Here is a 56,335-nt window from a genome sequence, read left to right as displayed (position 1 = left end):
GATGGCCGGGCTCATCGCCGCCTCGGGGGAGAAGGGCGGCTTCGTCGGTGTTGCCCCGCGCTCCCGCATCCTGTCGGTGCCGATCACCGTGGACGAGGCGCTCGGCGGCGACGCCGTCCCGCCTGAGCAGGACGCGGAGTCGATGAGGGACAGCCCGCTGGCCAGGGCGATCCGCTACGCCACCGACCGCGGCGCCAAGGTCGTCAGCATGTCGATCGGCACGTACGGCGTCCGCAAATCCGAACGCGAGGCCGTCACCTACGCCCTCGGCAGGGGTGTGGTGCTCGTCGCCGCCGTCGGCAACGACGGCCAGGGGCGCTACGCCACCTCCAACGGCACCTCCTACTGGAGCTTCCCCGCCGGCTACCCGGGCGTGATCGGGGTGTCGGCGATCGACAGACAGGGCAAGCGGGCCGCCTTCAGCAGCGACAACCTCTCTGTCATGATCGCCGCACCCGGCGTCGACGTGCCCGTCGTGAACGCGGACGGCGAGCTCGGCACCAGCAAGGGCACCAGCGCCGCGGCCGCGCTGGTCTCAGGGGTCGCCGCCCTGATCAAGTCGCGCTATCCGAACCTGCCTCCCGAGCAGGTGGCCCAGGCCATCTCGGGCAGCGCCCGCGCCCGTCCCTCCACCGGCTACGACGAGAAGGTCGGGTTCGGCGTGGTGGACGCGGCCGCCGCTCTCGCCAGGGCCGGCGAGCTGGTCGGTCAGCAGCGCGGCGTCGCCGTCCCCGACGGCCAGCACTTCGGCGCGGGGGAGAAGGCGCCGCTGCCCTCGCCCCCTGGGCCGAGCCCGTGGCGGATGTGGCTGTTCGGCGGTGGCGTGCTGCTGGCGTTGGTGGCGTTCGGCGGCGCCGTCACGCTGCTGAGCCAGCGAACCCGCCGAAACTGATCACGATCGTGGCTTTTGTCGGCTATGGTCCCGCCTCATGAGTTACGAGCTGCACGTGGAGCGTGAGTCTCCGCTCGCCTTCGCCGAGCTCGCGAAAGCGATGGCGCCCGCCGGGTTCTCGCTGTGCGACCAGGGAGAGATCCTCGTCGGCGACGAGCCCCGTCCCGTCGCGCACTGGCGCGAGCGCGTGGTCGGCCGCCCCTCGTCCGACTGGGACGTGGCCCAGCTCGTCCGGCTCGCCGCGGTGCTCGGCGGCCGTCTGCTCGGCGAGGACGGCGAGCACTACTACCTGCGCGACGGCGTCATCGAGGTCGACGGGGACCCGATCGGCAAGATCGACCAGATTCTCGTGGAGGGCCCCGCCGCATGGTGAGCCCCTACGGTGAGCGGGTGCTCGACGTCGTCGAGCGGATCCCGTCCGGCCAGGTCATGGCCTACGGAGACATCGCCGAGTACCTCGGGGAGGGCGGGCCCCGGCAGGTGGGCACGGTCATGTCCACCTGGGGCGGAGGCGTGCCGTGGTGGCGCGTCGTGCACGCCGACGGAACGGCGGCGGCGGGGCTTCTCGACAGGGCGCTGGCGCACTGGCGCGAGGAGGACACACCGCTGCGTGGCGAGAAAGTCGACATGCGACGCGCCCGATGGTTGCCTTCAGGGGACTTTCAGGAACCAACTGACCTGGCATGACACGCTTTTTGCGGATTTGTGGCATGTGACGCGCATTACCATAGCGAAGGACCGTGCCCACCTGTTCCCGGGTCCGAAAGGCGGTGCCCCTTCATGGCCACCCCGACCGGCGACGTCGTCGCCGAGCGCCTGAGGGTTGTCCAGGACCTCTGTGACCGGGGGGAGCCGCTGGATGTGATCATGCGGACCGTCCGGTCAGCGGGGCTGCCCCCCGACGAGCGGCGCGCGTTCGACGCCGAAGTGCTGAGCGGCTCGCTCGGCCAGCGTTTCGACCAGGCCGCCAAGCGCGGCGCCGCCCGCAGGCGCGAACTGGTCACCCTGTTCAGGCCCTATCTGGCAGAGGTCGACCAGGGCGTCAAGCGCGACCTGCCCGTCGCGCGCAGGCTCGCCTACCACCTGGTCGAGCACCGCTCCGACGACGAGCTGATCGACGGCGACGCGCTCACCAAGGTCATCGCGGCCGCGGCCGAGCCGTCCAAGCGCATCCGCAAGGGCCTGCGCTGGTATGCCGACCTGCCCTTCGCCGACGAACTCCCGCACGACCTCTACCGGCTGCGCCGCTCCGACCTGGTGCCCGTCACGCAGATCGACGACATCGTCTGGGAGAACGGCAGGCTCCGTGTCGACGGCTACGCCTACCTGGCGGGCCTGTCGGTGCGCAGCCGACGCTTCAACAGGGCGACCGTCGTGCTGCGCGGCCCCCGCTGGCTGCCGCCGGTGCGGATGCGCACCCGCCGCACGCTCGCGCCCGAGGCCACCCACGCCGCGCGTGAGCCGGGCTGCAACTACGACTGGTCGGGCTTCACCGCCACCCTGAGCCCCTGGCCGCTGCGCTGGCGCTCCTCGCTGCGCGCCGCGGTCTCGGCGGTGCGGCGCAAGATGCGCCACAGGCCCGCCGTCCAGGACACCACCACCTGGCGCGCGGAGATCGTCTTCTGGTCCCGCGGCGCCAGGGCCACCGGACTGCTGCGCGGGGCCTCCCTCGGCAGGACCGAGCGGCCCGCGGGGCTGCGGGTCAAGCCGCGCTGGTGGGTGCGTCCCGTCTGGACCTCCGACCGGGCGCTCCAGGTCGTGCTCCAGCCGAACAGGGCCGAGCTGACAGGGGTGAAGCTCGACGGCGAGCGGCTCGAGCTGACCGTCTTCCTGGCCGGCCGCACCTGCACCAAGGGCCATGCCAGGCTCGGCGGCCACCGCATGCACGCCGACTTCCAGCCCGTCGAGGGCGGCACCAACGTGCTGGTGACGCTGGCCGTGCCCGCCCTGCTCCAGGAGAAGGACGGGCGGCGGCTGTGGGTCGAGCCCAAGGGCGACCCCGCGGCCTCCGTCATGCTCGGCGACGCGCTGGAGGAGACCAGGGCGCAGGTCGGCGACCGCGAGATCACCGTGCTCGGCGACAGGCGTGACCGCGTCGTCGTCTCCGCGCACAGGATCAGGCCGGTGATCACCTCCGTCTCGTGGGACGGACCCGTGCTCGAACTGCGTGGCGAGTACCCCGACGCCGAAGGCGCGCGGCGGATGTCGCTCAGGCACCGCTCGGGGCTGATGTACCACGCGGACATGGCACGCTCCGGCGACGCCTTCACCGTACGGCTGAAGCCGTCCGAGATGGAGCGGTTCGGGGAGCTCGTCCCCATGCCGTCGGGCACCTGGAACCTGTCGGTGCGCCACCCCACGGGCGAGATCGTGCCCGTGCGGGTCTCGCACGCGGCGCTGCCCTCGCTCGACGAGAGCCGCCACTCCTTCGCGGGACGTGGCTACCGGTTCGTGTCCACCCGCTTCGACGTGCCCGTGCTCATGGCGGAGGAGTCGCGTCCCGCCGACGAGAAGGGCGTCGCGGGCACCCACGTGCTGCGTCGCGTCTTCTACCCGGCCCAGCGCGGCGAGCCGCTGAACGACGCGACCGTCTACGTGGTCAACGACGGCCGCCACTACGCCGACAGCGTCCGCGCGATCTACGAGGAGCGGCTGCGGCGCGGAGACGACCGCGAGCACATCTGGATCGTCAAGGACGGCGCGTTCGTGCCGCCGGGACCCGCCACCGTGGTCCGCGCGGGCAGCCGCGAGCACCACGCGGCACTGGCACGTTCCCGGCACATCGTGACCAACTCCTTCCTGCCCGCCTGGTTCAGGGCGCGCGAGGACCAGGTCGTCGTCCAGGTCTGGCACGGCACGCCCGCCAAGCGCATCGGCAACGACCTGCCGCACATGTCCCGCGACCCCCGCCCGCCTGTCTGGTACCGCCAGGCGGCGGAGGTGCGGGGCTGGGACGTGCTGCTGTCCCAGTCCCCGTGGGCGACGCCTGTGCTGCGCGAGGCGTTCGGGTACAAGGGCGAGGTGCTGGAGAGCGGGCTGCCGCGCAACGACGTGCTCAGCTCACCCGACAGGGAGGAGCTGGCGGCTGCCGTACGGCGGCGGCTGGGGCTGATCGAGGGCAAGAAGGTCGTGCTCTACGCGCCGACATGGCGCGACTACGACAGGAAGAACAGCACCATCAAGCTGGACCTGTCGCTGGCCAGGGCCGAGCTCGGCGCCGACCACGAACTGCTGGTGCGGGCGCACCCGATGCAGGCGATGCCGCTCGTGCCGGGGGAGGTGGCGCACGACGTCACCACCTACCCCGACATGTCCGACCTCCTGCTGGTGGCGGACGTGCTGGTCACGGACTACTCGTCGTCGATGTTCGACTTCGTGGCGACGGGACGGCCGATCGTCTTCTTCACCTACGACCTGGAGAAGTACTCGTCGAGGCGGGGGCTGTACCTGGACCTGGCCTCGCAGGCTCCCGGGCCGCTGCTGTCGAAGTCGGGCGAGGTCGTGGAGGCCCTGCGGTCGATCGACACGGTGGCGGCCGCGCACGCGGACCGCTACGAGGCGTTCAGAGCCACGTACGCGCCTCGCGACGACGGCAAGGCGACGGCCAGGGTCGTCGACCACGTCTTCTCGTAGGGCTCGCCCAAGGGGCTGAAGGGCATGGCAGGTCGTGGGTCAGTGAACCGTCGACAGGTCTCCGACGGCATCGGCGTAGTAGACCGATCCACCCAGGTGGAACGCGATCTGCCGGAAGGTCCAGCCCTCGCCGGGTGAGCGGTCCAGTTCGTCGGAGGTGAGCGCGTTCAGCCGGGCGGACCAGATCCGGGCGAGACGGAGGAGCCGGCTCGAAGCCTCCTCCAGGTCCTGCTCGGTGAAGTGCGTCAGATCCGCGGGGGTGGTGATCGCCGACGCGTGCCAGCGATCAGGGACGGTCTCGTGTCCCGCCAACCGTGCCTCCAACTCGGCGAGGTGGTCGACGAGGTGGTCGGCCACCCTGCGGATCGCCTTGTGCGGGGTGTAGATCCGCTGATCGGTGTGGAACGGCCGGCCGTCCCACGCCGTCCATGTGGCAGCCAGGCCCAGGACGTGGTCGACCATCGCCGTCACGACCAGCGCGGGGGAGCGGTCGTCGGTGATCGGAATCTCATGCGTCATTGTCCGTCTCCATCTCGGTGCGCTCTGCAGGAAGGTCGCGTCCGGGCCTCACGGCCCATCTGGCCGACCCGCGGCTCAACCTAGACGCGGGACGTGTCGGCGGTCGCCGAAGCATGGCGTCCCTGTCGAGGCGGCCGGAGCCCGGCCGCCTCGACAGGCGTCGCACCGATCAGGCGGGCGTGTGGCGGCGCCGTTCCACGCGAGCACGCCCGAAAGGGCGGTGGACGGGCGATCGCGCGGCCCCGATCAGCCTCACACCATCAGAATGCGCCGGCCCGTGACCCGGTAGCCGATCCGTTCGAACGTCGCCGCCATCGGATGGTTGCCGACGTCGGTGTTGTCGATGATCAGGGGTTCGCCCTCCGCCGCGAAGATGTGCATCGCCTCCGCCAGCAGGTCGTACGCGTAGCCGTGGCCGCGGTGCCGGTGGTCGACGCCGATGTAGCCGGTCGTCGCGGAACGGTCGTTGCGGGTGGGCATCACCATGCCGACCAGCTCGCCCGCCGCGTTGTAGGCCAGCCGCCACCTGTCGCGTCCGCCGGGCATGTCGCCGACCATGGCCATGAGGTGAGCCGCGACCTCCTTGGGCGACATGCTGCGCAGGTCCGCCTGGTCTCCCGCGTCCAGGCTGCCGGTGACGATGTGGACCATCAGATCCAGCAGGACCTGTTCGTCCGTGACAGGGGTGAAGGCGAGCCTGGTCGAGCGGGGAGGCAGGCCGTACTCGGGGATCCAGCGCAGGTTGAGCCGCTCGACGTGGAAGGTCAGTCCCGCCTTCTCCGCGGCCTGGATACGGGCGCTGGCCTCGGCGAAGGCGTCGGGACGCTCGCGCCAGTCCGGGGGCAGCAGGAGGTTGTACTCCGGCCGCGGGCCGATCGGTGAGTGGTAGTCGGGAGTGACGAGCGCGGCGTAGGCGGCCTTGAGCAGGGCGGCGCCGTTCTCGACGGTGTCGAAGTCGAGGTAGTCGAGGCCCCACGGGTGCTCCGCGAGGTGTGGGGCGCTGAAGGCGGCCCTGGCGACGACCCGCTCGTCTCGCTGGGCGATCCAGACCCACTCCGGCCGGTACTCGCCTTCGGCGGCCAGTTCCAGGAAGGGGCGCATACGCTGTCCGACACCGGACGTGGGCAGGGTGGTGATGCTGTCGAAAAGGGCGAACTCGCTCTCGTCGGCGAGTGCGCGGATGACCAATGCGGTCAAGGGATTCTCCTGTGGAAGGAGCGCTCCCGTCAGGCGGACACCTGGGTCCTGTGGGAGCGCGAAAGCGTAACGGGGTACATGCGGCTCCTCACCTCCTTCGTGCGTGATCAACGGACGTACGGTATCGGGCGGTGCGAGGCGGGGCAAGGGACGCCCCCCAGGGAATGCCGGGCGAGACGGGATGGTTGTGGGCATCTAGTTAAATATTCAACTAAAGGGGACTCGTCATGGATCTGGGACACATCCTCATGCTGGTCATGGGCGTGCTGGTGGTCGGTGGGATGGGGGTCGCGCTGGTGGCGCTGGTGCACTCCGGCGTCAGGACCGGTGAGTGGCCCGTGCAGAACAGGCGGCGCGTCGTCTGGCGGGGGTTCGTGGTCAGGTAAGCCTTGAGGCCCGCGACGTCGTAATGGAAATGACCTGGAAGAGGTCGCTCTGTACCTTTGCCGGAATGACACCGATTTTCCGGCTGTGCGATGAGCACATCACCAGGTCCGCCCAGCTCGACCCCGTGGACGCCGTCTACATGGGCATCTCGGGAGACTTCGGCGTTTCCACCGACTACAGCCCCGACGGCCACGCCGCCAGGCACGAGCTGCTGAAGTCCACGCTCGCCGCACTCGACACCCTTGAGCCCGAGAACGACGCCGACCGCAGGGCCGCGAGCCACCTGCGCGAGCGCCTCGAGGCCGACGCCGCCTGGTACGAGACTGGCGAGCAGTACGCCGACCTGAGCAGCCCGTTCGGACTGCTGTCCACCGTCAGGGACAGCATCGACCTGCTGCCCACCGACGGAGAGGAGCACTGGCGCAAGGTGGCCGCGCACCTCGCCGCGGTGCCCGGGATGCTGGCGAGCTGGCGGAGCTCGCTGGAGGAGGGCGTCAGGCGCGGCCTTCTGGCCGCCCGGCGGCAGGCGGTGGAGGGCGCGGGCGCGGCCGACAAGTACGCCGGCACCCACGACGCCCTCGTCGCCTCCTACGGTGACGGGCCCCTCGCAGGCGAGCTCGCCAAGGCCGCCGCTCTTGCCCACCAGGGCTACGCGGACGCGGCCCGCTACCTGCGTGAGGAGTACGCGCCCAGGGCCGCCGAGCGCGACGGCGTGGGCGCCGAGCGCTACGCGGTGGCCGCCAGGCGGAACCTCGGCGCGGACCTCGACCTGGTCGACGCCTACGAGTGGGGCTGGGCCGAGCTGGCGCGGATCGAGGAGGAGATGCGGCAGGAGGCTCACGCGATCCTGCCAGGCGCGAGCGTCGACGAGGTGATCGCCCACCTCAACGCGACCCAGTACGTGGTCGGCGCCGACGCCTTCCTCGCCTGGCTCAAGGACAAGCACGACGGGGCCATCGCCGCGCTGCACGGCACCCACTTCGACATCGCCGAGCCGCTGCGCACGATCGACGTGACGCTGGCGCCGGGCTCGACGTCCGGTTCGGCCTACTACACCGCGCCGAGCGAGGACCTGTCGCGTCCTGGACGCACCTGGTGGCCCGTCGGCGGCAGGGAGAAGTTCGCCACGTGGAGCGAGCTGTCCACCGTCTTCCACGAGGGCGTGCCCGGCCACCACCTGCAGCTCGGCGCGGTCACCGTGGCGGGCGACAGTCTGTCGAGGTATGCGAAGTTCTCCTGGGTGAGCGGGCACGGCGAGGGCTGGGCGCTGTACGCCGAGCGGCTGGCCGACGAGCTGGGCTGGCACACCGAGCCTGGCACCCGGCTCGGCATGCTGGCCGACTCCGCGCTGCGCGCCGCCCGCGTGGTGATCGACATCGGTGTCCACCTGGACCTGCCGCTGCCCGACGGCTCCCGCTGGAGCTTCGAGAAGGCGTGCGAGGTGCTGAGGGAGCGCGGGCGCGCGGTGGAGCACACCGTGCACCCCGAGATCGTCAGGTACTTCGGCTGGCCGGCGCAGGCGATCTCCTACAAGCTCGGCGAGCGCGCCTGGCTGGAGGCGCGCGCGGAGGCCGCGAGCAAGCCGGGCTTCGACCTCAAGCAGTGGCACACCGCCGCGCTCGACCTCGGCCCGATCGGCCTGTCCGGCCTCCGCTCGGCGCTCTCCTCCCTCTAGATCCGCTACGGCAAGGCGGACTCAGCCCCGCCGTGGTCACCGGCTGAGCCCCGTCCGAGCACGCCACTCCAGCAGGACTCCGGTTCCCGCCGTCACGTCGTCACGCCGTCACGTGGAGTGGGCGACGTGACGGCGGCGGCCGAAGTCCTGCCGGAGCACGCGTGATGGACGGACGGCCACCGGCGACCACGGTGGCCGTGACCAGCGCTTGCCGTAACGGATGTGCATGAATTGTCCCGCGTGTCGCGGGACGGATCGGGCGATTTCCGCCGGTACCGTGGGCGGATCGCGTGAGGAGACCGGTCAACTCGGCACGATCTACCCCTGTGGTCTGGTGGAATCTAGAGCTGTGAGTGGTCAGACCTGGCGGTTGGTGCGACGTGGGGGCGGGGGAGCCGCTGCGGCCCCTGTGCTCGACCGTGACCAGCGTGCCGTGCTCGAACACCAGGGCGGTCCGCTCCTCGTCCTCGCCGGACCCGGCACCGGCAAGACCACCACGATCGTCGAGGCCGTGGTCGATCGCATCGAGCGGCGCGGCGTCGACCCCGAGCGGGTCCTCATCCTCACCTTCAGCCGCAAGGCCGCCGAAGACCTCCGCCAGCGGGTGACGGCCAGGATGCGCCGCACCACCCGCACGCCGCTCGCGCTCACCTTCCACAGCTACGCCTACGCGCTGCTGCGCCGCGAGGCCGTCATGGAGGGCAGGCAGCCGCCGCGCCTGCTCACCGGACCCGAGCAGCTCCTCGAGATCCGCCGCCTCCTGCACGGCGAGCTGGAGGAGGGCGCCCCGTTCTGGCCCGAGTCGCTGCGCGAGGCGCTCAAGACGCGCGGCTTCGCCGAGGAGCTGCGCGACTTCCTGGCCCGCGCGGGCGAGCGAGGGCTGGAGGCCGAGCGGCTGGTCGAACTCGGCAGGCAGTACGGCAGGGCCGACTGGATCGCCGCCGGACGCTTCTCCCAGCGCTACCAGGAACGCTTCGACCTCGACCCCGAGCTGTCGCTCGACTACGCCGAGCTGATCAGGGCGGCCGCCGCGCTGCTGGCCGACCCCTCGGTACGGCGCCGCGAACGCTCGGCGTACGACGTGGTGTTCGTCGACGAGTACCAGGACACCGACCCGGCTCAGGAGCACCTGCTCAGGCACCTGGCCGGCGACGGCCGCGACCTCATCGCGGTCGGCGACCCCGACCAGTCGATCTACGGCTTCCGCGGGGCCGACGTCCACGGCATCCTCCGCTTCCCCGAGCGCTTCCGCGACCGCGCGGGCCGTCCTGCGCCCGTCGTGGCGCTGCGCGTCTCCCGCCGCAGCGGCGAGGACCTCCTCGCGGCCTCCCGCCGCGTGGCCGCCCGCCTCCTCGCCGCCCCCGCCCCCCAGCCACCCACGGCCCCTCCAGACCCCTGGACCACCCCCACCGGCCCCACCCCACCCCCGAACACCCCGACCGCCTCCCCCGGACCCTCCGCTTCGGAAACTCCGGTCGCCTCCCTGTCCACGGGCGTCCTCGCCGACGCGCGGGGCGCCTCCGCGGGCTCCACCGTCGACGGTTCCGAGGGGCAGGGGGAACGGCCCGCGCAGCGGACCTGGGAGCGTCCCGACAGGTTGAAGGCGCGCGGGCACAGGGACCTCGTTCCCGCTCCCGGCACCGACCAGGGAGAGGTGCGGGTCCTGCTGGCCGACAGCGTCAGCCAGGAGGCGGCCGTGGTGGCCGACACCCTGCGCAGGGCGCACCTCATCGAGGGCCTGCCATGGCACCGGATGGCGGTCCTGGTGCGGTCGGCCGAGCGGCAGGTGCCGCTGCTGCGGCGGGCTCTGGTGAGCGCGGGCGTCCCGACGATGGTGGCCGGTGACGAGGTGCCGCTGGCGCAGGAGCCCGGCGTCCGTCCTCTGCTCACCACCCTGCGCGTCGCCCTGACCCCCGCGGCGCTCGACGAGGCGGTGGCGGAGGAGCTGCTGACCGGCCCGTTCGGCGGCACCGACATGCTCGGGGTCCGCCGACTCAGGCGCGCCCTCAAGATCGCGGAAAACGAGGCCACCCAGAACCCCGGCCCCCGCCCCTCGGATGTCGAGGACGAGGAGGCTCCCTCGGGCCCTGAGGGCGCCAACGCTCTTTCGGATCTCGCGGGCGAGGAGACTTCCAGAACCGACGAGGCTGCCAGGACCGAGGCGTCGGCCTTCGGCGACGCACGGGACGAGACGACACCCTCCGCAGGCGGCGTGGCGACGGCCTCCGCGGGTGAGGCGATCTCTCCAGGCGGCGAGACGAACGGTGAGGCGGTCCGGCACGAGGAGGAGGGCGGTCGCGGGTATCGGGCGGAGTTGCCGCGTTCCTCGGGAGAGTTGCTGATCGCCGCGCTCAGAGACGCCAGGGAACTGGTCAGGATCGAGCCGCACATCGCCGTCCCGGCCGAACGCGTGGCCAAGCTCATCGCCACCGCCCGCGAAGCCGTCCAGGCCGGTGGCACCGCCGAGGACGTCATCTGGGCGGTGTGGCAGGCCAGCGGCCTGGCCGAGCGCTGGACCGACCTCAGCCTCGCGGGCGGCGCCAGGGGGGCGCAGGCCGACAGGGATCTCGACGCGGTCGTGGCGCTGTTCGACTACGCGGCCAGGTTCGTGGACAGGATGCCGAAGGCGGGTCCCGAGGTGTTCCTGGAGGATCTGTCCTCGCAGGAGATCCCCGGCGACACGCTGGCCGAGCGGGCCCCCGACGGCGACGCCGTGCGGGTGCTCACCGCCCACCGCGCCAAGGGCCTGGAGTGGGATCTGGTGATCGTCGCAGGGGTGCAGGAAGGCGTGTGGCCTGACATCAGGCTGAAGGGCTCCCTGCTGGGCATCGACGAGCTGGTCGAGCTGGCCGAGGGCGCGCCGCTCGACTTCACCGACGCGACCGCCGCCGCACTGGCCGCCAAGCAGCTGGCCGAGGAGCGCCGCCTGTTCTACGTGGCCGCCACCAGAGCCAGGAAGCGACTCGTCGTCACCGCCGTGGGAGGGGAGGACGCCGACGAGCGTCCTTCGCGGTTCCTGTCGGAGCTGATGCCGGGCGCGGTGGAGGAGGCGACGGTCGACGACCACGCCAGGTGGCTGAACCTGTCGGCGCTGGTCGCCGATCTGCGCAGCGTGGTCACCGACGCCTCGCAGCCCGAGACCATGCGGAAGAAGGCGGCCGAGCACCTGGCCCGCCTGGCCCGGCAGGGCGTGAGGGGCGCGCACCCGAGCGAGTGGTACGCCCTCACGGAGCTCTCCGACGACCGTCCGCTGAGCTGGCCCGACGGCATCGTCCGCATCTCGCCCTCGTCGGTGGAGAGCTTCACCAAGTGCGGCCTGCGCTGGCTGCTGGAGACCGCGGTCGGCGCGGCGGGCACGAGCTCGGCGCAGGGGCTCGGCACGGTCGTCCACGCGCTCGCCGTCCTGGCCACCGAGGACCTGGCCAGCGAGGAACTGCTCGGCAAGCGCCTCGACGACATCTGGACCGAGCTCGACTTCGGCGGCGTGTGGTTCAACCGCAAGCAGCGCAGGGTCGCCGAGCAGATGATCGCCAGGTTCATGAGGTGGCAGGAGGACAACGGCCGCACCCTGGTCGCCACCGAGGAGTCGTTCGTCGCGACCGTCTCGGAGGGGGTGCAGATCAAGGGCCGCGTCGACAGGGTGGAGCGCGACGAGGACGGCAGGGCGTTCATCATCGACCTCAAGACCGGCACCTCCAAGCCCAGGCCCGACGAGCTCGACCGCCATCCGCAGCTGGGCGTCTACCAGCTCGCCGTGCTGCTCGACGCCTTCAAGCGGCACGGCCTCAGCGAGCCGGGAGGCGCCGCGCTGGTCCAGGTCGGCAAGGCGGCGGGCAAGGACGCCAAGGAGCAGGCCCAGCCGCCGCTCGACCAGGCCGACAACTGGGCCAGGGACATGGTCGACACCGTCGCCGTCGGCATGTCAGGGCCGTTCTTCCAGGCGAAGGTCAACGACGGCTGCCGCACCTGCGCGGCCAGGGCGAGCTGCCCCGTCAACGACAACGGGGGTCAGGTGTGCTGACCCCCGTCGAGCTGGCCGGCAAGCTCGGCATCAGGCCGCCCACCCCCGAGCAGGCCGTGGTCATCGAGGCCCCGCTGGAGCCCATGGTCGTCATGGCCGGCGCGGGCTCGGGCAAGAGCGAGACGATGGCGGGCAGGGTCGTGTGGCTGGTGGCCAACGGCCTGGCCAAGCCCGAACGCATCCTCGGCCTCACCTTCACCCGCAAGGCCGCCGCCGAGCTGTCCCACCGGGTGAGAGAGCGGCTGAACGGCCTGGCAGAGGCGGGGCTGGTCCCCTCCCAGCTCCTCGACAACGAGCCGACGGTCTCCACCTACCACGCCTACGCCGCCCGCCTGGTCACCGACCACGCCGTCCGCGAGGCGCTCGAGCCGACCATGCGCCTGGTCACCCCTGCCGTGGCCTGGCAGCTGGCGAGCAGGGTGGTGGCGATGTACGACGGGCCGATGGACAGGATCGAGCTGGGCCCTCCCTCGGTCACGGCCGCCGTCCTCGAGCTGGCGGGCGAGCTGTCGGAGCACCTGCGCTCGGCGCAGGACGTCAGGAGGCTGGGAGAGTGGCTGCGCGGCAAGGCGGCCGAGGCGGCCACGGTGCGGCAGCGCAAGCCGCTGGCCGTCCAGGACGCCCGCGAGCAGCTGCTCCCGCTGGTGGAGGCCTACGAGCGGCTCAAGCGCGCCCGAGAGGTCATCGACTACGGCGACCAGATGTCGCTGGCCGCCCGCATCGCGGCCAACCATCCTGACGTGGGCCGCATCGAGCGCTCCCGTTTCTCGGTGGTGCTGCTCGACGAGTACCAGGACACCAGCCACGCCCAGTTGGTGCTGCTGCGCAGCCTGTACGGCAACGGCCACCCCGTCACCGCCGTGGGCGACCCCTGCCAGTCGATCTACGGCTGGCGCGGCGCCTCCTCGGGCAACCTGCGGCGCTTCGTCACCGACTTCCGCACCGCGAAGGGCGACCGGGCCCCCGTCAGGCAGCTCAGCGTCAGCTTCCGCAACGGCGACCGCGTCCTCGACGTGGCCGCGCGCATCCAGCTCCCGCTGCGCATGGAGGCCCGCGAGGTGCCCGTCCTCGTGCCTGGGCCCAACCGCGTCGACAGGGGCCGCATCACCTGCGCCTTCCACGAGACCGCCGAGGACGAGGCCAGGTGGGTCGCCGACCAGGTCAAGCGGGCCCTCGGCCAGGAGCTTGCTCCTGACGGCATGCCATGGGGCGACGGCGAGCGCAAGAAGACGCTCGCCGTCCAGCCGCAGGACGTCGCGGTGCTCGCGCGTAAGCGGTCGCAGTTCCCCGCGCTGCGCAGAGCGCTCGAAGAGCGCGACATCCCGGTCGAGGTGGTGGGTCTGGGCGGCCTGCTGACCGTGCCGGAGGTCAGCGACCTCGTGGCCACGCTCAGGGTGCTCTACGACGCCGGCGCGGGCGACGCTCTCGCCAGGCTGCTGGCCGGGCCGCGCTGGCGGATCGGCCCCGCCGACCTGCGGCAGCTGGGGGAGTTCGCCAGGGAGCTCAACCGCGAGCTGCGCGAGGGCGCGGAGCGTTCCTCCGACCCGCTGGACCAGGCCGTCTCCGACCTGGCGGAGGAGCGTGGCAGCCTCGTGGACGCCCTGGACGAGCTGCCGGACAGGGAGGAGTGGCTCGACGCCTTCTCCCCGCTGGCCAGGACCAGGATGGTCGCGCTCGCCCAGGAGCTGCGCCACCTGCGCGCCCACACGCACCAGCCGCTGCCCGACCTGATCAGCGAGGCCGAGCGCCGCATGGGCCTCGACATCGAGGTGGCGGCCAGAGCGGGTACGGCGGGCGCGGTGGCGGCCCGCGCCGACCTCGACGCCTTCCTCGACGCCGCCTCCCGCTTCGCCGGCGACTCGGAGGACCCGACGCTCGGCGCCTTCCTGGCCTACCTGGAGGCGGCCGAGAGCGAGGAGTTCGGCCTCGAGGCGGGCAGGGTCGGCGAGAGCAACAGCGTGAAACTGATGACCGTGCACGCCTCCAAGGGCCTGGAGTGGCCGATCGTCGTCGTGCCTGGGCTGTCGCAGCTGCTGAGCAGGAACGGCATCACCAAGGGCAGCATCTTCCCCGCCACGCCCGTCACCAACAGCCGATGGACCGACAACCCGCGCAAGCTGCCCTACGCGCTGCGCGGCGACGCCGCCGACCTGCCCCGTCTGACCGGGCTGACCAAGGACGAGCTGGCCGACTTCGACGAGCGCTGCCGCGAGCGCGACCTGACGGAGGAGCGCCGCCTGGCCTACGTCGCCGTGACCCGCGCCCACTACCACCTCATCGCCTCCGGTTACCGCTGGGGCACCGCCTCCAAGCCGCTCGACCCCTCCGACTTCCTGCTGGAGATCCGCGACACGTGCGGCACGGCCGCGGTGTGGGCCGCCGAACCTGACGAGGGCGCCACCAACCCGCTGCTCGCCGAGCCGGCCGAGGCGCGGTGGCCCCTCACCCCCGGAGGCGTCCGCCAGCAGGGAATCGAGGACGGCGCCCGCCTGGTGGAGGCGGCCCTGACGGGGGCGGAGAGCGCGGGAGAGGACGAGCCGCTCAGCGAGAGCGACGAGGAGCGGCTGCGCGCATGGGAGCGCGACACGGACCTGCTGCTGCGCGAGCGCGCCACCGGCCGCGGCAGGTCGAGGACCACGGTCGAGCTGCCCACCAAGCTGACCGTCTCGTCCCTGGTCACGCTTGCGACCGACCCGGGCGCGCTGGCCCGCAGGATCCGCAGGCCCGTCCCCACCCAGCCCGCGCCGCTCGCCAGACGCGGCACCTCCTTCCACAAGTGGCTGGAGTCGCGGTGGGGTCAGCAGCGGCTCATCGACGACTTCGAGCTGCCGGGCGCCTTCGACGAGCCCGAGGAGATCGACGTCCGCCTCGCCGAGCTCCAGGAGCGCTTCGACGAGAGCGAGTGGTCGGGGCGCGAGCCGCTCGACCTCGAGGTCCCGTTCGAGACGATGATCGCCGACCGGCTCGTGCGGGGCAGGATGGACGCCGTCTTCGAGCGCGAGGACGGCTCCTACGAGGTGGTCGACTGGAAGACGGGGCGCCCGCCCACCGGCAAGGCGGCCAGAGGCGCGGCCGTCCAGCTGGCCGCCTACCGGCTGGCCTGGTCGCACCTGGCGGGGGTGGCGCTGGAGCGGGTCGGCGCGGCCTTCCACTACGTGCGGTACAACCAGACCGTCAGGCCCGTCGACCTGCTCGACGAGGAGGGGCTGGTCGCGTTGATCGAGTCGATCCCTAGGTCAGGTAGTGGAAAGCGGGCTTCGGGTGCATGAGGAAGTCGTGGTGGGAGATGTTCCACGCGTAGGCGCCCGCCATGGCGAACACGACGGTGTCGCCCACCCTGATCGAGGTCCTGACCTCGCCGGCCAGCACGTCCTTGGGCGTGCAGAGCTGGCCCACGATCGTCACGGGGGTGTCCTCGACGCCGGGGCCCGACCCCGTCGGCAGCACGGTGAACGGTTGCGAGTGGCCCTTGGTGGCGGGCGTGCGCAGGTGGTGGGTGCCGCCGTGGACGATCGCGAAGGCCGCGCCGTGCACCCGCCGTACGTCGATCACCCTGGTCACGTAGAAGCCGCAGTAGACGGTCAGCGCGCGGCCAGGCTCGATGCGGACCACCTGGCCGGGACGGCGTAGCGCGTTCAGCCCCCTGCCGTAGGCGCTCCAGTCGAAGCGGCGCTCGGGAGCGGTGTAGGAGACGGCCATGCCGCCGCCGACGTTGACCTCCTCGTCGTGCTGGGCGAGCAGCACCGAGGCGAGGTCGAGCAGCGCGGGCGCCTCCAGGCCGCTGGCCAGGTGGGCGTGCACGCCGCGCAGCCGCACCCCCTCGGTGAACAGCGGCAGGCACTCGGCCAGGCCATGGTCGTCCATGCCGAAGGGGCCGCTCATGGTCAGGGCGGCGCCCGCGGTCTCCAGCGGGAGGTTCAGCCGCAGGAGCACGTCGGCCCGCGACCGCAGAGCGAGCAGGCGCCGCAGCTCGTAGGGCGACTCGACGTGCAGACGGTGCGCGGGCAGGCACAGCTCGGCGTCCGTCTTGCCCGGCCCTCCCACGGCCAGCCGCGCTCCCGGCAGGACCGCGCCGACGTGCGCGTGCTCGCCCGCCGACGACACCTCGAAACCGTCCACGTGGGCCGCGAGCACCCGCAGGAGCTCGGGGTCGGGGTTGGCCTTCACCGCGTAGTAGAGCTCGACGCCAGGCAGCGCCGCGCGTACGGCGGCGGCGTGCGCGTCCAGCGCCGCCAGGTCGTAGACGAAGGCGGGAGCCTCCAGACGGGGGGCGATCTCGGCGATCATGCGAACGGGTTGGCGATCGGCACGTAGCCCGCGCTCCTGTCGGCGCCGCGGGCCCATCGGACGCTCAGATTGGCCTTGGCCGGCAGCGGAGCGCCCGCCAGCAGGTCCGACAGCGGAAGCGGCCAGCCGGTCGCCGCGCCGTACTCCTCGAGGATCTCCCTGGCCACCGTCCAGAGCTCGCGCAGCGCGGCCTCCGACAGCGCGAGCGTGGCGGCGATCTCGGTGAGGTGGTTGACCATCAGGCAGTAGACCACCCTGGCCCAGCCGCGGGAGGCGTCGTAGGTGAGCGCCTCGGCGACCCTGGGGTGCAGCTCCGACAGGTCGTGGCCGACCAGCTTGGTGCCCTCGAGGTCGCGGAAGATCGCCTCGACGGGCCGCCCGGCCGAGTCGAGGCAGATGAGGACGTTCTGCAGGTGGGGTTCGAGGACGACGCCGTGGGTGAGGTAGGCGTCGAGCACCGGCAGCGCGACGGCCCGCACGTACGCGGCCCACCAGGAGACGGGGTCGGCGGGGGTGGCCGCGCAGGCCAGCGCCCCCGCCAGCACGGGCGTGAGACCCGGCGAGCACACCGACCACGGGCTGGCCCGCACGATCACGCCCAGCCCCTCGAGGAGCCTGGTGTCGAGCGCCGCCGAGCGGTAGCCGGGCTCGGGCAGCCAGCGGGTGCCGGGGAACCTCGCCGAGACCGCCTCGAAGACCGGCGCCAGCCGCTCGGTCAGCGCGACCGCCCCGGCCAGCTCGTACCACGCGTTCTTGCGGACGCAGTTGGTGATGCGCACGTCCAGGCTGAACTTCAGGCAGCTGCCGCTCGAGGGGTCGTAGACCGTCCTGACCGACGAGGTCGGCCAGACGACGGGCCCCTCGCCCAGGTCGATCAGCCGGTCGTCGAGGTGGGGGCGCAGCAGGTCGAGCTGCCACGGGTGGGCGGGCAGCAGCGCATACCCCTGCGGCGCGACACCCGCCAGGTCGAGCGCCGAGGCGTCCCCCTCCTGAGCCAGCACGTCCTGCCGCACGCCGAGCAGCCGCACCGGGAAGGAGGCGTGCGCCTCGGGCGCGTAACGCAGCCACTGCTCGCCGTCGCGCGCCTTGGGCGAGGGGTGGAAGGGATGACCGAGGACGAGCGCCTGCTCCGAGGCCAGCCACGGGTCGTTGGGCGGCGTGGCCGAGGCCCGCGCCCGCAGGATGGCCGCCAGCGCCTGCCTGCTGGCCGCCACCTGGCCGGCGAATTCCGGGTTGTGCCCGTCGAGCTCGGCCTCTGCCAGCCGTACCAGCTCGTCGGCGGTCAGCGGCACCCACGCGCCGAACTCCAGGCGCTCGACCTGCCCCTCGAACCTCAGCGCCGCGCCGCCGCCCGTGCGCGCCCTGATGAGCGTGTCCGCCACCGTCAGCAGCAGGTACGGCGAGGCGGGCCACACGTGCCCGCGAGGCCCCGCCACCTCCCGCACACAGCAGCGCAGCAGGGCGGAAAGGGTGGCCTCCTCGGCGATCGCGGCGGGCGGATCGAGGACAAGGCTTCGCATCAAGCGCTCCTCAGCAGGGACTAATGGGAAAGGTGCCAAGCGGACTGCCACTACGGTCCTGACCCGGCACGACAGTGGGCTGGCAGGCCAACGAGCAGGTTTCCCGTTAGGCAAGGGACCCTCAGGTAGTTGGGGCCGCTGGTGCCGTAGAACTTGTTGATGTCACGCGCGCCCGACCGCTCCTTGGCCACGAGCGTCCCCGCGGTGATCATCGACTTGCCGGTCAGCCTGGCGGCCTCCAGCGTGCGGGCGCGCAGCAGCCTGGCCATCGGGTCGTCGCCGTGCTCGTCCAGCGCCGCCTCCAGGCAGGAGCGCACCAGCGCGGCGGCGCGCTCGGCGGGCAGCGCGCCGAAGGCGATCGAGGCGGCGGCCAGGTGGAGGGTGATCGTGACGAACACGTCCGCCAGGGCGTGCGGGTCGTCGGTCAGCATCCGCTCGTCGGCGAAGGCGGGCGGCTCGATGCCCGCAGCGGCCAGCCTGGCGGGCGAGGCCAGCAGGCCATCGTTGTCCTTGACCAGCAGCTTCAGCTGGTCGCGTCCGGTCAGGACGAGCGCGAGGTTCTGCTGGTGGGCCTCCAGCGCCACGCCGTACCTGACGAACAGCCGCACGTTCCAGCGCAGCAGGGTCCGCAGGTAGCGGGTGACCAGGCCCTCCACGTCGCCCAGCTCGGCCCGCACCTCGGGGACGCTCAGCGCCGCGACGGGGATGATCCGCCCCTCGGGCAGGCGGCGCAGCATCCAGCCGAGGTACTCGTCCCCGGCGTGCGCGTAGGTCTGCTCGTCGGCGAGCAGGATGTCGGGGTCGGCCAGCCTGCGCAGCAGCAGCTCGGCGGCGGCGCCGTCGGCGAGCGTCGCGGGTTTGATCGAGCGGCGGTTGCGGCGCCCGAGGGTGCTGGTGGGCAGCGGCAGCTTCAGCTGGGTGCGCGCGTCGAGCTGTACCGTCCGCATCGAGAGCGTCGGCCTGACCGTCAGCCGTGGCCCCTGCGCGACCTGGACCCCTTCGAGCTTGGGCAGCGTCAGCGGATGCACGGGGAAGAGACCCTCGGGACCCCAATGCGTGGCCGCCCCCCGGACCCGCTCGGCGGGGACACGGACCCACCGCAGGTCGAAGGAGGGCGCGAACTCGGGCGCGTAGGCGAGCAGCTCCTCGTCGGACAGCCCGGCGCGGGCCCTGGCCGTCGGATAGATCGGATGGTCGACGAGGGCGGCCAGCGACTCGTAGTCGGCCAGCTCGCGGCCCCCGATCAGGGGCCTGTGCTCGTCGAGCAGTTCGAGGGCGTGCAGCGCCTCGACGCACTCGTCGAAGAAGGCGGCCACGCCGTCGGAGTCCTCGGGGTCGGCGATCTCCTGCAGGGTGTTGAGCACCTGCTCCAGGCCGAGCAGTTCGCCCTCGGCCACAACGAAGTCCTGGAAGAGCTGGCCGGGTGCCAGCCGTACCCGCCTGCCGTCGGCCAGCAGCAGGGCCACGCCCTCCTTGCTCCTGGTCACCCGCTTGGACAGGTCTCCGTAGTCCTCCCTCAGCAGCGCGTCGAGAACCCTCTTGGCGAGGTACGGCTCGCGCGGCCTCATGCGATCACCCACGGATGCCGCTCCTGGAAGGCGGTGACGGCCCGCCGGACGCCCTCGGCCGAGGGCCCGACGGCTCTGATCACGCCGAGATAGTCGCGGTTGGTGTGCGTCAGCTCCACCCTGTCACCCACCTTCCTGAGCGGCCTGTGCCACAACCCGTCGCCCTCGACCTGGGGCGGCGCCTCGGTGATCACGCCCGAGCGGTCGGCGACGACGCTCACCGCGCACCCGTGCCCCGACGTGGCGGGCGGCTCGGGCACGGGCTCGCCCATGTGGACCCTGAGGATCCACTCGAACAGCGGCACTCCCAGGATGTCGGCGAGCAGGAAGTCGCAGTGATCGCCGATCGCCCGGTAGTTCACCTCGATGATCCTCGGCCCCTTGTCCGTGACCACGTACTCGGTGTGGCAGGCGCCGAACCCCACGCCCAGCGCCTGCAGCGCGCGCAGGACGTGCTCGTCCGCGCTCGGCGCCCAGTCGAGGCGCTCCTCCACGAAGTGCGGCAGCGGCCCGAGCGTGGTCGCGAAGCCGCCGAGCACGCGTGTCGTCTCGCCGTCGCCCAGGGTCTCCATGGTGCGCAGCGGGCCCTCCAGATACTCCTCCACGACCAGCGGCAGATCGCGCATCCCCGCGACCGCCCGCTCCAGGTCGCGCTCGACCAGCGTCACGTTCTCGCTGGCCACCCCTTCGCGCGGCTTGACCACCACCGGGTACGGCACGTCGGCGGGAACGGGGTCGCCGGGGGCCAGCCGTACCGACCAGACGCGCTCCACGCCCGCCTCCGCCAGTCTCCTGCGGGTCAGGGACTTGTTCTTGGCCGCGAGGCAGGCCCGCCAGTCCTTGCCGGGCAGCCCGAAGTACTCCGCCGCCAGCGCGGTCTCGACCTGCAGGTGGTCGGAGTTGGAGAAGACGGCGTCGGGCCTGTGGTGGTGGGCGATCGTGTCGATGACCGCGCGCGGATCCCACACGTCGCACCCGATGGCGTCGGGGTGCTGCTCGGGCCGGTCGCTCAGGATGGTGACCTCACAGCCCAGCGCCCGGGCGGCGGGCAGGAAACCGTCGGTCACCGAGTCGGTCGGCTTGGCAGCGGTCAGGTAGAGCCGCAACGCGTGACACCCCCGGATCAGGTAAGGCTAACCTAACTCGGCAGATCCTAGCGTGGTAGAGATCATCATGCGGCACGGACAGCGTAATGACCCTGTATGAGAGTCTTCCCATCTTCCCCTCATCGTGGGCTCCCCGCCGACCGTCAGGCTGGCGGCCATGAGCCGTAAGACCTCGCTCGCCCTGGCCCTCGTCGCGCTCGCCCTCGCAGGGCTGGCCGCCCTCGTGGTCGGCGATCTTCGTCTCCTGACCACAGGGCCCCCTGGCGATCACTCACCAGGGGGCCCTGTGTCTCGTTAGGGGTAAGGGAGCGTCATAGGATGACATCCTGTTTCGGGGAGGAAAGTGCGCGTGGAGACGACGGCGGAAGAGCAACTCCTGGGGCCCCTGCTCCTCGCGCGAGGAACGATCGACAGATCGGCCCTGCTGCGCGGCGACTCCGGATGGCTCGCCCGCGCATGGGCGAACCCCTCCAGCAGGGTCCTGCTCGTCCAACAGGGACGCACGCTGGTCAGGCGCACAGGCGAACAGGTCGACGCGGTCCTCTCCACCACAGCCGACGCCCCCGAGGGCGAGCGCTTCCTGCTCGGCGTCGAGGACGACGTCGCCTACTTCGCGGTCGCCGCGCCCCTGCCCGGCTTCGCCGACGCCGACGTCAACGGCAGGGTCGTCGCGCCGCTCGGCCTGCGCGACACCCCCGAGGGCGAGCCGTTCCCCGCAGGACTGCGCGAAGTTGGAGCGCTCCTGGGAGACCGCGACGCGGGCCTGCTCGTCTACGCCGTCGCGCTGGAGGCCTGGCACACCACGCACGAGTACTGCCCGCGCTGCGGCAGCCGTACGAGGGTCGAGGCCGGTGGCCACATCCGCGTCTGCCCCAAGGACGACAGCCAGCACTTCCCGAGGGTGGACCCCGCGGTGATCATGCTGGTGCGCGACGAGCGCGACCGCTGCCTGCTCGCCAGAGGCCCTCAGTGGCCCGAGGGGCGGCTGTCGATCCTGGCCGGGTTCGTGGAGCCGGGGGAGTCGCTGGAGCACGCCGTGATCCGCGAGGTGGCCGAGGAGGTGGGCGTGAACGTAGTCAACCCCCGCTACCTCGGCAGCCAGCCGTGGCCCTTTCCGCGCAGCCTCATGCTCGGCTTCTTCGCCGAGGCCACCTCGACCGAGATCACCTGCGATCTCGCGGAGATCGCCGAGGCCCGCTGGTTCACCCGCGCCGAGCTGCTGGCCGCCCTCCGCAGCGGCGAGGTACGGCTGCCGCCGCCCGTCTCCATCGCCCGCCGCCTGATCGAGACCTGGTACGGCGACCACCTCACCGGCGACTGGTAGACCCGCCGAACGGTTTCCCCATCGACCGCGCGTCGCCGCAACCGCAGGCGGCCCGAGTCGCGAATATGCAGGTGATGGACACCGTCATCGTGCTCTTCACCAGGGACCTGCGCGTCCACGACCACCCGGCCCTCGCGGCCGCCTGCGCGCGGGCCCGCCAGGTGCTGCCGCTGTTCGTGCTCGACCCCGCGGTGCCCGCCGGGCGGCGCGGGCCCTTCCTGCTCGACTGCCTGGAGGACCTGCGCGCCTCTCTCCGGGCCCGCGGCGGCGACCTGCTGGTACGGCGGGGCGACGTGGTCGAGGAGACCATGCGCCTGGCCTCCGAGACCTCCGCGACGGCCGTCTACGCCAGCGCCGACGTCAGCTCACTGGCCAGGAGACGCCAGGAGCGCCTCGGGGCCGAGCGGATCGAGTTCCGCCGCTTCCCCGGCCTGACGGTCATCCCGCCCGACCTGCTGCGTCCCGCCGGAGGCGGCGACCACTACCGCGTGTTCACGCCCTACTGGCGAGCGTGGTCCTTCGCGCCCCGCCGTCGGATGGAGGAGCCTCCACCCGTCGTCCCCACCCCGCGCGGCCCGGAGCCGGGCGTCATCCCGCCGCACGAGCCGTACGGCACGCGGGGTGGGGAGAGCGCGGCCAGGGAGCGGATGAGCGCCTGGATGCGGCTCTGCCTGGACGGCTACGCCGAAGGCCACGACGACCTGGCGGGCGACCGTACCTCCAGGCTCAGCCCCTACCTGCGGTTCGGCTGCCTGTCGCCGCTGGAGCTGGCGGGCTGCGGCAACGACGACTACGTCAGGCAGCTGTGCTGGCGCGACTTCTACTACCAGGTCGCCTTCGCCTTCCCCGAACTCAACCGGCGCGACTACCGGCCGAGGGAGATCGCCTGGCGCGAGGACGAGGACGCCGCGCAGGCCTGGCGCGAGGGCATGACGGGGCTGCCGATCGTCGACGCGGGCATGCGCCAGCTCCTGGCCGAGGGCTGGATGCACAACAGGGCCCGGATGATCACGGCGTCCTACCTGGTCAAGCAGCTGCGCGTGGACTGGCGCCTGGGCGCCGCCCACTTCTTCGAGCTGCTGCTCGACGGCGACGTGGCCAACAACAGCGGCAACTGGCAGTGGATCGCCGGCACGGGCAACGACACCAAGCCCTACAGGTCGTTCAACCCGCTGCGGCAGGCGAGACGCTTCGACCCGGACGGCGAGTACGTCCGCAGGTACGTTCCCGAGCTGGCGGGGCTACCCGGCGGGCTCGTGCACGAGCCCTGGCGGCTGCCCACACCGGTACGGGGCTATCCCACGCCGCTTACCAGGCAATGAGAAGGACCCCTCCGGAGGGAGGGGTCCCGAAGCCGTCGGCTCACACGCCCGTCGGCTCAGATGCCTGTCGTGTCGGACGCCGGCGGCTCAGATGCCCGTCGGCTCAGACGCCGGCGGCGAGGCGAGCCTTGACCTCACGCACGGAAGGGTTGGTCACCGCGGTGCCGTCGGGGAAGAGCACCGTAGGTACCGTCTGGTTGCCGTTGTTGACGCTCATCACGAACTCCGCGGCCGCGGGGTTCCGCTCGATGTCGACCTCGTCGTAGGAGATGCCCTCGCGAGTGAGCTGGCTCTTGAGCCGCTTGCAGGGGCCGCACCAGGTGGTGGAGTAGACAGTGAGCGCCATAGGGGAATCCTTCCGGGTTCAGAGGAGGGCCGGTTGGTGCAACAACCGGCCCCGCTCCGGTAATCCCGTCGTCAGGAGAGCTGCTCCTGGATCCAGCTCTGCACCCGATCGGCCACCCCGAGCTGGCGATACAGCGGCGCGCTGTGCGAGATGCCGGGTTCGGTGAAGACCGTCATCTTCACCCCGACCTGACCCAGCATGTCCTTCAGCAACAGGCTCTGCGTGACGGGCACGAACTCGTCGTCGGAGTGCACCGTCAGCATCGGCGCGTCCCTCTTGCTGGCGTGCCACGGCACCTCCATGCTCGCCCACACGCGCGAGCACTTGCCCTTGGGCTCGCACCCGCCGGCCAGCTTGATCGCGGCGTCGCGCAGCTTGACGCGGTTGGGGTCGGTGGAGGCCGCCCCGTCGGTGTAGGCGCGAAGCGGCGAGATCACGGGCGAGACGCCCACGACGCCCTTGAGCCCCGGCAGCGTGCCGTCGCCGTACGTGCCGACGGCGGCGGCGATGTGGCCGCCCGCCGAGAAGCCGACGATGACGTAGTTGGTGGGGTCGAAGTTCCAGCGGTCGGCGTGCCTGCGGGCGGTGGCGATGGCGTCGAAGGTGTCGGTGCGCTGGGCGGGCCAGGCCGCCTCGCCTGACAGGCGGTAGTTGAGGTTGAAGACCGTGTAGCCGAGCTCGACGTAGCTGCGGGTGACCTCGGTCATGTACTTCTTGTCGCCGCTGGACCACCAGCCGCCGTGGATGAGGAAGACGGCGGGGTGCTTGCTGTAGTCGGGCGTCCACCAGACGTCCATGGCCTGGCTGCGACTGGGGCCGTAGGAGATGGTCTCCATCGCGGTGTTGCCCAGCGCGTCGCCGTAGGAGGGTGCCGGGTCCTTGGACGCGAGCGCCGTACCCGGAACTAACGAGACGGCAGCGAGAACACCCGCAATTACCGCAGCTCGCACGGGCCTTCCTTTCCCCCCATGTTTCGGTCGGGCCCCATTGTGGGGGAATGACCTACTTTTCGCATCTCGGCGATGATGAAACAGGTGTCGGCGGCATGTTGCCAGAATGGACCTGCCCCCCGCCACCTGCTGCGAGGATGTTGATGTGATGACTGGCGATGACGTTCTGGACGGGCTCGACCCGGAGCAGCGCGCGGTGGCCGAGGCCGTGCGCGGCCCGGTCTGCGTGCTGGCGGGCGCGGGCACGGGCAAGACCAGAGCGATCACCCATCGCATCGCCCATGCCGTCCGCACGGGCGTGGTCGACGCCCAGGGCGTGCTCGCCGTGACCTTCACCACACGCGCGGCGGGAGAGCTGCGGCAGCGGCTGCGCGGGCTCGGCACGCCCGGCGTGCAGGCGCGCACCTTCCACGCCGCCGCCCTGCGCCAGCTGACCTACTTCTGGCCCAAGGTGATCGGCGGGTCGGCGCCCTCGGTGATCGAGTCGAAGCTGCCGCTGCTGATCGAGGCGTGCCGGCTGATCAGGAAGAATCCTGACAGGTCCGAGCTGCGCGACATCGCCGCCGAGATCGAGTGGGCCAAGGTCACCCAGATCGGTCACGAGGACTACATCGCCGCCGCCGCCAAGGCCCACCGCGCGCCGCCCGTGCCCGCCGAGGAGGTCGCCCGCCTCTACGAGGCCTACGAGCAGCTGCGCCGCGAGCGTCACCTGGTCGACTTCGAGACGATCCTCGAGCTGACCGCCGCCGTGATGACCGAGCACCCCGACGTGGCCACGCAGATCCGCCAGCAGTACCGCTACTTCGTCGTGGACGAGTACCAGGACGTCAACCCGCTGCAGAAGCTGCTGCTCGACACCTGGCTCGGCGGGCGCGACGACCTGTGCGTGGTCGGCGACCCCAACCAGACGATCTACTCCTTCACCGGCGCCACGCCCCGCTATCTCACCGGATTCTCCGTCGAGTACCCGAACGCCTCGGTGATCAAGCTGGTCCGCGACTACCGCTCCACCCCTCAGGTCGTCAGCCTGGCCAACCTCGTGATCGCCAAGGGCAGGAGTCCGCACCGCCTCGAACTCCTCGCCCAGCGCCCCGAGGGCCCCGCGCCCGTCTTCGCCGAGTACGACGACGAGCCCGCCGAGGCCGCGGGGGTCGCCCGCGCGATCAGGAAGTTGATGGACAAGGGCGTCGCCCCTCGTGAGATCGCCGTCCTGTTCAGGGTCAACGCCCAGTCCGAGGCCTACGAGGAGGCCCTCGCCAAGGCCGAGATCCCCTACCTGGTGCGCGGCGCCGACCGCTTCTTCGAGCGTCCGGAGGTACGGCGCGCGGTCGTCCTGCTGCGCGGCGCGGCCCGCTCCGCCTCGGGCGAACCGCTGGCGCAGGAGGTGCACAACGTCCTCGGCGGCATCGGCCTCACCCCCGTCCCTCCGGGCGGCGGCAAGGCCCGCGAGACGTGGGAGTCGCTCAAGGCGCTGGGCGACCTCGCCGAGGACATGGCGATCGAGGGAGCCGACCTGCCCGCGTTCGTGGCGGAGCTGGAGCGCCGCGCCAGCGAGCAGCACGCCCCTCCTGTCGAGGGCGTCACGCTCGCCTCGCTCCACGCCGCCAAGGGCCTGGAGTGGGACGCCGTCTTCCTCGTCGGGCTCACCGACGGCATGATGCCGATCATCTACGCCGAGACGCCCGAGCAGATCGAGGAGGAGCGCCGCCTGCTCTACGTCGGCGTCACCCGCGCAAGGGAGCACCTGGGCCTCTCGTGGGCGCTGGCGCGCGCGCCCGGCGGACGCAAGGGCCGCCGCCCTTCCCGCTTCCTCGACGGACTCACGGGCCGCCCGGCCAGGTCGATCGCCTCGCCCTCGGCACAGAGCGCGTCCTCCCGCAGGCCGGTCGCCACCCCCGTCCACTGCAGGGTGTGCGGCAAGACGCTGGCCGCGGCGGCGGAGCAGAAGCTGGGCCGCTGCTCGACCTGCCCGGCCGACTACGACGAGGCGCTGCTGGAGGCGCTGAAGGTCTGGAGGACCGCCACGGCGAAGGAGGCGAAGGTGCCGCCTTACGTGGTGTTCACGGACGTCACGCTGCAGGCGATCGCCGAGCGCGCGCCGCAGAGCGAGCAGGAGCTGCTGTCGATCGCGGGCATCGGCAAGGTCAAACTCGACCGCTACGGCTCCGCCGTCCTCGCCCTCTGCCGCGCCACCTGACGCCCTCCTCCGGTCTCCTCCTTTGTCGGGCTTTGTCGGGCAAGCCTCCTCCCTTCCGGCAAACCTCCGCTTCCCGTCCGGCGGGCCTCCTCGTTCCTGTCCGTCGGGCCTCCTCTCCTGTACGGCAAGCCGGTCTGGCGCCTCCGCGGTCCCCGGGTTCCGCCCACCGGAGGCGCCCGCCCAGCAGGACTCCGGTCCCCGCCGTCACGCCACCCGCACCACCGACAACCCACTCCCTCGGCCCCGAGCACCCTTCACCGTCTCCGATCACCCCACCCACCGGCCAGCCACCCACTCAAGCGCCCGCCACCGGGCCATCGGTACGTCGGGTTCTCGGCCATGCCGGCGACCCCCGGCACCACCATCCGCACGCCCACAAGCGGAAGCGCCGCCCCGGTGCTGGTTCGGGCACGGGGCCCGTCACACTAGGTTTGGATGGCTTTCGCCGTAGAAGGAGACCCCACCGTGAACGAAGCGCTCAAGGAGCTGCTCGACCTGCTCGACCTGGAGCAGATCGAGCTCGACATCTTCCGCGGGCGCAGCCCCGAAGAGCGCATCCAACGGGTGTTCGGCGGTCAGGTCGCCGCCCAGGCGCTCGTCGCCGCGGGCCGTACCGTGCCAGAGGGACGCGACGTGCACTCCCTGCACGCCTACTTCATCCGCCCAGGGGACCCGACCATCCCGATCGTCTACAACGTCGAGCGGGTCAGGGACGGACGCTCCTTCACCACCCGCAGGGTGGTCGCCGTGCAGCACGGCAAGGCGATATTCACGATGTCGGCCTCCTTCCACATCTTCGAGGAGGGCGTGCACCACCAGGCCGCGGTCATGCCGCAGGTGGCGCCCCCCGAGACGCTGCCGACCTTCCAGTCGCGGATGCTCGAGCTGGTGGGCGACGACTCCGATTGGAAGGACTGGCTTTCGCGCCCCCGCCCGGTCGACGCCCGTTACGTCTCCCCTCTGACGTGGGAGGCCTACAAGGACCCGTCGCTGCGCACGGCTGAGAACAACGTCTGGTTCCGCTACGACGCCGAGCTGCCCGACGACCGTCTCCTCCACGTCGTGCTGGCCGCCTACGCCTCCGACTACACCCTCGTCGACACCGTGCTCCTCGCCCACGGACTCGCGTGGGGCGCCTCGAACGTCACCGGTGCCTCGCTCGACCACGCCATGTGGTTCCACCGCCCCTTCAGGGCCGACGACTGGTTGCTCTATGCTCAGGAGTCGCCCTGGTCGGGGGGCGCGCGCGGGCTGGCCCGCGGGCAGATGTTCACCCCGTCGGGTGAGCTGGCGGTGTCCGTGGTTCAGGAGTGCATGATCCGCGTGGCGAAGTCATAAAACTGCAGGTAGAAAATATGTTGCCCCTTCCCGGCTTCCCGGTTTAGGGTCATGGTCAAGCAAGTCGGACGGTCCTGTCCGACGATCTCAGGATGGAGGTGAGCCCGGTGAGGAACCTGATGGAAATGTCGGCCACGCAGTGGCTCGCTTCCGCATGCCGTAACTCGGTCAGGCTCGTCGATGGGCCGGCCAAGGTTCGGCAGGAGAAGTCTGCCCGCAGCCTGCTCGCCGCGCGTACTCGCGTCGGCTTGCACGCAGGCTTCGGCGCAGCCGCTGCCCAGGGCGCCCCCGTCTATGCCGCGGGCGTCGACGTGCCGACCCAGCAGATCACCAAGGGTGGACTGCGCGGTCCGCAACCCTGGAGGGATGAACCGGTCATAACCTGACCGGCACAATCAGCCTCCAGGCCGCGGATCCGCAAACAGGATCCGCGGCCTTCTTGTTTGTCCGTGATCCCCCAGACACCCACGAGGTATCAAGAACAAGATCAACCAGAAGGAGAAGCAGATGGGGGCCAAGACGATCATGGACCTGATCGACGAAGCCGAAATCCCCTGTCGTACCGATCCCGACCTGTGGTTCGCCGAGTCACCCGAGGACGTCGAGTTCGCCAAGACGCTCTGTGGTGGCTGCCCGATCCAGAAGGCCTGCCTGGCCCGCGCGCTCGAGCGCGAGGAGCCGTGGGGCGTCTGGGGCGGCGAACTGATCCTCAGGGGGACCGTCGTTCCCCGTAAGAGGCCTCGCGGGCGTCCCCGCAAGCACCCGGTCGCTGCCTGACCCTCACACCCACCGCACTGACAGAAAGACGAGTAAGCACATGAACTTCAGCACTGGTAGGAGCTTCGAGATGCCGTTTATGCACCAAGAACTGGTTAACGACCGAATACAAACCTTCCATCGGGAGGCGGAGGAGTACCGCCTGGTGTCCCGCCTGAGGCGCGTACAGCGCGCTCGGCGCGACGTCCAGCGCGCCAACGACCGGCTCCGCCGGGCGCTCCTCTCCCAGGGATAGGTCCTGAGATCCTGCCGCCGGCGGAGGATCTCACGGTCTGACCTTCGATAGAACGGCCGGGTGCACCACGCACCCGGCCGTTTCTCATGTCCTGGCTGCGCGCTCGAGATCATTTCCCTTTGACCTGGGAGAAGAGGTCAGCAACCCAAGATCACCTCCGCTGACACGGCGCTCCTCCCGCAACCGGGAGAGGTCGCCGCGCAGATCGGGTCGCCTGCCATCCTGGCGCACCGGCGTGGCCACGATGGCCATGGTTCACCTGCTGTTGCGGGGGAGGGTGGTGGCGGGGACCGGCACGGTGGACAGGCCCGGGGTGGGCCGGAAGGCGCGGGCCTGGGCGGCGGCGCGGCGGGCGGCGGCGCGGGAATCGGCCAGGCCCGCGGAGCGCCAGACCTCCCATTGGCTGTGGGAGGGCCCGCCGATGGCGTCGGAGGCTATCAGGCCGCTGATGCGGCTGATGTCGGAGGAGGCGACGAGGTCGAGGCCGACGCGCTGGAGGATGGCCAGGGACATGCGGGCGCCGAGCACGCCCGCGCCGTCGGGGGCGCGGGTGGGCAGGGGGCAGTGGAAGACGTCGGTGGTGCCGTGGTCCGGGCGGCCGATGCTCTCGGCGGCGATCCAGCTGAGCTCCTGGGAGATCGCGGTGGCCTCGGCGCGCAGCCACCCCAGTTCCTCCAGATCGGCGGGCGAGATCCACACGCGACCGTAGATGTCGGCGAAGTGCGGGCTGCGGGCCAGGCTGGCGAAGCCGGGATCGGACCAGATGGACAGGCAGTCGTTCCAGCCCAGGTCGACCGCGGCTCGGAAGTGCTCGATCCCGCCCGGCACGTCGCCGAGCCTGCCGTGGAGGTCGGCGAGCATCGCGTGGATCATCGCGAGCCCCCAGCGCGGCCCCCGCCGCCATGCCTCGGGCAGCAGCGCCGTCAACGCCTGCCGCCCCCGCGCCATGTCCCCGTAGACGAGCGGCTGGCAGGCCGCGTACAACTCGTCGAACCCGACTTCCATCCCCGCCTCACATCCACCTGAGCACCATGATGACGGATCTTGAATAGCACATGCCCCGCCCGCCACGACAGCCGGGAAACCGGAGGCAAGCAGTGGGCTCCGGCACGGCAAGCGCCTCTCCGGCCGTGATGCGATCTCGAGGTTCACTCACCAGGCGCCTCCAGGCTGGATGCAGAGGCGGAACACGTGCTGTTCATCCGTCCCGACGTCGAGAACGTCGCGCACGCTGAACGGCGGCCTGAGCGGGTCCGGGAGGAGCTGCTCAGGCACCCGCGCGAGGAGAGGATCGACCTGGAGGTGCTGGCCGGTGATCGACGGCTGCCTCGCCGAGACCGGCCTCGCGATCACACCGCGAGCCTCAGGAAGCGTCGCGGTACAGGTCACGCCTTTCGGGCAACCGCTCGAGGCCGGCCGCTAGGTAGGTGGCGACGGCGCCGACGTTGGAGCTCGGCGTGCCCACGTCCACGCTGGACGAACCCAGCTCCTGGAGTGCGCGCGCCGCGGCGATCGTGATCGCTTTGCCGTATCCGTGACGGCGGTGTGCCCGGTGCACCCCCATCGGCTCGATCAGCCCGGGTTTGCCTTCACCCGCCGACCACACCGTCACCGCCGCCACGGCCTCGCCCTGCTCGTTACGGGCGAGCAGGCACCGCGCGTTGACGTACGGCGCACCTGCCGCCATCGCGTGCCAGCGCTCCTCGCTGAACGTCGAGCCATCGAAGGACGCCCGCATGACCGCGGCCCACTCGTGCGCCTGTTCCGGCCCGATCACCTCGACGTGAACGCCGGGATCCGGCACAGGAGCGCCGAGGTCACGGCGAAGCAGGGTCCACGGCTCGCCACTCTCCCAGCCGTCCTTGAACAACAGGTCCTGGACCAGCGCACCCATCGGGGCCTCGACGGACACCTTGCCCTCGAGGAACACACCACGCTCAGGCGCCGACACGTCCTCGGCCACCTGCTGCGCCACTTCCTCGTCCAGGAACGCCTCCGGCGCGAACGCCAACCGCAGCAACTCCGCGCCGTCCAGGAGCCCGACGGCCAGAACCTCGCCGGCCCGACTCCAGGTCCGCGTGGCCTGCGCCGTCCGCTCCGCGCCGAACTGCCAGAACCACCCCACGTCCCCCGGATGCAGCTGCACGGGCGCTCCGTCGTACTGCCACTCGCTCAACGCCCGCACGACGTCGCCGAGCCCGTCGGCCTCCGGCCTGCCCATCTTGATCGCCATCCCCTGATCACACACCATCCCACCGACCCTCCGCACCCGGATTTCCCGCCGGAAGTCGGTATCGGCGTCGCCGTGATGATGCATGCGCCCTGCCGCTGACCTGCCCGGACGCGTTCGGTCGCGGCTGGTGACACGTGCCTGACGGCACCCCTACTTGTGGTGCACGATCTGGATCAGGTTGCCGCAGGTGTCGTCCAGGACCGCGGTGGTGACCGGGCCCATCTCCAGCGGCTCCTGGGTGAAGCGGACCCCGAGCCCGCGCAGCCGGTCGAACTCCGCGACCACGTCCTCCACGGCGAAGGAGGTGGCCGGGATGCCGTCCTCGACCAGCGCCTCCTTGTACGGCTTCACCGCGGGATGGCCGGAGGGCTCCAGCAGCAGTTCGGTCCCGTCGGGGTCTTCCGGTGAGACCACGGTGACCCAACGGTCCTCGCCCAGCGGGACATCGTTCTTCTTCACGAAGCCGAGCACGTCGGTGTAGAAGCGCAGGGCCTTGTCCTGGTCATCGACGAAGACGCTCGACAGGTGGATCTTCATGGTGCCTCCTGTGGGTCGCGCTTGAGCCATCGGGTGATGATGCGCTCAAGGGGTTCGGTGTTCAGATCGTGGAACTTGTAGCGGCCCTGGCGCCGCGAACGGACCAGGTCTGCGGATTCCAGCACAGCCAGATGCTGACTGATCGCCTGACGGGACAGTCCAAGACCGTGCTTGGTCACCAGCCGCGCGCAGATCTCGAACAGGGTCTGGCCGTCCCGTTCCACCAGCTCGTCGAGGATGCGCCGACGGGTGGGGTCGGCCAGGGCCTTGAAGACGTCCTCCGCCATGACGCCCACTATAGGCAAGTCATTACTTGCCTATCAAGAGGCAAGTAGCGACTTGCCTGTCAGGTCGAGCAGACCTCGCACGATCCGAACCAGCCTGCGTCGGAGCGGGCGTGAGGGTGGAGGGGGCGTGACAGCAGGAACACTCGTCGGCTCCAGGCGGCCGGACCGTCAAGGGCTTTCGTTGACATCAAGCTGACGTGAGGTTGCACAGTACGGCCATGAAGAGTTTCGAGATCGGCGTGATCCTGCCCGGGATCGCCGTCCAGCGCAGGGACGGCATCGACCTGCGAGCCGCGGCCCTGCACGCGGAGAACGCCGGGCTGGACGGCGTCTGGCACGGCGACCACCTGGCCGTCGGCGGGCCGACGCTGGACGCGCCGATCGCGCTGGCCATCGCCGCCGCGGCCACCACCCGCATCAGGATCGGCACCAGTGTGTTCGTCCCCGCGATCCGTCCCGTCGTCTGGGCGGCCAAGCAGATCGCGACCCTGCAGTACGTGTCCGGTGGCCGCCTCGTGCTCGGCGTGGGTTCGGGCGGCGGGCCCGCGCAGTGGGCCGCAGCGGGGGTGCCCTACGGCGAGCGGGGCCGACGCACCGACACGGCCCTGGAGTTGCTTCCCCACCTGCTCGCGGGCGAGGCGACGCGGCTGCGAGACGAAGAGGGGGAGCCGGCCGTCGAACTGGCGCCTGCCGTGGCGATGCCGCCGGTGTGGGTCGGCAACGCCTCCGGTGCGGCGATCCGGAGGGCGGCGCGGCTGGGCGACGGTTGGTTTCCCTCCCTGATCTCGCCCAGTGAGGTCGCCGAGGGCGGAAAGCATCTCGCCGACCTGGCCGCCCACCACGGACGGCCCACTCCGGTCATCGCGATCGGCGGCGCCGCCGCTCTGGGGAACGGGCCTGGGGTGCCGTCCAGGGCGGAGATCGCGGAAGGGATCAGCGGCGCGTACGGTCGCCCGCTGGAGGACGTCATCGAGATCCCCCTCACCGGCCAGCCGAAGGAGGTCGCCGAGAGGCTGGCCGTCTATCGCGAGGCCGGGGCCGAACACGCGATCATCGGCATCTCGGGCGGCGACTGGCGGTCCCAGGTCGACCTGCTGGCAGAGGCCCGAAGCCTGCTGCGCTGACCGTGTGGCCCCGCTGCGACGTGCTCATCGACGGGGCTCACACGCCTGCTCGCTGACCGTGTGGCCTCGCTGCGACGTGCTCATCAACGGGGCTCGCACGCGTGTCGCGTTGACTGTGGGGCCCGGTTGCGGCGTGCTGACTGAGGGGGCTGGCACGCCTGTCGCGCTGACCGGTGGGCCCGACCACGACGCGCTCACCGAGGACTCGCACGGCTACGGGGGAGACCCGGTGTTCAGGACGGCAGGGTCGCCGCGACCGCCGTCAGAGCGGCGTGGGCGTCGACGATGGGTTCGCCGTGGCCGACGCAGGCGAGCCGCGCGTCCACCTCGGCGAGTCGGCGGAAGGAGCGGAGCATTTCTGCGCGGTCGAGGTTGAAGACCCCGGGCATGACCTGTCCGTCGATGTGCGCGACCGTGTCCCCGGTGAACAGCACGCCGGGTCGCGGCAGGTGAAGCGCGATGCTGCCGTCGGTGTGGCCGGGCGTGTGGATCACCCGCGCGCCGCCGCCGAAGTCGATCACATCTCCTTCCTCCAGCTCCCGGTCCACCCGGCAGGGGGGCGCGGCGGGCAGGAGGTGGGCGCCGACGTCACGGTGCAGAGCCCGCTCCTCGTCGGTGAAGTTCGGTGGAGGAGCGGGCGTGTCGCCGCGGATCACCGGTGTCTCCAGCCGGTGGGCCAGCACGGTGACGTCTCCCCACCGGCTGATCTCGGCGGCCCCGCCGCTGTGGTCCTCATGAAAGTGAGTGAGCACGACGTGCCTGACGTCGCTCTTGCTGAAGCCCAGCTCCTCGATCGCAGCCGCGATGTCCTTGCCGGAGGTGGCGATGCCGGTGTCGACGAGGGTGAGCTTGCCTGCGTCGTTCCAGAGGTACGCCTGGCCGAACTCCAGCAGTAGCAGGTGCAACTCCGGACGAATTGCCACGATCTTCATGCGGTTTTCCCTTCGGCTGAGAGACCAGCAAACCCGCAGTCGGCCGGTGGCGTCCAACAACGATTTACCGCAGATTGACAACCAGCGGTTTCCAATCGAGGCTCGGAGCGTGGAGGCGGACATCGAGGGCCTGCGCGCCTTCTTCGTCACCGCGGAGGAGCTGCACTTCGGGCGGGCCGGCGCGAGGCTGTTCATCAGCCAGCAGGCGCTGTCGAAGCGGATCCGCCGACTGGAGGAGGCGTTGGGGGTGCCGCTGTTCGAGCGGACCACCCGCGCCGTGGAGCTGACGGAGGCGGGACGGCGGTTGCTGCCTCACGCACATGAGGCGGTGTCCGCGTTCGACCGGGCGGTGCAGGCGGTGCGCTCCGCGGACGAGCCCTTGCGGGTGGACGTCTACGACGAGCGGTTCACACCGCTGCGGATGGTGCGCCAGGTGAGCGAGCGCGACTCTCGCGTACAGATTGAGCTGAGCATGCGACAGGGGCTGTCCGTGGCGCTGCCGGCCCTGCGACGGCAGGAGATCGACGCCGCGTTCGGGCGGGTACACGACACGCCGGCCCCATGGCCCACCGAGCTGGTGCACAGACTCGTGCATCTGGAGCAGCTGCACGCGTTCGTACCCGAAGATCATCGCCTGGCGGACAGGAGCGTGCTGCGGCCGTCCGACCTGCGCGAGGCAGGCATCGCGATGCCCGACCCTGCGGGCGCGACGGAATGGCGAGGCTACCTGACGCGGTTGGCCGAGCGGTTCGACGTGCCGTTGCGATTCAACGCTCCGGCCATCGGCCAGCGGCATCTCGTGGAGCAGTTCCTGGCGGAGAAGGCAGCGGTGGGGCTGGGCGAGATGAGCATCGACGCGACCGGGAGCGGCCTTGTCCGCATCCCGATCGTCGAGCCGACGCCGCTGCTGCCGTGGTCGATCGTCTGGCACCGGCGCAATCCCCGGCCACTGCTGCGGGTGCTGCTGCGGCACCTGCGGTCACGCGCGCTTCCCGACCGGTCCGACCCTGCGGTATGGGTGCCCGAGATCGACCGGACGCCCCTGGTGCCCTGATCACCACGGCGTGGCGGCGACTGGTTCACTTCCACAGCCGTGCGCGGTGTCAGGCGATCGAGGTGCGGGCCCCAGAGCGAGCAGCGGGCCAGGCGCTGAACGAAACGGCACGGGGGCGAGGGGAGAGGCGATCAGCCGACGGGGGCAGGCTCGTCGTCGGAGAAGCCGGGGACCCAGCGGATCACCTCGTCGCGAAAGCGGGCCGTCGTGCCGAGCTGGCACAGCACCCCCACCCCCGCCGCATGCACCCGGTGGATCAGCACATAGGACACCGGCAGGTTGAGCTGGCGGACCACGTTCGTCGGACGCAGGTCGGTGGCGCTCGCCGCCTGCGCCTGCAGCCACTCGCGGCTGAAGGTGAACTCCTCGACCGCCGTCGGCTCCACATACGGTGCCAGGAAGCCCCGCAGCGCCTCGCCGTCGATCTCGATGTGCTCCTGGATGAAGCCCTCGTCGCGCAGGCCGTCCACCACGGCGTCCATGTCGCCCTGGTTGAAGATGCGGGTGAGCTGCCCGAACACCTTCGGGTAGCCCTCGGGCATCCGGTTGACCGCGCCGAAGTCGAGCACGCCGAGCCGTCCGTCGGGCAGCATGCGGAAGTTGCCCGGGTGGGGGTCGGCGTGGAGCATGGCCACGCGGGCGGGCGAGCAGAACAGGAAGCGCACGAACAGCAGCCCCGCGCTGTCGCGCTCCTCCTTGGTGCCCTCGGTGATGATGCGGGAGAGGGGCGTGCCGTCCATCCACTCGGTGACCAGCACCTGCTCGTTGGCGGCGATGACGTCGGGGACGAAGAAGTCGGGGTCGTCCTTGAACTCCATGGCGAAGGCGTGCTGCGCCTCGGCCTCGCGCAGGTAGTCGAGCTCCTCGGCGATGCGCTCGCGCAGCTCGGCCAGGACGGCCTTGATGTCGAGCCCTGGCAGCAGCGCGCCGAAGAGCTTGCCGAGGCGGGCCAGCTGGGCGAAGTCGCCGAGCAGCGCCTTGCCCGCGCCCGGATACTGGATCTTGACGGCGACGGCCCTGCCGTCGTGCCAGACAGCCTTGTGGACCTGTCCGATGGAGGCGGCGGCGGTCGGCTGGTCGTCGAAGGAGTCGAAGTGGTCGCGCCAGTCGTCGCCCAGCTGCTCGGCCAGCACCCGATGGACGGTGGCGGCGGGCAGCGGGGGAGCGGAGTCCTGCAGTTTGGTGAGCGTCGCCCGGTAGGGACCCACGATCTCGGGAGGTAGCGCCGCCTCGAAGATGGACAGCGCCTGGCCGAGCTTCATCGCCCCGCCCTTGAGCTCGCCGAGCACCTTGAAGATCTGCTCGGCGGTGCGCTGCTGGACCTCCTGGGCGACCAGCTCGGCCGACTTGCCGCCGATGCGCTTGCCGATGCCCATGACAGTGCGGCCGGCGAACCCGAGTGGAAGGGTCGCCAGCTTGGCGGAGCGCGTGACGGCGCGGCGCGGAAGATCACTCACCATGACGCGCGGCGTCTCTGCTGAGACGCCGCTTCCCCCCTTCGTGGTCCGGACCTTACGGGGCCCTACGGGCTTTGCGTTGGCCCGTCAACTGCAAGAACCCGGCCTGACCATTGTTAGCGCACTGAACTCTTTGCGCCAGCAACGACATTGCGGATGCATGGTCCAGGATCGACGTTTCCAGTGCCAATCAGGCATAACGTCCATTGTGCCGTTGGTCACAGCGCTCTCCTGGCCGTCGATGTGAGCAAGCGCATGGCCGGTCGCCGCGGCGGCGACGAGCGTCGCCAGCGCCGAGCCGCAGGCGATCTCACCCACGGGGAATCCGCCGAGGTGGGCGGTGACGATCGGCCAGGCGGGGTCGCGATCTCGCCTGGCCAGGTCGAGGCAGTGCAGGCAGGCGGTCTCGCCGGGACGCACCAGGGGGCCGACGGAGCCGTGCCCCTCGAAGGCGGCGACCAGGAGGTGCGGAATCCGCATGGTGACCAGCTCGGAGACCAGGATCGCGTCGAGCGGGCCGACGGGGGCGAGGACGACGAGGTCGGGCCGCTGGGAACCGTCACACAGGTGGGGCGCGCCGGCCACCGCCTCGACCGAAGGCCCGCCGTCGACGGCCGGCCACGCCTCCCGCCGCCGCCTGGTGGAAGCCGCACCGGAGGCGCGCTCGGAGGCGCGCCCGGAAGCACGGTCGGAGGCGCGGTCGGAGGCCGCGCCCGCGCCACGGCCGGACGCTCGGCCGGACGGGCGTGGGGCCGGGCCGCCGGAGACCTCGGAGCAGCCGCAGGAACGGTCGCCGGAAGCCGAGAGACCGGAGCCGCCCGCCGTGATCCTGCGGGCCACCGCGACCGCGCCCTCCTCCCGGGGCGCCCCCAGCTCCGCCCACCCCAGCCCTCCGGGAACCAGATCCTCCGCCCTCGCCGGAGCCGGATCGACCACCCGCACCTGGCCCACCCCGGACGCCGCCAGCAGCGCCACCACCTGGGCGCCCACCCGCCCGGCCCCGTAGACGCGCACCCGAGCCTCCCGCCTGCGGCGCATCGTCTCGAGGCCGCCCCCAGGAATCGTCGAAGCCAGGTCGAGCGCGTCGAGTTCCGGCCGCAGCCGGTCGCGTTCGGCGAGCGACAGCCTGGCCAGCGTCGCGGGACGAACCGCCGCGTCGTCGAGCACGCCCCGAGCCGTGAGCGTGTCGAGCAACGACCTGGCGCCCTCCTCGGACAGCCCCGCCCCGGACGCCTCCCTCATGACCTGGGCGATCTCCCTGGTGCCGTCGAGGCGGTCGATCCACTGCCGCACGGACGGCGCGAGCTCGCTCACCAGGACCGCCCTGCGAGGGTGGACGCCGAACTGGAGCGTGCGCTCGTCACGGAGGATCCTGCGCAGCGCGGGTTTCACACGTGGCCTCATGGCGCGCCAGGTTTCCACGCGCGCGGCGATCGGGAGGGCTTTCGCTCGGGGCTGTGGATAACTCGGACGCGGCGGCGGGGGCGGCTGTGGATACTCTCTCGACCATGAACGAGCTCATGGTCGACAGGCAGGACGACGGCGTCGTCCTGCTCACCCTCAACCGCCCCGACCGCCGCAACTCCATGACCGACGGCATGACCGCCCAGTGGGCCGAAACGATCAGGGAGCTGGCGTCGGACCGGCAGGCGCGCTGCCTGGTCGTCACCGGCGCGGGCACGGCCTTCTCCTCGGGGGGCGACCTGTCCTGGCTGGCCGACAGGGGAGAGGAGGAGGTCCCCGCCCTGCGCGACCGCATGCTCGCCTTCTACCGCACCTGGCTGTCGATCACCGAGCTGGAGATCCCCACCATCGCCGCCGTCAACGGCCCCGCCGTCGGCGCTGGTCTGTGCGTGGCGCTCGCCTGCGACCTCGTCTACGCCGCCGACGATGCGAAACTCCTGGCGCCCTTCACCTCGCTCGGACTGCACCCAGGGATGGCCGCCACCTATCTGCTGCCGAGCAGAGGCGGGATCAACCTCGCCAGGGAGTTGCTCCTCACCGGTAGAACGATCAGGGGAGAGGAGGCCGCGAGAGAAGGGCTCATCAACCGCTCCTACGCGCGAGAGGAGCTCCTGGAGAAAACTCTGGAGATCGCCGGAAGCGTCGCGGCGAACGCGCCCATCGCGACGCGGCTGACCAAAATCGCGCTCAAGAGTGCACACAATGACCTTGAAGAAGCGCTCAAATGGGAGTCGCTGGCCCAGCCGGTGACGATGACCTCGAAGGACATGCTTGAGGGCCTCACCGCGCATCGGGAAAGGCGAGTGCCCAAATTCACCGGCTCTTAATCATGCTGACCAGCGAAAACAGGGGCTCACCCCCTGTGGAATTCCGTCAGTGTCGGCTAACGTGCATATGTGCCCCCCGAGAGAGTCGAGGTTCGTCGAAGTTCTCGTCGCCGGCGTACGGTCTCCGCGTACCGCGACGGCGACAAGACGATCGTGCTCCTGCCCGCCTGGCTGAGCGGCGAGGACGCGGATGAATGGGTGAGCCGGATGCTCGACCGGCTGGCCGCCAAGGAACAACGCCGGCGCCCCACCGACGAAGGCCTGCTGGAACGGGCCAACGAACTGTCGGCGAAATACCTGTACGGCAAGGCTCAGCCGATCAGTGTCCGCTGGGTCGACAACCAGCAGCACCGATGGGGGTCATGCACCCCCGACAGCGGCACGATCAGAATCTCGACCCGCCTCAAGGGGCTCCCCGAGTGGGTCATCAACTACGTCATCATTCACGAGCTCGTGCACCTGCTGGTGCCCAGTCACGGCCCTGATTTCTGGGCTCTGGTCGAACAGTATCCCAAGGCGGAGCGGGCGCGCGGCTACCTTGAAGGATTCTCTGCCGCGGCCAGCAACCCTCCGGAGGAGTGTTGACCCGTGTTGTCGCGGTTCTGGTACGGCAATGCATGGCGAATGCCGCGCCAGGAGATCCACGCGAGTTCCTCGAAGCCATAGTCGAGGACACCTATGAGATGGTCGCGGGCCTCGAACTCGTCACGCCCGTCCTCGCCACCAGCGTTCCCGATTTGGATCATCTCTTGTGGCCGGGCACGGACATTATCGCGATTAAAGAGCACACGCCGCTGAAGGACATCTTCGCCGCCATTAATGCCGACCAGGCCGCGATAGTGAGCGGCGACGCGCCCGACCTGCCGCCCCTGCTGATCGGAAAGCTCTTCCGCGAACTCGGCAGGGCCGAGCTGACGGTCTGTCCCTCGGAGGACGGCGGCGCCGTCGCCATGGCGGCGAAGCTGCCCTTCCCCGGCTGGGCCGACCCCGATCTCGACGCCCAGGACCCGGTGAAGGAGTTGCGGGCGCAGGCCCCTGGCCGCCGCATGGTGGCCACCACGCCGGGCTGGCACAGGGTGCGCACCTCCGCCGACCTCGACCGCCTCGACCCCGGCCTGGAGGGCTGGGAGAACACCAGGGCGGTGCTGGGCGCTACGGCACGGTGAGGCTGGCGAAGACCGCGCGGTGATCGGTGCCCGGCACGGTGTGCACGCTGACCTCGCGCACCCCCACCCGCGAGTCGACCAGCACGTGGTCGATCGTGATGATCGGCGGAATCCTCTTGTTGGCCGGCCACGTCGGGACCAGCCCCTGGCCGACCTCGTCCGCCGCGTCCTTGTAGCCGCGCCCGAGCAACTCGCGCATCGCCGCGTGGTCGAGGCTGGCGTTGAAGTCGCCCGCCAGCACGCGCACGGGATCGGCCGAGGCCGAGGGCAGCGCGCGCAGCGCGGCGTTCCAGTCGTGGACAAGGGGGCCGAGCGGCGGATAGGGATGCACGTTCACGATCTGCACGGGTCTGCCGCCCGGCAGCGCGAGCAGCCCCACCGGCATGTGATGGCCGCGCTGCGGCACCACGTTGTCCAGCCGGGTCAGCGGATACCTGGCGTACAGGCCGCTGCCGCCCGCGCTGTACTCGTCCTCCAGCACCCTGTGGGGCAGCAGGTTCTTCAGCCCCGCCGCGTCGAGGCGCCCGACGGCGTCGGGGGTGAGCTCCTGGGTGGACAGCACGTCAGGGTCGAACCGCCTGACCAGCTCCATGATCGCGCCGGTGTCCGCCCTGCCGAACAGCAGGTTGACGGTGAGCACCTTGAGCGGCCTGCCCGTGGCGGTGTCCGCCGTACCGAAGGCTCGGGGGAGCACGCTGAACCCCAGGGCGGCGCTCGTGACCAGGGCCACCGCGGCGGCAGGGCGGTTGCGCGCCGCCATGGCGACCAGGAGCGAGACCAGGGAGCCCGCGGCGGCGTACGGCGTGGCCGTCATGAGCTGCGTCGTGAGCGACCCGCGCTCGAGCCCGCCGATCCTGGCCGCCGCCCACACGGCGAACGGGGAGACCGCCATCCAGGCGAGCGCCTTCACAGGGAACCTGCGGCGAGCGGGCGTCACAATGGTGCCACCGACAGTCTCCACATATCCCTCCTGCGAAGGGACTCTAGCCAAGCGAGCGTGAGCCCGAGGTGAGAACCTCGCGGCCCCTGCGGGCCAGCAGCCTGGTGGCCTCGTCCGACAGCTCAGGGATCTCCTCGACGGGGAACCAGCGCAGGTCGAGCGACTCGTCGCTCATGACGGCCTCGGCGCCGGCGGGCGCGACGGCCGCGTACTCCACGTCGAGATGCCAGCTGTGCGGGGGATGGCACCAGACCTTGTGCCTGTCGAGCGCGAGCGGCCCTGGCAGCAGCCTGAGGCCGGAGATCCCCGACTCCTCGGTGGCCTCGCGCAGGGCGACGCCGGCCAGCGAGCCGTCGGACCGCTCGCAGTGGCCGCCCATCGGCAGCCACATGCCCGCCTTCGGGTGCAGCGTCAGCAGCACCTGGGCGCCGTCGTGCGAGAGCACGGCGGTCGTGGCCGTGAGGTGACCGGGCGCGCACGAGCGCAGCATGGCGTCGGGATGGGTGCGCAGATGCTGAAGGAACTCTTCACGCAGCGCCTCCTCCTCCGCGGTTGGCGCCGTCCATCCGGCCAGGACGGCGACCGCGTCGCGGTGAAGGGTCAATCCTCGCCGTCCTCGAGCTTGGAGATGTCCCACGCCGTGTCGCCCTTGACGAAGGTGTCGGGGGCGTCGAGGTCGTCGGCCGTCGGCATGAGGTCGGGGTGACCCCAGACCGCGTCGCGCCCGTCGATGCCGCGATCGGCCTCGAGCGCCTGCCACAGCGCGGCGGCCTCACGCAGCCGCCTGGGCCTCAGCTCCAGGCCGACCAGCGTGCCGAAGGTCGTCTCCGCGGGACCGCCGGTCGCCCGGCGGCGCCGTACGGTCTCTGCCAGAGCGCCCGCCGACGGCAGCTTGCCTTCGGCGGCGGCGTCGACCACGGTGCCGACCCAGCCCTCGACCAGCGCGAGCATGGTCTCGAGGCGGGCCAGGGCGGACTTCTGCCGCTCGGTCTCCTCGGGCTTGAGCAGGCCGCCGCCGCTCAGCGCCTCCTGGAGCGCCTCGGGATTGCTGATGTCGAGGCCACGGATCTGCTCCTCCAGGGCGGAGGTGTCGACCGTGATGCCCTTGGCGTACTCCTCGACCGCGCCGAGCAGGTGCCCGCGCAGCCATGGGACATGCTGGAACAGCCGGTGGTGGGCCGCCTCGCGCAGCGCCAGGTAGAGCCTGATCTCCTCGGCGGGCAGCTCGAGGCCCTCGCTGAAGGAGGCCACGCCGCCGGGCAGGAGCGCCGCGGTGTCGGACAGCGGCAGGCCGATGTCGGTGGTGCCGACCACCTCGCGGGCGAGCGAGCCGAGGGCCTGGCCGATCTGCTGGCCGACCATCATCCCGCCCATCTGCTTCATCATGCCCATGAGCGGGCCGAGCTGGGCGGCCATCTGCTGCGCCTCGGGCGGCAGGCTGCCGCCGCCGAGGGCGCCGCCCATGGTCTCGACCATGCGCTCGGCGATCGGCTCGCACAGCTTGCGCCAGACGGGGACCGTGTTCTCGATCCACTCGGAACGGCTCCACGCCTGCGGGTTCGACACCCCACTGGGCAGCGCGGTCGCCTCGTTGAGCCAGAGGTCGGCGAGCTGGAGCGCGTCGACGATCTGGCGGCGTTCGCCCTCCATCACGCTGGGATCGCCCTCGGCGACCACCGCGTGGCGGGCGATGTTCTTGGCCATGTCCCAGTTGACAGGGCCTGAGCCCTGCGGCGCCGACAGCATGTCGGCGAACTGCCGCATCGCCTGAGCCATCTGCTCAGGATTGCCGAACATGGCGAACGGGTTGTCGTTGGGGTCGTTTTCGCGACCTGGCAGGTCAGTCACCGCTCTACCTCGTGCAGGATGGAGGAGTCCACATCCGCCACGTTAGTCGTCCTACGGCGGATCAGTGCAAAGTGAGGACCTGGTGCCTACCTCGAAACGCCCGCGCCAACCAGTCGTCGCCGTCACCGGCGCGTCCTCAGGCATCGGCCGCGAGCTCGTCGCGAAGCTCGCCACCAACGCGGATTTCCGCAGGGTGGTGGCCATCGACGAGCAGCGCGGCGACGTCCAGGACGTCACCTGGAGAGTGATCGACGTACGGGATCCGCTCTTGGCGAACCGCATCTCCGACATCGACGTCCTGGTCCATCTCGCCGGTGACTACGCGCTCGACTCCGACCCCGGCGAGCGGCGCGCCTACAACCTGCGCGCCGCGCAGACGGTCCTGACCGCCAGCGCCGCCGCGCGCGTGCGGCGTGTCGTGCTGGTCACGAGCGCCATGGTGTACGGCGCCGCGCCCGAGAACGACGTCCCGCTCCCGGAGGACTCCGCGGTCGCCGCCGAGCCCGACACCGGCGTGGTGGGCGACTACCTGGAGATCGAGGCGCTGGTCCGCAGGGCCGCCCGCAGCCACCCGGGGCTCGAGGTCACCGTCGTACGGCCCGCCGCGATCGTCGGCCCCGGCATCGACACGGTCATCACCAGGCACTTCGAGTCGCCGAGGCTGCTGACGGTGAAGGGCTGCACGCCGCGGTGGCAGTTCTGCCATGTCGACGACCTGCTCTCGGCGCTGGAGCTGGCGGCCAGGGGAGTGGTCACCGGCGTGGTGGCGGTCGGCTCCGAGGGCTGGCTCGAGCAGGAGCAGGTGGAGGAGCTGTCCGGGATACGCGGTTTCGAGTTGCCCGCCGGCCTCACGTTCGGCACGGCGCAGCGACTCCACAGGCTCGGCATCACCCCCGCCCCCGCGACGGACCTCCACTACGTCGTCTACCCGTGGGTGGTCGACTGCGCGAACCTGCGCGAGGCGGGATGGAAGCCCGCGTGGAGCAACGAGGCCGCCCTCGAGCAGCTGCTCGAGCTGCGCGAGAACAGGACGACCGTGGTCGGCAGGCGCCTGCCTGTCAAGGAGGCCACGCTCACCGCGGCCGGCGCGACGGTCGCCGTCATCGGCACCGCCGCGATCGTCAGGCAGGTACGCAAGAAGCGTAGGCTTTGACCGTGATTCGGTTGCTGGACATTCGCGACACGCCGCTCTCCGTCGAGGAGGTGTTCGCCGCGGTGGGCTCCCACGCGGCGGGCGGCACCACCCTGTTCGTCGGCACCGTCCGCGAGCAGGATCACGGCAAGGCCGTGACGAAGCTGTCCTACTCGGCCCACCCGAGCGCGATCGACGAGCTGCGGCGCGTGGCGGAGAAGGTCGCGGCCGACTTCCCCGTGACGGCGCTCGCCGCCGTCCACAGGGTCGGTGACCTGGAGCTCGGCGACATCGCGGTGATCGTCGCGGTCGCCTGCCCGCACAGGGGAGAGGCCTTCGAGGCCTCCCGCAGGCTGATCGACGATCTCAAGTCCCAGGTTCCGATCTGGAAACACCAGGTGTTCGCCGACGGGTCGACCGAGTGGGTCGGCGCCTGCGAATAAGCTCAGCACATGTCACGACGTGCACTCACCCTGTTGGTCGCGGGCTTCCTGGTGCTCGCGCTGGGCATCACAGGAGCGGTGATCAACGTGCCGTACGTCGTGCTGCGGCCCGGCCCCACCGAGAACACGATCGGCGAGGTCGACAAGAAGCCGGTCATCTCGATCGACGGGCGGAAGACCTACCCCACGAGTGGCATGCTCAGCCTGGTCACCGTCTCCTACCAGGGCGGCCCCGCCGCCAGACCCGACCTGCTGACCGCCCTGCGCGGCTGGGTCGACCCGACCTCGGCGGTCGTGCCCGAAGACTCGATCTTCCCTCGCACCCAGACCGCCGAAGAGGTCGAGCAGGAGAACACCGCGGAGATGACCAACTCCCAGGACAACGCGACGGCCGCGGCCCTGACCGAGATGAAGATCCACTACACGATGGTGCCCACGGTCCTGTCGGTGGAGAAGTCCGCCCCCGCGTCGGGCAAGCTCAAGCCCGCTGACGAGATCCGCGCCGTCGACGGCAGCGCCGTCAGCACCGTCGAGGAGGTCTCGGCCGCCGTCAAGGCGCGCAAGCCGGGCGACGAGATCGCCTTCTCCGTCTCGAGGAACGGCCAGGAGGAGTCGGTCACCGTCAAGGCGGCCGCCTCCAAGCAGGGCACCGCGATGGTGGGCATCGTCATGCAGGCCAAGTACAAGTTCCCCTTCAAGGTCACCATCAACGTCGGCGACGTCGGCGGCCCTAGCGCAGGCATGATGTTCGCCCTCGGCATCATCGACAAGCTCACGCCCGGCCAGATCACCGGCGGCAAGGCGATCGCGGGCACCGGCACCATCACCCCCGAGGGCAAGGTCGGGGCCATCGGCGGCATCGCGCAGAAGATGGTCGGGGCCAGGGACGCGGGCGCCACCGTCTTCCTCACCCCCGCCGACAACTGCGCCGAGGCGATGAAGGCCGCCCCCGACGGCCTCCGCCTGGTGAAAGCCGACACGCTCCACGGAGCGGTCCAGGCGCTCGACGCGATCAGGACAGGCAAGGGAGAGGTGCCCGCCTGCACGGCCGGGTGAACTTTCCCCGCTCCCCATTCGTTAGCCGTACCGGCATCCTTCGTCAGCCGAGCCGGGCCGGTGTAGGTTGCCAACCACGGACCGTTTGCACATCACGACGAGGGGTTGGCCTTGGCATTCCGGACCCCAGGACCCGGTCGGGGGATGCGCCTGCCCCGCCGACCGCGACTGCTTCTTCCTGTCGCGATCGCCCTGGTGGCGATCGTCGCATTCTTCTTCTTGTTCTCGGGCATCTACACCGACTACCTCTGGTTCGACTCCGTCAGGGCCACCTCCGTCTTCTCCGGGGTGCTGCTCACTGAGATCGGGCTGTTCGTGGTCGGCGCGCTGCTCATGGCCGGCATCGTCGGCGGCAACATGCTGCTGGCCTTCAGGATGCGGCCGATGTTCGGGCCCGCGATGTTCGGCGGCGGCAGTGGCGCCGACCGCTACAGGCTGGCGCTCGATCCCCACCGCAAGCTGATCTTCATCATCGGCATGGCCGTGCTCGCGCTCTTCGCGGGCTCGTCGTTCGCCGGGCAGTGGAAGACCTGGCTGGCGTTCATCAACGGCACGCCGTTCAACAAGACGGACGAGCTGTTCAAGTGGGACATCTCGTTCTTCATGTTCGACTACCCGTTCATCAGGATGGTGCTGAACTTCCTGTTCACCGCGGTGATCCTCGCGATCATCATGGCGGCGATCACGCACTACCTGTACGGCGGGTTCAGGCTGCAGTCGCCCGGCGTCCACGCCTCGCGCGCGGCGCGCGTGCACCTGTCGGTCCTGCTGGGCGTCTTCGTCCTGCTGAAGGCCGTCGCCTACTGGATCGACCGCTACGGCCTGGTCTTCTCCGACCGCGGCTTCGTCCACGGCGCCTCCTACACCGACGTCAGCGCCGTCCTGCCGGCCAAGACCATCCTCGCGATCATCGCGCTGATCTGCGCCGCGCTCTTCTTCGCCGGCGTCATCCGTCCGGGCGGCATGCTCCCGGGCGTCTCGTTCGGCCTGCTGGTCCTGTCGGCGATCCTGATCGGCGGCGTCTACCCCGCCCTGGTCGAGCAGTTCCAGGTTAAGCCGAACCAGCAGCAGCGTGAGGCCGCCTACATCGGGCGCAACATCGCCGCGACCAGAGACGCGTACGGCGTGGCCGACAGCGAGGTCATCGACTACACCGCGCAGTCCGACCCCAGCAAGGTCACCGCCGACGGCGACGTCTCGGTCTCGGGCGTGCGGCTGCTCGACCCCAACCTGGTCGCCAAGACCTACCAGCAGAAGCAGCGCATCCGAGGCTTCTACGACTTCCCCACCCAGCTCGACGTCGACCGCTACAAGGACAACGGGGCCCCGCTGCCTCGCGACCACGTCGTGGCCGTCCGCGAGCTGACGGGCCCGCCCTCGCAGCAGAACAACTGGATCAACAAGCACCTCGTCTACACGCACGGCTACGGCTTCGTGGCGGCGCCGGGCAACGAGGTCGACTCCGAGGGCCTGCCCAACTTCGACGCCAAGGACATGCCGGTCACCGGCGCCCTGGGCCAGAAGATCAAGGAGCCGCGCGTCTACTTCGGCGAGCAGATGGCCACCGAGTACGTCATCGCGGGAGCGCCGAACGCCAAGCCCGGCCAGGGCCAGGAGCTCGACTTCCCCGAGAGCGGCGGCACCGGCCAGGCCAACACCACCTACGCGGGAGAGGGCGGCGTGCGCGTCGGCTCGTTCTTCAACAGGCTGGTGTACGCGGCCAAGTACGGCGAGATCAACATGCTGCTGTCTGGCGACATCAACGACAGCTCGAAGATCCTCTACGAGCGCGACCCGCGTGACCGCGTCGCCAAGGTGGCGCCGTTCCTGCAGCTCGACGCCAACCCGTACCCGGCGATCGTCGACGGGCGCATCACCTGGATCGTCGACGGCTACACGATGTCCAACGACTACCCGTACTCACAGAGCAAGTCGCTGCTGTCGATGACCGAGGACACCGCGACCGTCCGCGGCGTCGCCCCGCAGCAGCCGCGCGACCAGATCAACTACATCCGCAACGCGGTCAAGGCCACGGTCGACGCCTACGACGGCACGGTCACGCTCTACGCCTGGGACCCCAGCGACCCGCTGCTGCAGACCTGGCAGAAGGCCTTCCCCGGCGTCATCCAGCCGAAGTCCAAGATGAGCCAGGACCTCAAGGACCACATCCGCTACCCCGAGGACCTGTTCAAGGTGCAGCGCGACATCCTGTCGCAGTACCACATCGAGAACCCCAACGCCTTCTACAGCGGCCAGGACTTCTGGAACGTCCCCTTCGACCCCTCCCAGGGCGACAAGGACGTCAAGCAGCCGCCGTACTACCTGACCACCACGATGCCGAAGCAGCAGCCGTCGTTCTCGCTGACGACGACGTTCGTGCCGCGCCAGGGCCCCAACCTGGCGGCGTTCATGGCGGTCGACGCGACCGACGGCCCGGGGTACGGCAAGCTGCGCATCCTGCGCATGCCGTCCAACACCTCGATCCCCGGTCCCGGACAGGCGCAGAACAACTTCCAGAACAAGTTCTCGGGCGAGCTCAACCTGCTCGGCCTGGGCAACGCCACAGTCCGCTACGGCAACCTGCTGACGCTGCCCTTCGCCGACGGCCTGGTCTACATCGAGCCCGTCTACGTCCAGACCGCCGCGGCCGCGGGTCAGGAGCCCTTCCCGATCCTGAGGAGGGTCCTGGTCGCCTACGGCAGCACGGTCGGCTCGGGCGACACGCTGAAGGACGCGCTGTCCAAGGTGTTCAGCGGCAAGGCCGCCGAGCAGCCGACGACAGGCCAGCCGCAGACGGGCGAACAGCCCGCCGCCACCGGCGCCACGGCCAAGCTGATCAGCGACGCCCAGAAGGCCTACGACGACGCCAACAAGGCGCTGTCGACCTCGCCGCCCGACTGGGTGAAGTACGGCGAGGCGCAGAAGCGCCTGCAGGACGCGCTCAACGCCCTGGGCCGCACCTCTGCCGTCCAGCCCTCGGCGACCCCGACGGCTCCGGCCACCACGCCGCCCGCCACCCCGTCACCGACGCCTTCGGGCACCGTTTCACCCACGCCATCCGCTACGCCGTCTTCTTGATTTGCACGACTCCCGCGTCACCTATAGTCTTTAGACACACACCGACGCGGGGTGGAGCAGTTCGGTAGCTCGCTGGGCTCATAACCCAGAGGTCGCAGGTTCAAATCCTGCCCCCGCTACCAATGAAAAGACCCTCAGGGATTATCCCTGGGGGTCTTTTTCTTGTGCCCTGGGCCTGTCGCCCCTGGTCCGAAGGGCGGGCCGTGGACCAGAGGCCGCCGGACGGCCCGTCGGGCTAGGCCGTACGGCGGGCCAGGAGGTGGGCATGGGGGAAGCCCCGCAGGCGGTCCTCGCCCGGAGCGCAGACCAGCCTGGCCACCTCGGTGAGCCCGGCCTTGAGCAGCAGCTCGGCCACCCGATCGGGCGAGTACCGGTAGGCGAGGGAGACCTTGTGGTCGAACGCCTCCGCCAGCTCGGAGGGATGGTCGTAGCCCTGGAAAGCGACCAGCAGGAGGCCACCGGGCGCCAGCACACGGTGGAACTCGGCGAGCGTGACGGGGAGGCGCTCCGGCGGGGTGTGGATGATGGAGTAGTTGGCCAGAACCCCCGCCAGGGAGGCGTCCTCCACGTCCAGGGCCTCCATCCGTCCCACCTCGAAGCGGAGGCCGGGATGGGCGTCGCGGGCGATCGCGATCATCTCGGGTGACAGATCGACGCCGAAGGCCGTGACGCCGAGCGAGCCCAGGTGCGCGGTGACGTGGCCGGGGCCGCATCCCACGTCCGCCACCAGCCCGTCACCCGCGCCCCTGACGAGCTCGGCGAAGACGGAGATCATCGCGTGGTCGAGCGGGTTGGAGAGGAAGGTCTGGCTGACGAGCTCGACGTAGAGGGCGGCGGAGGCGTCGTAGGCGGCGCGCGTGGCGACGAGGAAGTCCGGCTCTGTCATGACTGGACATCGTAGGGCCTCCATGACCGGGTGGGCACAGCTCAGGTTCGGCGACGGTGACAGGGCCCCCGTGGCGCGGATTCCGCGGAACGCGGTCGGGGGAGGCATCAGCACCGACGAGCTGTGCGAGCGCCTCGACCGCTCCGCTACGGACGATCCTGGGGAGCGAACGTCACGTTGCGCGCGTAGTGCCTGAACCCGATCGACTCGTAGGTCGCCCGCGCCGACGGATAGTCGTCGTCCCCTCTGGCGCAGACCCGTGCGGCCCGTGCGCCGAGCTGCCTGGCCGCGTGGAGCGCACCGAGGACGGCCGCTGTGGCCAGCCCCCGCCGGCGATGCCCGGGATCGGTGCCGACGGGCTCCAGCACCGCGACCTGGTTGACCTCGTCGAGCCACACGAGACAGAAGGCCACAGGCTCGCCCTCCTCGCTCTCCACCAGCCAGTCGAGTTCAGGCCTGTACGGCCAGGCCGCCATCACCTGCAGGTAGCTCTCGGCGGTGACGCGGGAAGGGGAGAAGGCGGCAGCGTGGACGGCGGCGCGCGCACCCGCGTCACGCTCGTCGCGCACCGCCCGCAGCGTGTAGCCGGCAGGCAGCGAGGGAGAGGGCAGGTCGGCCAGGTCACGGGCCAGATGGACGAAGAACGGGCCGCCGGTGCGCTGCTCGTAACCCCGCCGCAGCAGGACGTCGGCCAACTCCTTCTCCGCGTCGAGCAGCGTGACAGTGCTCTTGCCCGACCAGCTCAGGATCTCGTCGGCCAGCGCGAGGTGGGCGGGGTCGAGCTGCAGATCGAGCTTGCCTGACTCGTCCGCCCACGCCCAGGCCACCGGCTGACCGTCGAGCTCCCACAGCGCGGTGCGCCATTCCGGTTCGCGGCCGACGTGCTGGAAGCGCCGCCAGGCCAGTTCACCGAGGTGCCAGCGGCTGACCTGCGACCAGAGCCGCTGGGCCAGCGTCTGCATCTCGCGCAGGTCGGCCGGTCCCCGGTAGTCCTTCCTGAGATATCGAGGCATCCGGCGAAACTATCCCGAACGCCACAGGGGCGCATGCCGGACGCGCGTCAGGGGGCGGCCCTCTCAGCGGCGGCCCATGGATCAGGCGCGGCCGTCCCTGTCGTGCTTCAGTGCCAGCCGTACCGCGAAATAGACGATCAGGAACTGGAGCAGGGCGCTGATGAGCCACGAAAGAAGTGGATCCACAGCCCGAGTGTGACGGCTTATGTGCCGATATTCCATGGTTGCCGAAAAGCCAGTCTGATGATTACATCATTACATGATCGTGGAGTACATCCGCTACCGCGTCCCCGACGCGGACGGCTTCGAGGACGCCTACAGGCGGGCGGTGGTGCCCCTGGGCAACTCGCCCGAGTGCCTGACCTACGAGCTGTCCCGCTGCGTGGACGAGCCCGAGTGCTACATCCTGCGCATCGAATGGACCTCGGCAGAGGGTCATCTGGAGGGTTTCAGGAAGAGCGCACACTTCCAGGAGTTCTTCGCCGAGATCAAGCCCTTCGTCTCCCACATCGAGGAGATGCGCCACTACGAGCAGGTCATCACCAAGACCGAGCCGACGCTGTTCGAGTGGGCGGGCGGCGCCGAGGCGCTCGAGCGGCTGACCGCGACCTTCTACGACCTGGTGAGGAAGGACGACCTCGTCGGGCCGCTGTTCGCGGGCATGGACCCGGGCCATCCCCGCTATGTGGCGATGTGGCTCGGCGAGGTCTTCGGCGGCCCCGCCGCCTACACGCGCGAGCGCGGCGGCCACACGCACATGGTCTCCAAGCACCTCGGCAAGGGCATCACCGAGCAGCAGCGCCGCCGATGGGTGAGCCTGCTCATGGACGCCGCCGACGAGGTCGGCCTGCCCTCCGACGCGGAGTTCAGAGCGGCGTTCGCCGGCTACGTCGAGTGGGGCACCAGGCTGGCCCTCTACTTCTCAGGCCCGAACGCCAGGGCGCCGAAGGAGGAGCCCGTGCCCAGGTGGGGCTGGGGGGTGGCGCCGCCGTACAAGCCATAGTCTTGACGGCATGGGCAGGGGGAGGTTGCGGGTCTATCTGGGCGCGGCCCCCGGAGTAGGAAAGACCTACGCCATGCTGGGCGAAGGTCGCAGGGCACTGCAGCGGGGCAGGGACGTCGTGGTGGGGTTCGTGGAGACCCACGGCCGTCCGCGCACCGACGAGCAGCTCGAAGGGCTGGAAGTCCTCCCCCGTCGCACGCTGCTCCACAGGGGCGTCGCCTTCACCGAACTGGACGTCGAGGCGGTCGTCGCGAGGAAGCCGAAGATCGCGCTGATCGACGAGCTGGCCCACACCAACGTCCCCGGCTCGGCGAACGACAAGCGCTGGCAGGACGTCGAGGAGATCCTCGACGCGGGCATCGACGTGATCTCCACCGTGAACGTCCAGCACCTCGAGTCGCTCAACGACGTCGTCGAACGGATCACGGGCCTGCCCCAGCGCGAGACCGTCCCCGACGACGTCGTACGGCGGGCCGACCAGATCGAGCTGGTCGACATGTCGCCAGAGGCGCTGCGCCGCCGCCTGGCCCACGGCAACGTCTACGCCCCCGAGAGCGTCGACGCCGCGCTGTCCAACTACTTCCGCGTCGGCAACCTGACCGCCCTGCGCGAGCTGGCCCTGCTGTGGCTGGCGGGCAAGGTCGACGAGCAGCTCGACCGCTACCGGTCCGACCACGGCATCGCCGGCACCTGGGAGGCGCGTGAGCGGGTGGTCGTGGCGCTGACCGGCGGCCCCGAGGGCGACACGCTCGTACGGCGGGCCGCCCGCATCGCCGGCAGGACCAAGGGCGCCGACCTGCTGGCCGTCCACGTGACCAGGGCGGACGGCCTGGCGAGCAGCGCCGATCCGGCCAGCCTCGCCAGGCAGCGCACGCTCGTGGAGAGCCTCGGCGGTACCTACCACCAGGTCGTCGGCGAGGACATCCCGCGCGCCCTGCTCGACTTCGCCCGCGGCGTCAACGCCACCCAGCTCGTCATCGGCGCCTCACGCAGGGGCAGGCTCGCGCAGATCTTCGCCCGCGGCGTGGGGGTCACCACCATGGCGCAGTCCGACTCGATCGACGTGCACATGGTCACCCACGAGGCGATCCGCAAGGGCCTCACCAGGCCCGCGTCCCCCAGGGCCGCCCTCACCCGAGGGCGCAGGATCGCGGGCTGGGCGATGGCGCTGCTGGCGATGCCCCTGCTGACCATGGCGCTGCTGCCGTTCAGACGAGACCTGACGCTGCCCAGCGAGATCCTGCTGTTCCTGCTGCTGGTCGTCGCGGTGGCGCTGGTCGGCGGGATGTGGCCGGCGCTCACCGCGGCCGTCTTCGGGTTCGCGCTGCTCAACTGGTTCTTCACCGCGCCCGTGCACACGCTGACGATCTCCGCGCCGGAGAACCTGCTCGCCCTGGTCATCTTCGTGCTGGTCGCGGCCATGGTGAGCACCGTCGTCGACCTGGCGGCGCGCCGTACGAGGGAGGCGTCCAGGTCGAGCGCCGACGCGGAGGTGCTCTCCACGCTGGCAGGCCAGGTGCTGAGAGGCGAGCCGCTGCTCGAAAGGTTGCGCGAGATCTACGGCCTGACCTCGGTCACGCTGCTGGAGCGCGCTGGGGAGGAGTGGCGGATCGTCGCGATGGCGGGCGGGCCGCCGTGCACCGAGCCAGGAGCCGGCGACACCGACGTGACGATCGACGAGGACCTGGTGCTGGCCGTACGGGGAAGGCTGCTGGACGCCGCCGACCGGCGGGTGCTCGAGGCGTTCGCAGCCGAGGCCGCGGTGGCGCTGCGCCAGCAGCGGTTGCGCGAGGAGGCCGCGCTGGCGCGGCCCCTGGCGGAGGCGGACAGGATGCGTACGGCGCTGCTCGCGGCGGTCAGCCACGACCTGCGTACGCCGCTGGCCTCGGCGATGGCGGCGGTCGAGAGCCTGCGCAGCAGCGAGATCGACTGGAGCCCCTCCGACAGGGAGGAGCTGCTCGCCACGGCGGGCGAGTCCCTGGTCAAGCTGCACAGGCTGGTGGAGAACCTGCTCGACATGAGCAGGCTGCAGGCGGGCGTCCTCGGGCTCGCGCTGCAGCCCGTGGCACTGGAGGAGATCATTCCCCGGGTGCTCGACGACGCGGGATCCCACGCGAGGGCGGACTTCTCCGTCGAGCTGCCCGAGGTGATGGCCGACCCCGTCCTGCTCGAAAGGGTGCTGGCCAACCTGGTGGGCAACGGCGTCAGGTACAGCCCCGTGCTGGTCACGGCCAGCGAGCACGCCGACCGCGTTGAGATCCGCGTCATCGACAGGGGGCCGGGGATCCCGCCCGAGGACCATCAGCGGGTCTTCCAGCCGTTCCAGCGGCTGGGCGACCGCGACAACCACGCGGGCGTCGGTCTGGGGCTGGCGCTGTCGCGCGGGCTGACCGAGGCGATGGGCGGCACCCTGGTGCCGGAGGAGACGCCAGGAGGAGGGCTCACCATGATCGTGTCCCTGAGGACCGCCGCATGACCCGCGTGCTGGTGGTCGACGACGAGCCGCAGATCCTGCGCGCGCTGCGGATCAACCTGGTCGCCAGGGAGTACGAGGTCGCGGTGGCGGAGGACGGCAACGCCGCCCTGCGCCAGGCCGCCGGCTGGCACCCCGACCTGGTCATCCTCGATCTCGGCCTGCCCGACCTCGACGGTGTCGAGGTCATCCACGGCCTGCGCGGCTGGACCAGCGTGCCCATCATCGTCCTGTCGGGCAGGGAGGGCAGCGCGGACAAGGTGGCCGCCCTGGACGCCGGCGCCGACGACTACGTCACCAAGCCCTTCGGCATCGACGAACTCCTGGCGCGCATCCGCGCGGTCACCCGCAGGACCAACCAGCACGAGGCCGAACCGGCCACCGTACGCATCGGCGACCACGTGGTGGACCTGGCGACCAAGACGATCTCCGGCGGGGTACGGCTGACGCCCACCGAGTGGCACTTCCTGGAGCTCCTGCTACGCAACCCCGGCAAGCTCATCAGCCAGCGGCAGGTGCTGACCGAGGTGTGGGGCAGCGCGTACCTGAAGGAGACGAACTACCTGCGGCAGTACATGGCCCAGCTCAGGCGCAAGCTCGAGCGCGACCCCGCGCGCCCGGATCACCTGCTCACCGAGCCAGGCATGGGCTACAGGTTCCAGCCCTAGCCCTAGGGCTCCTCGGTGCAGGACGTCGGCTCCGCCAGAGGATCGGGGTGGGCGTCGGTCTCCCGCTTGTCCTCTTCGTTCATCCAGTGAAAGATCCCCCGGGTGGCCTCGTCATCGATCTCGTCGATGTGGTGCCGCTCGGGATATCTGTCCCTGTACATGGCGATCCAGGATTCCTGCACGTCATCGCCCATATCCAGGGAAACTTCGTACGGTTGATCACTCATGGGACCCACAATACCCGCATGGGCGTTTCTAGGCTCAGTGCCCGATTTTCGGCGTCACGCAGTACGGCGGAGCATCGAGGAGGTCTTGTGGGCGGCCCACCCGGCGAGCAGGACACCGAAGGCCACCTGGGTCACGCGCACCCAGTCGGGGGTGGGCTCGACGGCGAAGAGCACCACGCCCGTCCAGAGCAGGCTGAATCCTCCAACGAGGGCGACTGCCGCCCAGTTTCCTACCTTCTGCCACATCTGAGCAGTCTCGCAGGCGGCGATCCAAGGACGGGTATGCGCTCGGTCGTCATCTCGGCAGCGTGCGGCTGCTCCCGACGCACCTGCGCAGGCGTAGGCCCGTCCGCTTGGGAGCCGTCGGCTGGTCGAGCGCCGCGAGCAACGCGGCGGCGGCGCGCGCGTCGGACAGGATGCGCTGGACGCTCTCGTCGTCTGCGGGCAGCTGACCGTGCTCGGCCAGCTCGTGCCGCAGGAAGACCAGAGGCTCCGGCGCCCCCGCGGCCTCGGCCGCGGCCGTCGCGCGGGCCGCGGTGAGCAGGCGAAGGTAGTAGGTGCGCAACGCGGCCTCGCGCATGCGGACCTGCTCCAGGTCGTCGAGCAGGTCGCTGGCGATCCGCAGCAGCTCGCCGGCGTGGTTGGTCTCGTCGGCGATGGCGGCGCGGATGTCGTCGAACTCCGAGCGGGGCATGACAGGCACCTCCACGGGCGCAGTGAGCTCGTGCCTACTTCGTACAGGCCAGCGATTGCGGATGACTTGCCAACTGGTTGCGAGAGGGGAAGGTTTGAAGCATCGGAGGGGAGGGAATGACCAACTGATCGCCTGAGTGGCCCCATGTGGTCCGGGAGTCCTGCTAGAGTTTCTGTCGCTGGCCCGCCCGCAGGGGCATGGGTCCGGCAAACCCCACTTCCTGATCCACTGTCCGGTTGGTTCGCACCTGTCCGGATCGCTGGTAAGTTTGAGGGGTTGCCCCGGAAACGGGCGTCGGAATTCCCGATGATTTCTCGGAAAGAGTCAATTTGACTCCGACCGGGGGGGCTGAAAGAATAAAGACATAACGAAGCGAGTGCCACCGGGTGGGTGACGGTGAATGCGTCCGTTTCTTGAGAACTCAACAGTGTGTTAAAAGCCAGTGCATGATGCACAACCCCGTCCATTGGACGGATTCCTTTGGTTGGAACATTCATGT

51 protein-coding genes and 1 tRNA gene (1 of these 52 cut by a window edge) are annotated in these 56,335 nt (G+C 70.6%); 28 read left to right on the top strand and 24 right to left on the bottom strand.

Going from position 1 to position 56,335, the window contains the following annotated elements:
* The 4 genes from ABFX50_RS09205 to ABFX50_RS09190 form a co-directional block, all read left to right on the top strand.
* Positions 1–892, top strand: the 3' portion of a protein-coding gene (locus ABFX50_RS09205) for a S8 family serine peptidase (RefSeq protein ID WP_346145015.1). It extends 293 nt beyond the left edge of the window; the window shows 892 of its 1,185 coding nt (coding positions 294–1,185); its start codon lies off the left edge, out of view; the stop codon is at positions 890–892.
* Between the two features lie 37 nt (positions 893–929).
* On the top strand, positions 930–1,265 hold the full coding sequence (locus tag ABFX50_RS09200; protein WP_346145013.1) for a hypothetical protein: 336 nt from the start codon (positions 930–932) through the stop codon (positions 1,263–1,265).
* Positions 1,259–1,579, top strand: a complete 321-nt coding sequence (locus ABFX50_RS09195; protein ID WP_346145011.1) for an MGMT family protein — start codon at positions 1,259–1,261, stop codon at positions 1,577–1,579. The genes ABFX50_RS09200 and ABFX50_RS09195 overlap by 7 nt, the downstream gene beginning before the upstream one ends.
* A 93-nt stretch (positions 1,580–1,672) precedes the next feature.
* Positions 1,673–4,525, top strand: coding sequence for a CDP-glycerol glycerophosphotransferase family protein (locus ABFX50_RS09190; protein ID WP_346145009.1), 2,853 nt, complete (start codon positions 1,673–1,675; stop codon positions 4,523–4,525).
* 39 nt (positions 4,526–4,564) lie between these two features.
* Here the strand turns inward: ABFX50_RS09190 and ABFX50_RS09185 are convergent, their stop codons facing one another.
* Together ABFX50_RS09185 and ABFX50_RS09180 are read right to left on the bottom strand one after the other, a co-directional pair.
* Positions 4,565–5,044: a hypothetical protein gene (locus ABFX50_RS09185; protein WP_346145007.1), complete on the bottom strand. Its 480-nt coding sequence runs from the start codon at positions 5,042–5,044 to the stop codon at positions 4,565–4,567.
* Positions 5,045–5,296: 252 nt separating this feature from the next.
* Entirely contained in the window at positions 5,297–6,241 is a 945-nt protein-coding gene (locus ABFX50_RS09180; RefSeq protein ID WP_346145005.1) for a GNAT family N-acetyltransferase, read from the bottom strand.
* A gap of 227 nt (positions 6,242–6,468) precedes the next feature.
* Between ABFX50_RS09180 and ABFX50_RS09175 the strand changes: the two genes are divergently transcribed.
* The 4 genes from ABFX50_RS09175 (at position 6,469) to ABFX50_RS09160 (ending at position 15,593) form a co-directional block, all read left to right on the top strand.
* Positions 6,469–6,627 (top strand): hypothetical protein, encoded by a 159-nt coding sequence (locus ABFX50_RS09175; protein WP_183655690.1) that lies wholly within the window; start codon positions 6,469–6,471, stop codon positions 6,625–6,627.
* A gap of 65 nt (positions 6,628–6,692) precedes the next feature.
* Complete coding sequence (locus tag ABFX50_RS09170; RefSeq protein ID WP_346145003.1) at positions 6,693–8,303, top strand: DUF885 domain-containing protein; 1,611 nt, start codon at positions 6,693–6,695, stop codon at positions 8,301–8,303.
* A gap of 409 nt (positions 8,304–8,712) precedes the next feature.
* Entirely contained in the window at positions 8,713–12,324 is a 3,612-nt protein-coding gene (locus ABFX50_RS09165; protein WP_346145001.1) for an ATP-dependent helicase, read from the top strand.
* Complete coding sequence (locus ABFX50_RS09160; protein ID WP_346144999.1) at positions 12,318–15,593, top strand: ATP-dependent helicase; 3,276 nt, start codon at positions 12,318–12,320, stop codon at positions 15,591–15,593. Before ABFX50_RS09165 ends, ABFX50_RS09160 begins: the two co-directional genes overlap by 7 nt.
* Here ABFX50_RS09160 and ABFX50_RS09155 read toward each other — a convergent pair.
* From ABFX50_RS09155 to ABFX50_RS09140, 4 genes are read right to left on the bottom strand one after another with little or no spacing between them, the layout of a single operon-like run.
* A complete protein-coding gene (locus tag ABFX50_RS09155; protein ID WP_346144997.1) occupies positions 15,556–16,611 on the bottom strand; it encodes a type III PLP-dependent enzyme domain-containing protein in 1,056 nt (351 codons plus the stop codon). The two genes, ABFX50_RS09160 and ABFX50_RS09155, sit on opposite strands and share 38 nt — an antisense overlap.
* Positions 16,608–18,131, bottom strand: coding sequence for an IucA/IucC family protein (locus ABFX50_RS09150; RefSeq protein ID WP_346144995.1), 1,524 nt, complete (start codon positions 18,129–18,131; stop codon positions 16,608–16,610). Before ABFX50_RS09150 ends, ABFX50_RS09155 begins: the two co-directional genes overlap by 4 nt.
* Positions 18,132–18,181: 50 nt before the next feature.
* Complete coding sequence (locus tag ABFX50_RS09145; protein ID WP_346144993.1) at positions 18,182–19,711, bottom strand: IucA/IucC family protein; 1,530 nt, start codon at positions 19,709–19,711, stop codon at positions 18,182–18,184.
* Positions 19,696–20,805: an ATP-grasp domain-containing protein gene (locus ABFX50_RS09140; RefSeq protein WP_346144991.1), complete on the bottom strand. Its 1,110-nt coding sequence runs from the start codon at positions 20,803–20,805 to the stop codon at positions 19,696–19,698. Before ABFX50_RS09140 ends, ABFX50_RS09145 begins: the two co-directional genes overlap by 16 nt.
* Positions 20,806–20,962: 157 nt before the next feature.
* Here ABFX50_RS09140 and ABFX50_RS09135 point away from each other — a divergent pair, with 157 nt between their 5' ends.
* The 3 genes from ABFX50_RS09135 (at position 20,963) to ABFX50_RS09125 (ending at position 23,451) form a co-directional block, all read left to right on the top strand.
* A complete protein-coding gene (locus ABFX50_RS09135; protein WP_346144989.1) occupies positions 20,963–21,103 on the top strand; it encodes a hypothetical protein in 141 nt (46 codons plus the stop codon).
* A 51-nt stretch (positions 21,104–21,154) separates the two neighbouring features.
* A complete protein-coding gene (nudC, locus tag ABFX50_RS09130) occupies positions 21,155–22,129 on the top strand; it encodes an NAD(+) diphosphatase (protein ID WP_346144987.1) in 975 nt (324 codons plus the stop codon).
* Positions 22,130–22,203: 74 nt separating this feature from the next.
* Positions 22,204–23,451 carry a cryptochrome/photolyase family protein gene (locus tag ABFX50_RS09125; protein WP_346144986.1) on the top strand — a complete coding sequence of 416 codons (1,248 nt, stop codon included), beginning with the start codon at positions 22,204–22,206 and terminating at the stop codon, positions 23,449–23,451.
* A gap of 103 nt (positions 23,452–23,554) precedes the next feature.
* Here the strand turns inward: ABFX50_RS09125 and ABFX50_RS09120 are convergent, their stop codons facing one another.
* Positions 23,555–23,797: a mycoredoxin gene (locus ABFX50_RS09120; protein ID WP_183655713.1), complete on the bottom strand. Its 243-nt coding sequence runs from the start codon at positions 23,795–23,797 to the stop codon at positions 23,555–23,557.
* A 71-nt stretch (positions 23,798–23,868) separates the two neighbouring features.
* Positions 23,869–24,747: an alpha/beta hydrolase gene (locus ABFX50_RS09115; protein ID WP_346144984.1), complete on the bottom strand. Its 879-nt coding sequence runs from the start codon at positions 24,745–24,747 to the stop codon at positions 23,869–23,871.
* Between the two features lie 148 nt (positions 24,748–24,895).
* Here ABFX50_RS09115 and ABFX50_RS09110 point away from each other — a divergent pair, with 148 nt between their 5' ends.
* The 4 genes from ABFX50_RS09110 (at position 24,896) to ABFX50_RS09095 (ending at position 29,059) form a co-directional block, all read left to right on the top strand.
* Positions 24,896–26,944, top strand: coding sequence for an ATP-dependent DNA helicase UvrD2 (locus ABFX50_RS09110; protein ID WP_346144982.1), 2,049 nt, complete (start codon positions 24,896–24,898; stop codon positions 26,942–26,944).
* A gap of 465 nt (positions 26,945–27,409) precedes the next feature.
* Positions 27,410–28,282, top strand: a complete 873-nt coding sequence (locus ABFX50_RS09105; RefSeq protein ID WP_346144980.1) for an acyl-CoA thioesterase — start codon at positions 27,410–27,412, stop codon at positions 28,280–28,282.
* 107 nt (positions 28,283–28,389) lie between these two features.
* Positions 28,390–28,668 carry a hypothetical protein gene (locus ABFX50_RS09100; protein WP_346144978.1) on the top strand — a complete coding sequence of 93 codons (279 nt, stop codon included), beginning with the start codon at positions 28,390–28,392 and terminating at the stop codon, positions 28,666–28,668.
* A 121-nt stretch (positions 28,669–28,789) separates the two neighbouring features.
* A complete protein-coding gene (locus ABFX50_RS09095) occupies positions 28,790–29,059 on the top strand; it encodes a WhiB family transcriptional regulator (RefSeq protein ID WP_183655721.1) in 270 nt (89 codons plus the stop codon).
* Between the two features lie 490 nt (positions 29,060–29,549).
* Here the strand turns inward: ABFX50_RS09095 and ABFX50_RS09090 are convergent, their stop codons facing one another.
* From ABFX50_RS09090 to ABFX50_RS09070, 5 genes are all read right to left on the bottom strand, one after another.
* Entirely contained in the window at positions 29,550–30,299 is a 750-nt protein-coding gene (locus ABFX50_RS09090; RefSeq protein WP_346144976.1) for a hypothetical protein, read from the bottom strand.
* A 147-nt stretch (positions 30,300–30,446) separates the two neighbouring features.
* Positions 30,447–30,647: a hypothetical protein gene (locus ABFX50_RS09085; RefSeq protein ID WP_346144974.1), complete on the bottom strand. Its 201-nt coding sequence runs from the start codon at positions 30,645–30,647 to the stop codon at positions 30,447–30,449.
* Between the two features lie 10 nt (positions 30,648–30,657).
* On the bottom strand, positions 30,658–31,527 hold the full coding sequence (locus tag ABFX50_RS09080; protein WP_346144972.1) for a GNAT family N-acetyltransferase: 870 nt from the start codon (positions 31,525–31,527) through the stop codon (positions 30,658–30,660).
* 150 nt (positions 31,528–31,677) lie between these two features.
* On the bottom strand, positions 31,678–32,064 hold the full coding sequence (locus tag ABFX50_RS09075) for a VOC family protein (RefSeq protein WP_346144970.1): 387 nt from the start codon (positions 32,062–32,064) through the stop codon (positions 31,678–31,680).
* The gene (locus ABFX50_RS09070; RefSeq protein ID WP_346144968.1) at positions 32,061–32,351 is read right to left on the bottom strand and encodes an ArsR/SmtB family transcription factor; all 291 of its coding nucleotides are present in this window, start codon (positions 32,349–32,351) and stop codon (positions 32,061–32,063) included. The genes ABFX50_RS09075 and ABFX50_RS09070 overlap by 4 nt, the downstream gene beginning before the upstream one ends.
* 218 nt (positions 32,352–32,569) lie before the next feature.
* Between ABFX50_RS09070 and ABFX50_RS09065 the strand changes: the two genes are divergently transcribed.
* Positions 32,570–33,475 (top strand): LLM class flavin-dependent oxidoreductase, encoded by a 906-nt coding sequence (locus ABFX50_RS09065; protein ID WP_346144966.1) that lies wholly within the window; start codon positions 32,570–32,572, stop codon positions 33,473–33,475.
* Between the two features lie 233 nt (positions 33,476–33,708).
* Here the strand turns inward: ABFX50_RS09065 and ABFX50_RS09060 are convergent, their stop codons facing one another.
* A complete protein-coding gene (locus tag ABFX50_RS09060) occupies positions 33,709–34,407 on the bottom strand; it encodes an MBL fold metallo-hydrolase (RefSeq protein WP_346144964.1) in 699 nt (232 codons plus the stop codon).
* Positions 34,408–34,516: 109 nt separating this feature from the next.
* On the opposite strand from ABFX50_RS09060, the gene ABFX50_RS09055 reads away from it, so the two are divergent.
* On the top strand, positions 34,517–35,461 hold the full coding sequence (locus ABFX50_RS09055; protein WP_346144962.1) for a LysR family transcriptional regulator: 945 nt from the start codon (positions 34,517–34,519) through the stop codon (positions 35,459–35,461).
* Between the two features lie 131 nt (positions 35,462–35,592).
* Here the strand turns inward: ABFX50_RS09055 and ABFX50_RS09050 are convergent, their stop codons facing one another.
* Together ABFX50_RS09050 and ABFX50_RS09045 are read right to left on the bottom strand one after the other, a co-directional pair.
* Positions 35,593–36,921, bottom strand: coding sequence for an ABC1 kinase family protein (locus ABFX50_RS09050; protein WP_428834687.1), 1,329 nt, complete (start codon positions 36,919–36,921; stop codon positions 35,593–35,595).
* A gap of 84 nt (positions 36,922–37,005) precedes the next feature.
* A complete protein-coding gene (locus ABFX50_RS09045; protein ID WP_346144960.1) occupies positions 37,006–38,322 on the bottom strand; it encodes a thiamine biosynthesis protein ThiF in 1,317 nt (438 codons plus the stop codon).
* 104 nt (positions 38,323–38,426) lie between these two features.
* On the opposite strand from ABFX50_RS09045, the gene ABFX50_RS09040 reads away from it, so the two are divergent.
* The 3 genes from ABFX50_RS09040 (at position 38,427) to ABFX50_RS09030 (ending at position 40,375) form a co-directional block, all read left to right on the top strand.
* A complete protein-coding gene (locus ABFX50_RS09040) occupies positions 38,427–39,209 on the top strand; it encodes an enoyl-CoA hydratase/isomerase family protein (protein ID WP_344843782.1) in 783 nt (260 codons plus the stop codon).
* Positions 39,210–39,362: 153 nt separating this feature from the next.
* Entirely contained in the window at positions 39,363–39,794 is a 432-nt protein-coding gene (locus tag ABFX50_RS09035) for a M48 metallopeptidase family protein (protein ID WP_312895816.1), read from the top strand.
* Entirely contained in the window at positions 39,791–40,375 is a 585-nt protein-coding gene (locus ABFX50_RS09030) for a hypothetical protein (RefSeq protein ID WP_346144958.1), read from the top strand. Before ABFX50_RS09035 ends, ABFX50_RS09030 begins: the two co-directional genes overlap by 4 nt.
* Here ABFX50_RS09030 and ABFX50_RS09025 read toward each other — a convergent pair.
* The 3 genes from ABFX50_RS09025 to ABFX50_RS09015 are packed head-to-tail and all read right to left on the bottom strand — an operon-like array spanning position 40,362 to position 43,163.
* Positions 40,362–41,336, bottom strand: a complete 975-nt coding sequence (locus ABFX50_RS09025) for an endonuclease/exonuclease/phosphatase family protein (protein WP_346144956.1) — start codon at positions 41,334–41,336, stop codon at positions 40,362–40,364. The two genes, ABFX50_RS09030 and ABFX50_RS09025, sit on opposite strands and share 14 nt — an antisense overlap.
* A gap of 22 nt (positions 41,337–41,358) precedes the next feature.
* Positions 41,359–41,919 (bottom strand): NUDIX hydrolase, encoded by a 561-nt coding sequence (locus ABFX50_RS09020; protein ID WP_346144954.1) that lies wholly within the window; start codon positions 41,917–41,919, stop codon positions 41,359–41,361.
* Positions 41,916–43,163, bottom strand: coding sequence for a zinc-dependent metalloprotease (locus ABFX50_RS09015; protein WP_346144952.1), 1,248 nt, complete (start codon positions 43,161–43,163; stop codon positions 41,916–41,918). Before ABFX50_RS09015 ends, ABFX50_RS09020 begins: the two co-directional genes overlap by 4 nt.
* Before the next feature lie 79 nt (positions 43,164–43,242).
* Here ABFX50_RS09015 and ABFX50_RS09010 point away from each other — a divergent pair, with 79 nt between their 5' ends.
* The 5 genes from ABFX50_RS09010 to ABFX50_RS08990 all read left to right on the top strand — a co-directional run bounded on the left by ABFX50_RS09010 (position 43,243) and on the right by ABFX50_RS08990 (position 48,994).
* Positions 43,243–44,316 carry an NAD-dependent epimerase/dehydratase family protein gene (locus ABFX50_RS09010; protein WP_183660427.1) on the top strand — a complete coding sequence of 358 codons (1,074 nt, stop codon included), beginning with the start codon at positions 43,243–43,245 and terminating at the stop codon, positions 44,314–44,316.
* Positions 44,313–44,738, top strand: a complete 426-nt coding sequence (locus tag ABFX50_RS09005) for a molybdenum cofactor biosynthesis protein MoaE (protein ID WP_346144950.1) — start codon at positions 44,313–44,315, stop codon at positions 44,736–44,738. The genes ABFX50_RS09010 and ABFX50_RS09005 overlap by 4 nt, the downstream gene beginning before the upstream one ends.
* Positions 44,739–44,747: 9 nt before the next feature.
* A complete protein-coding gene (locus ABFX50_RS09000) occupies positions 44,748–45,794 on the top strand; it encodes a YlbL family protein (RefSeq protein ID WP_183655758.1) in 1,047 nt (348 codons plus the stop codon).
* A gap of 144 nt (positions 45,795–45,938) precedes the next feature.
* Positions 45,939–48,872 carry a UPF0182 family membrane protein gene (locus ABFX50_RS08995; RefSeq protein ID WP_346144948.1) on the top strand — a complete coding sequence of 978 codons (2,934 nt, stop codon included), beginning with the start codon at positions 45,939–45,941 and terminating at the stop codon, positions 48,870–48,872.
* 45 nt (positions 48,873–48,917) lie between these two features.
* Positions 48,918–48,994 (top strand) — tRNA-Met (locus ABFX50_RS08990).
* Between the two features lie 113 nt (positions 48,995–49,107).
* Here the strand turns inward: ABFX50_RS08990 and ABFX50_RS08985 are convergent.
* Together ABFX50_RS08985 and ABFX50_RS08980 are read right to left on the bottom strand one after the other, a co-directional pair.
* Positions 49,108–49,758: a class I SAM-dependent methyltransferase gene (locus ABFX50_RS08985; RefSeq protein WP_346144946.1), complete on the bottom strand. Its 651-nt coding sequence runs from the start codon at positions 49,756–49,758 to the stop codon at positions 49,108–49,110.
* Between the two features lie 146 nt (positions 49,759–49,904).
* Positions 49,905–50,771, bottom strand: a complete 867-nt coding sequence (locus ABFX50_RS08980) for a GNAT family N-acetyltransferase (protein WP_346144944.1) — start codon at positions 50,769–50,771, stop codon at positions 49,905–49,907.
* Positions 50,772–51,030: 259 nt separating this feature from the next.
* Between ABFX50_RS08980 and ABFX50_RS08975 the strand changes: the two genes are divergently transcribed.
* The 3 genes from ABFX50_RS08975 to ABFX50_RS08965 are packed head-to-tail and all read left to right on the top strand — an operon-like array spanning position 51,031 to position 54,915.
* A complete protein-coding gene (locus ABFX50_RS08975) occupies positions 51,031–51,774 on the top strand; it encodes a group II truncated hemoglobin (protein ID WP_346144942.1) in 744 nt (247 codons plus the stop codon).
* 10 nt (positions 51,775–51,784) lie between these two features.
* Positions 51,785–54,250 (top strand): DUF4118 domain-containing protein, encoded by a 2,466-nt coding sequence (locus ABFX50_RS08970; protein ID WP_346144940.1) that lies wholly within the window; start codon positions 51,785–51,787, stop codon positions 54,248–54,250.
* Positions 54,247–54,915 (top strand): response regulator, encoded by a 669-nt coding sequence (locus tag ABFX50_RS08965; protein ID WP_346144938.1) that lies wholly within the window; start codon positions 54,247–54,249, stop codon positions 54,913–54,915. The genes ABFX50_RS08970 and ABFX50_RS08965 overlap by 4 nt, the downstream gene beginning before the upstream one ends.
* 2 nt (positions 54,916–54,917) lie before the next feature.
* Here the strand turns inward: ABFX50_RS08965 and ABFX50_RS08960 are convergent, their stop codons facing one another.
* Genes ABFX50_RS08960 through ABFX50_RS08950 form a run of 3 tightly spaced genes read right to left on the bottom strand, consistent with a single transcriptional unit; the run spans position 54,918 to position 55,836 of the window.
* The gene (locus ABFX50_RS08960) at positions 54,918–55,142 is read right to left on the bottom strand and encodes a hypothetical protein (RefSeq protein WP_183655776.1); all 225 of its coding nucleotides are present in this window, start codon (positions 55,140–55,142) and stop codon (positions 54,918–54,920) included.
* 54 nt (positions 55,143–55,196) lie between these two features.
* A complete protein-coding gene (locus tag ABFX50_RS08955) occupies positions 55,197–55,388 on the bottom strand; it encodes a hypothetical protein (protein WP_346144935.1) in 192 nt (63 codons plus the stop codon).
* 49 nt (positions 55,389–55,437) lie between these two features.
* Positions 55,438–55,836 (bottom strand): hypothetical protein, encoded by a 399-nt coding sequence (locus ABFX50_RS08950; protein WP_346144934.1) that lies wholly within the window; start codon positions 55,834–55,836, stop codon positions 55,438–55,440.
* Between the last annotated feature and the right edge of the window lie 499 nt (positions 55,837–56,335).

Origin of the sequence: Nonomuraea recticatena (assembly GCF_039533245.1) — a bacterium.
Lineage (GTDB): Bacteria > Actinomycetota > Actinomycetes > Streptosporangiales > Streptosporangiaceae > Nonomuraea > Nonomuraea roseola.
This window is presented reverse-complemented; position numbering and strand designations above follow the sequence as displayed.

What these genes read in the sequence shown, in the direction of transcription:
- ABFX50_RS09200 (WP_346145013.1), top strand. Translation starts at nt 930, where the DNA reads ATGAGTTACGAGCTGCACGTGGAGCGTGAGTCTCCGCTCGCCTTCGCC.
- ABFX50_RS09195 (WP_346145011.1), top strand. Translation starts at nt 1,259, where the DNA reads ATGGTGAGCCCCTACGGTGAGCGGGTGCTCGACGTCGTCGAGCGGATC.
- ABFX50_RS09190 (WP_346145009.1), top strand. Translation starts at nt 1,673, where the DNA reads ATGGCCACCCCGACCGGCGACGTCGTCGCCGAGCGCCTGAGGGTTGTC.
- ABFX50_RS09185 (WP_346145007.1), bottom strand. Translation starts at nt 5,044, where the DNA reads ATGACGCATGAGATTCCGATCACCGACGACCGCTCCCCCGCGCTGGTC.
- ABFX50_RS09175 (WP_183655690.1), top strand. Translation starts at nt 6,469, where the DNA reads ATGGATCTGGGACACATCCTCATGCTGGTCATGGGCGTGCTGGTGGTC.
- ABFX50_RS09170 (WP_346145003.1), top strand. Translation starts at nt 6,693, where the DNA reads ATGACACCGATTTTCCGGCTGTGCGATGAGCACATCACCAGGTCCGCC.
- ABFX50_RS09155 (WP_346144997.1), bottom strand. Translation starts at nt 16,611, where the DNA reads ATGATCGCCGAGATCGCCCCCCGTCTGGAGGCTCCCGCCTTCGTCTAC.
- ABFX50_RS09150 (WP_346144995.1), bottom strand. Translation starts at nt 18,131, where the DNA reads ATGCGAAGCCTTGTCCTCGATCCGCCCGCCGCGATCGCCGAGGAGGCC.
- ABFX50_RS09135 (WP_346144989.1), top strand. Translation starts at nt 20,963, where the DNA reads ATGAGCCGTAAGACCTCGCTCGCCCTGGCCCTCGTCGCGCTCGCCCTC.
- ABFX50_RS09125 (WP_346144986.1), top strand. Translation starts at nt 22,204, where the DNA reads ATGGACACCGTCATCGTGCTCTTCACCAGGGACCTGCGCGTCCACGAC.
- ABFX50_RS09120 (WP_183655713.1), bottom strand. Translation starts at nt 23,797, where the DNA reads ATGGCGCTCACTGTCTACTCCACCACCTGGTGCGGCCCCTGCAAGCGG.
- ABFX50_RS09110 (WP_346144982.1), top strand. Translation starts at nt 24,896, where the DNA reads ATGACTGGCGATGACGTTCTGGACGGGCTCGACCCGGAGCAGCGCGCG.
- ABFX50_RS09095 (WP_183655721.1), top strand. Translation starts at nt 28,790, where the DNA reads ATGGGGGCCAAGACGATCATGGACCTGATCGACGAAGCCGAAATCCCC.
- ABFX50_RS09090 (WP_346144976.1), bottom strand. Translation starts at nt 30,299, where the DNA reads ATGGAAGTCGGGTTCGACGAGTTGTACGCGGCCTGCCAGCCGCTCGTC.
- ABFX50_RS09080 (WP_346144972.1), bottom strand. Translation starts at nt 31,527, where the DNA reads ATGGCGATCAAGATGGGCAGGCCGGAGGCCGACGGGCTCGGCGACGTC.
- ABFX50_RS09075 (WP_346144970.1), bottom strand. Translation starts at nt 32,064, where the DNA reads ATGAAGATCCACCTGTCGAGCGTCTTCGTCGATGACCAGGACAAGGCC.
- ABFX50_RS09070 (WP_346144968.1), bottom strand. Translation starts at nt 32,351, where the DNA reads ATGGCGGAGGACGTCTTCAAGGCCCTGGCCGACCCCACCCGTCGGCGC.
- ABFX50_RS09065 (WP_346144966.1), top strand. Translation starts at nt 32,570, where the DNA reads ATGAAGAGTTTCGAGATCGGCGTGATCCTGCCCGGGATCGCCGTCCAG.
- ABFX50_RS09060 (WP_346144964.1), bottom strand. Translation starts at nt 34,407, where the DNA reads ATGAAGATCGTGGCAATTCGTCCGGAGTTGCACCTGCTACTGCTGGAG.
- ABFX50_RS09050 (WP_428834687.1), bottom strand. Translation starts at nt 36,921, where the DNA reads ATGGTGAGTGATCTTCCGCGCCGCGCCGTCACGCGCTCCGCCAAGCTG.
- ABFX50_RS09045 (WP_346144960.1), bottom strand. Translation starts at nt 38,322, where the DNA reads ATGAGGCCACGTGTGAAACCCGCGCTGCGCAGGATCCTCCGTGACGAG.
- ABFX50_RS09040 (WP_344843782.1), top strand. Translation starts at nt 38,427, where the DNA reads ATGAACGAGCTCATGGTCGACAGGCAGGACGACGGCGTCGTCCTGCTC.
- ABFX50_RS09000 (WP_183655758.1), top strand. Translation starts at nt 44,748, where the DNA reads ATGTCACGACGTGCACTCACCCTGTTGGTCGCGGGCTTCCTGGTGCTC.
- ABFX50_RS08995 (WP_346144948.1), top strand. Translation starts at nt 45,939, where the DNA reads ATGCGCCTGCCCCGCCGACCGCGACTGCTTCTTCCTGTCGCGATCGCC.
- ABFX50_RS08985 (WP_346144946.1), bottom strand. Translation starts at nt 49,758, where the DNA reads ATGACAGAGCCGGACTTCCTCGTCGCCACGCGCGCCGCCTACGACGCC.
- ABFX50_RS08980 (WP_346144944.1), bottom strand. Translation starts at nt 50,771, where the DNA reads ATGCCTCGATATCTCAGGAAGGACTACCGGGGACCGGCCGACCTGCGC.
- ABFX50_RS08975 (WP_346144942.1), top strand. Translation starts at nt 51,031, where the DNA reads ATGATCGTGGAGTACATCCGCTACCGCGTCCCCGACGCGGACGGCTTC.
- ABFX50_RS08970 (WP_346144940.1), top strand. Translation starts at nt 51,785, where the DNA reads ATGGGCAGGGGGAGGTTGCGGGTCTATCTGGGCGCGGCCCCCGGAGTA.
- ABFX50_RS08965 (WP_346144938.1), top strand. Translation starts at nt 54,247, where the DNA reads ATGACCCGCGTGCTGGTGGTCGACGACGAGCCGCAGATCCTGCGCGCG.
- ABFX50_RS08960 (WP_183655776.1), bottom strand. Translation starts at nt 55,142, where the DNA reads ATGAGTGATCAACCGTACGAAGTTTCCCTGGATATGGGCGATGACGTG.
- ABFX50_RS08955 (WP_346144935.1), bottom strand. Translation starts at nt 55,388, where the DNA reads ATGTGGCAGAAGGTAGGAAACTGGGCGGCAGTCGCCCTCGTTGGAGGA.
- ABFX50_RS08950 (WP_346144934.1), bottom strand. Translation starts at nt 55,836, where the DNA reads ATGCCCCGCTCGGAGTTCGACGACATCCGCGCCGCCATCGCCGACGAG.